This window comes from Desulfosarcina sp., from assembly GCF_055467485.1.
Genome location: NZ_JBUOIV010000005.1, coordinates 1 through 56,265, shown reverse-complemented (window position 1 = coordinate 56,265; position 56,265 = coordinate 1). Strand labels below are relative to the sequence as shown.

The following is a 56,265-nucleotide window of genomic DNA, read 5'->3' as shown; positions in this document are numbered from 1 at the left end:
CGTGGTGTGAAATGACAAAATGGTGGATTCCTGCCCCCCGTGCTGCGTCGCCGTGCTGGTAAAGACACTCCCGACTTTGCCCACCAGCGCACCTTGGGCCCACAGCTGGCCGGTGGCATCCAGGAATTGGCGCATTTGCCCGCACATATTGCCGAATCGCGTCGGCGTCCCAAAAATCACCGCGTCTGCGGAAGCCAGTTCTTCGACGGTGCAAACCGGCACCTGGGAAAAAGCCTTCTGGGCCTCGACGGCACCCATTTGTTCGAGCACTGCCTGCGGAAGCGTCTCGGGGACCCGCCGCAATTGGGCTTCGGCGCCGTCGACGTCCCGGACGCCCTGGGCAATCGCCTCGGCCATTTGGTGGATATGCCCGTAGGTGGAGTAGTATACAATAAGGACCTTCATGGTAGTGATCTCCTTTTCATGTATGTGTTCATCCAGATTGAATGCTTGATTGAGGTAAACATCAGGCGATCGCAACGCCGTCGGCATGCAGGCCGATCTTTTTGAGCAGCCTGACCAGTTCCCTGCGTTCTTCGGGGGTTAAAATGTCGGCGATGTTTTCAAGGTTCCGGGCGTGCTTTTCGTAGGCGTCATCGATGAGCCTGAACCCGGAATCGGTCAGGTGAAGCTTGAAAGAGCGGCCATCGGCCGGATCCTGCGTCCGTTCAACGAGCCCCTTCTCCGCCAGGCGGTTGACCGCAGCGGTCATCGACCCGCTGGTCAAGAGGACCTTTTTGCCGATGGTGTTGATGGGCAGCGGCCCTTTGTGCAATAGCGCCTCCAGGATGCCAAAATCGCTTGCATTGAGACCCGTCCCGGCAATGCTGGCCCGGTCGACCCGTTCAACGGCCTTGGCTGCCCGGCCCAGTATCAGGCGTATGTGGGATCCCGTTTCCATGGCCCAAAGGTAACCGCATATATCTTGATGTCAAGACATATGTTTCATTCTTTGTGGCCGCTTTTTTGCCCGGTAATGCAAATGGCAGAACCGCGTCAAGACCCCTCATCGTTCTTCGAAAAAAATGGTTTATTAGCGCTTATCGAATAATTGTAATTTCTTTTCCCCTTACCGGCCAAAGATAAAATTCTGACAACGGTTTATACCCGACTCCAATCGCACCGTCTATCATGTAGAGCACCCATGCATAATTCGTATCATACATGCTGGTCGTTGAAGACCAGTAAAAGTCCTTTACATCAGAAAACAAATGGCCATACGGCAGCGCCGGGGAATGGCGGCCAATATCTATTAAACTTTCAAGCTCAACGATATTCGGGACGCGCCAATCATTGTAGCCATATTTACTTTCTTTGTTCATCTTTAACAATGAATGGAAAGCCGACGCCCAATCCACCGTTTCCTGGGTTAGATTTGCCCTTTTCATCCATGTTAAAGCAGTAGCGCTGTCGTATAAAAAATGGTTATTTTCTGTGAAGCGGGGTTCTTTATGGTTTATGCCGGACTGGAATTCGCCATCCTGACCCGTATTGTGACAGTCTATGGTGACACCATCTTCATCATAGCAATACTGTTGGCCGGTCCGATAAAGTTGGCTGTGGATCCTTTTTTCTGCAATGCGAACAGGCCAAACCATATAGGAACCATATTTCATTCCTTTAAACACCCTTGCCCCGCCAAAATGGACGTACCATGCTTGATTCGGAAGTCTGGCACAACTTGAAGAAGTCCAATAATAGACTGGAAAAATATTCGTAAATGGGTTTTCCGTTGGTATGCTCGGGTTAATCGTTTTATGGCTTATCAAGCTGAACAATTCCTTACGATTCGGAAGTTTCCAATCATTGTATCCATAAAGGCCTGAAAGATTGAATGCTTTGATGGCATTGAATGCCTCATCCCAACTCATGGGAAAATCCAATAGAGAGGCATCCTTTGTCCACATCAATCCTGTCTGTGTATCAACGACAGTCTCATTTTCTTCTAAAAAACGACTCATGCGTTTCTTGTACCAAGATGGACAATCACGCATGGCTCATGGGCGGCAAAAGCATGCGGAATTCGCTAATGAAACGTTGAATGATGAATCAGCCTTATCCACAGTCACCTGCCTATTGCGGTCCAATGGAGCCAAAGGTTACAGTTTCTTGTTTAATTGACAGTGCTCTTCAGGATTCTTAACATCGCCGCAAATGATCGGCTGAACGGAATCATTGATTTTTTAAGGTGCTCAAAATAATCCTTATTTAAGTAGTCTACGAAGGTACAGTTCCAAAGTCCAATAGTTGCGTTCAAAGGCTCGGTCAACAATGACAGCCTCTGCTTTTTTAATGAATCCATCCATGTTGATAGCTGCCAGCGTTTTTAAACATCTTTTCGGAGCTATTTCCATTCCTTCAGGATCAGTCGTCCGTCAGGGGTAAGGGAAATCGTATCGACATGATAAAGATGATGAGGGATAAGAAATTCCTGATTGACAATCTGATTGTATTGGTTTCCGATCAAGAAAATTGTGGAAAAAGCGCTATAGTCACTTTATAAACGGCTGGGCATCCGGGTCTCGCATGGCAAGTTGGCGGATCTGATCAGTCGAGCATTCGCGTCAAGCCGCCATAGGCATGAGCTTGCACAAAATTCTCCAACAGTTCGCGAACCAGTGCGGCCTGCTCTTTTCTGACCATGAGCCGCATGGGCACGGAATTGAAGATATAGGGCGCAACCGTCTCCCCCAGGATGAAATAGTCGATTCCTTCCGCATCCAGGATGGACCTGAGAAAGACACGATCACCGGCATTGTGAACTTCCAGGACCATTTCGAAATCACTTGTGTTCTTGGTTTTCAACCTGTGATCCTCTGGCTTATAAAATTACCCTTTTCGCGGCTGGCAGGCGCTCCAGCCTGAAACCGGGCACCGCCCGTTTCCTCTTGAAAAGCCGTTCCGTTTCATTCGCGACCCAACCGACGGTATCGGCGAAAGCATCAGCAGGTCAGGTGAAAGCAGGCGCCGACTTTCAATCCCTCTGCGCTTTTATGATTGTATATTTCCACGGCCCGGGGATTGGGCTCGGCAATGAAGTCGATGCCCCTTTCCGCAAGAAAGGGTGAAACATCCGCCTCCGGCCGCATGCGCCCGCTGGTGCCCGTGCCCGCCACGATCAGCGCCGGTGCACCGTCGACGAGCAACTGGATATCGTCAACGTGAAGGGTGTGCCCGCGCCGCCGCCACCAGCCGTCCTTGACGCGCCCGTCGGGAAAGATGAACAGATCGGAGGTGTAGGTCCGGCCGTCGATGGTCATGGTGCCGAAGGCAGTCGATTCGATCATGGTCTCTCCGCTGAAAACATGCTAAGGATTTGTGTTTCCATGCAATCAAAATAAAGATCAAATAGAAATTTTCAACCTGCCCGACCGTCAAAGGAGTCGCCATGCTCAGTCAACACCATCGCATCGACACCCGGTTGATCCATGCCGGAGAGCCCGAAACGCGCATCTGCGGAGCCGTCAGCCTGCCGGTGTTCCAGTCGTCCACCTTCGAGTACGCCGGCCAGTCCAGCTATGACAACTTGAAATACATCCGCATGAACAACACCCCCAACCACGAGGTGCTTCACAAAAAATTGGCGGCCCTGGAGAACGCCGAGGCCGCCCTGGTGACCGCCAGCGGCATGGCGGCCATCACAACGACCCTGCTGGCCCTCTTCTCCCCCGGCGACCACATCCTGGTGCAGAACTGCCTGTACGGCGGCACCCAGGATTTCATCGTCTCGGATTTCGTTCCGCTGGGGTTTCAGTTCGATTTCATCGATGCCGACGATCCCGCATCCTGGACCTCCCTGCTCAAGCCCAACACCCGGGGGCTGTATGCGGAAACCATCACCAACCCGCTGATCCAGGTGGGAGACCTGAAGGCCCTGGCCGGGTTTGCCGGGACCAACGGCCTGATCTCCATGATCGACAACACCTTCGCCACGCCGCTCAATTTCCGGCCGGCCGAGTGGGGCTACGACATTTCCCTGCACAGCTGCACCAAATATCTCAACGGCCATTCGGACATCGTGGCCGGGGCGGTCATCGGCAAGGATACGCTTGTGAAAAAGATCGCCCACAAGCTGATTCACCTGGGCGGCAGCCTGGATCCCCACGCCTGCTTCCTCCTGCACCGCGGGATGAAAACCCTGGCCCTGCGTGTCCGTCACCAGAACCGTAGCGCCCAGATCATTGCCGAGGCCCTCGCCGCCCATCCGGCCGTCGACCGGGTCAACTACCCCGGCCTGCCCGACCATCCCGGTCATGACCGGGCCAAAGCGCTGCTGGACGGCTTCGGCGGCATGGTCAGTTTCGAGCTGAAAGGCGGACTTGCCGCCGCCGAGCGGTTCATGCAGCGCGTGACGGTTCCCATCGTGGCCCCCAGCCTGGGCGGCGTGGAGACCCTGGTCACCCGCCCGGCCACCACCTCCCACGCCGGCATGAGCGCTGCGGAACGCAAGGCGGCCGGCATCAGCGACGCCCTGGTACGCCTTTCCGTGGGCATCGAGGACACGCAGGATCTGATCGACGATTTTGAAAACGCCCTGAACGGATGATCCAATGGCTGCACACCCAAACCCTTTGATTGTTCAAGCGTCGGAAGCGGACATCGACCGGTTGTCCAGGCTGATCCGCCAAAGCTTTGCGGATGTGGCCGACCGGTTCGAACTGACCCCGCAGAACTGCCCCAGGCACCCGTCGAACTATACCCGTGAATGGGTTGAAAGGGATCTGCGGCGGGGGGTGCGCTATTTCATCCTGTCGGCCGGGGGCGTTGCCGTCGGATGTGTCGGCCTGGAAAAGGCATCGCAGGCGACCTTCTACATGGAGCGGTTGGCTGTGCTTCCGGACCATCGCGGCAAGGGATACGGGACCCGCCTGGTCCGCCACGCTATCAGCCAGGCCCGTAAATCGGGCGCTGCCAGCGTGGGCATCGGGATCATCGCCGCGGATACCGGTTTGAAGGCTTTCTACAAGGCATTGGGCTTTGAGGAAGGGGAAACCAAAACCTTCCCCCACCTGCCCTTTGCCGTGGCGTTTTTGAAGGTTCTGGTGTAAAGGCAGGGCGGTAAAAGCAATTGAACGGCAACGTGACACCCTGATAAAGTTTTAGCGAGCACCAAAGGATAGCCATGTCACCATCAGTACGACCCACGGTTGTCATCAGCGGCAGCGGCCTGTGGACGCCCGACCATATCATCACCAATGACGAACTGGTAACCGCCTACAACGAATGGGCCGCCCGCTACAATGACCGGCACGCCGAGGCCATCGCGGCAGGCGAACGAGAAGAAAAACCGCTCAGCTCGGTGGAATTCATCGAAAAAGCCTCCGGCATCAAACAGCGTTATGCCTACATCAAGGATGGGATTCTGGATGTGGACCGCATGCGCCCGGCCATTCCGGAGCGGCCGGACGAGGCGCTTTCCGACCAGGCCGAAATGGCCGTCCACGCCGCCCGCGGTGCCATGGAGGCCGCCGGCAAGACAGCGGCCGACATCGATGCCGTCATCGTCTCCTGCGCCTACACCCAGCGGTCCTATCCGGCCATCGCCATCGAGGTGCAGGAGGCCCTGGGCATCGACGGCTTCGGTTTCGACATGCTGGTGGCCTGCTCGGCGGCCACCTTCGCCCTGCACCGCGCCTACGAAATGGTCGCGGCCGGCACGGCCCGCTGCGTGCTGGCCATCAACCCGGAGCTGACCTCGCCCCAGGTCAATTTCTGCGACCGGGACAGCCACTTCATCTTCGGCGACGTGGCCACGGCAACGATTGTGGAGGCAGCCGATACCTGCGCGGCGCCTTACAGTTACGAAATCCTCGGCACCCGGGCCCAGACCAAGTTCTCCAGCCATGTGCGCTCCAACTTCGGCTATGTCAGCCGGGCCAACGATGTGGATCCGTTCGGTGCCGACAAGCTGTTTCACCAGAACGGCCGCCGGGTGTTCAAAGAGGTCTGCCCCTTGGCCGTCCAGCATTTGACGGACCATATCTCCCGGCACGGACTGAAGGTGCCCGACATCAAGCGCTGGTGGCTTCACCAGGCCAACATCAACATGAACCTGCATATCGGCGGCAAGCTGCTGGGGCGCGAGACCACCTTCGATGAAGCGCCCATCGTGCTGGACCGCTACGCCAACACCGCCTCGGCCGGTTCGCTGATCGCCTTTCACCTCTATCACCAGGACCTGAAACCCGGCGACCACGGCGTCATCTGCTCCTTCGGTGCGGGCTATTCCATCGGCAGCCTGGTGGTGAGAAAACGGTGATCATGCCTTAAATCATGCGTAATCCGGAAAACAGACAGCCAATTCGCCTCTGCCTGACCCTGGCGGTCTCGGTAGTGCTCCTCCTGTCGGCCTGCGGCGTGATACGCACCACCTACCGGCTGACCAAGGGAACCGTGGTCCTGGCCTACAAGGTGACCAAATTTGCCGGCAGCACCGTCTACACGGTCGGCGGATTCACCTTCGACGTGGTCACCGCCCCGCTCTCCTGGCCCCTGACCCACGACGACATCGACACCATCGACGGCCTCTCCCCCAAGGAAGCCATCGCCCAGGGCCGCGTCAAGGCTTCGCCCTATACGGTCCGGGGCAAGCGCTATGTGCCCATGACAGTGGCCCAGGCGCAGACCTACCGCGAAAAAGGCATCGCCTCCTGGTACGGCGATGAAACCTACCGGCAGCGCGGCGGACACATGACGGCCAACGGCGAAGCCTTCAACCCGGATGGGCTCAGCGCCGCCCACAAACACCTGCCCCTGCCCATCTTCGTGCGCGTGACCAACCTGTCCAACGGACGAAGCATCGTCGTGCGGGTCAACGATCGCGGACCGTTTATCGAAGGGCGGATGATCGATCTGAGCGCCGGGGCGGCCAAGCGGCTGGGCTTTTACAAGCAGGGTACGGCCCGCGTGCTGGTGGAGACGGTCGAGTTGGAAGGGTGACGAATAAAAATATAAATGCGCTATGCTCTACTTCTTCTCCTGAGCGATTGCCTTACACACGGAAGCGATGAGCTGGACCTGGGGGACGATGCTGCCCAACTCCACATACTCGTCCTGACGGTGGGCATTGGCGCCGACGGGTCCCATACCATCGATGGTGGGAATGCCCAGAGCGGATGTGAAATTGCCGTCCGAGCAGCCGCCGGTGGATATAAACTCGATCGGCAAACCGACTTCCGCGGCCTTTTCCTCTATCAGCCGCCACAACTGCATGGTGCGCTCGTCAGCTTCCATGGGCGGGCGGCCGACACCGCCGCTCACCGTCAGCGTGACTCCCGGCACATGGGTGTTCTCCGGCAGCGATTGAAAGAATGCCTCGACCGGCGCCACGTCGCTTTTCTTAGCCACGCGCACATCCACCGACGCCCGCGCCTCGTCCGGAATGATGTTGGTTTTATCCCCGCCGCGAATCACGGTCACGTGCGCCGAAACGCCCTCGCCGGCATCGTCGTTGAACCGCTGAACAGCTATCGCCTGGTGGGCGATCTCCACGGCGGCGTTGGCCCCCTTTTCCGGCTCCACTCCGGCATGGGCCGACGCACCCCGGGCCGTGATCTGAAATCCGCCGCCCCCTTTTCGCTGCAGGACGAACCGGTGGCCCGGACGGCAGGGTTCGAAGACGAATACCCGTCGGCTGTTGCGGGCATGTTCTTCGATCCACTGCCTCGCCGCCGCCGATCCGACCTCTTCGTCGCCGTTGAAACACACGCCGATCGACAATCGGTCCAGCACCCCGTCGTGATGAAGGGCCTCCAGGACGTGCAGGGCCACCAGCAATCCGCCTTTCATGTCGCAGACACCGGGTCCGGTGGCCCGGTCTCCGTCAAGGGCAAAGGGCCGTTTCTCCGCTTCACCCGTCGGAAATACCGTGTCCATGTGCCCCAAGAACAGAATATCGAAGGGCCGGTCCCCGGAGCGGTTGGCGGCCTGCAGGCAGGGCACGCCCCGGTCCCCCAACTTCTCTATCCGGACGGAAAAGCCGATCGCCGCCAGCCGCCGGCTTAAAAACGGTGCCACGTGCGCGATGCCGGCAATGTTGTCGCTGCTGCTGTCGATGTTGACCAGGGTCTTGAGGTCTTCGATGAATGTATCAATCCTGCCGGCAATGAAGCCATTCATATCGATTTTCATGGTTTCCCGATCGCGTTTCATTCCCAGGAATGGCTATCCCTGCCGTTCGATCTTGGGGTTCAGCTCTTCCCGCAGCCAGTCGGCAAAAAGGTTGATGCCGACCACCAGCAGAATCAGGGTGGCTCCCGGAAAAACCACCATCCACCACATGCCCGCGTAGATATAGTTCTTGCCGATGGCGATCATCATGCCCAGGGAGGGCCGCGTGATGGGTACGCCGACACCCAGAAAGCTCAAGGTGGCCTCGAGCATAATCACCACGGCCAGATCCACGGCCACGACCACGAAAATCGGCGGAATGGCGTTGGGCATCAGGTGCTTGAAAAGCAACCGGAAATCACCGGCACCCGTGGCCTTGGCAGCCATGACATAGGCCTCCTGCTTGACTTCCAGGACACTGCCCCGCATGGTGCGGGCATAACGGACCCAATCCACCATGCAGATGGCCGCCACCACCGTGAAGATGCCCCGCTCTTTGAACAGTCCCAGCAGGAGAATGGCCATCAAGGTGGTGGAAAAAGAGAAAAAGGTGTCGGCCAGCCGCATGGTCACGGCATCGATCCAGCCACCGTAGTAGCCGGCCAGCAGACCCATCACCACGCCAAAGGTCCCGGCAATGCTCACCACGCTGAACCCCACGAGCAATGAGGTGCGCAGTCCGTAGAGAATAGTGCTGAAAATCCCCCTGCCTTGATCGTCCGTTCCCAGCCAGAATGGGGCGCTGCCCCCCTCCATCCAGACCGGTGGCTGAAGAAAATTCTCCAGGCTCACGGTTTCCAGGTCATAGGGATTTTGGGGCGCCAGCAACGGCGCCAGCAGCGCCACCAGGATGAACACCACCATCAGCACACTCCCGGCAATGGCGGAGGGATCGTGCAGGTAATGGTAAAGTAACCGGGATTTGATGCGGTGCTTAGTCATAGCGTATTTTCGGGTTCAACAGGGCGTAGAGGATGTCCACGGCGATGTTGATGATCAGGATCATCAAGGCCGCCAGCATGATGTAGGTGGCGATGACCGGTTGGTCCGACTCGTAGATGGAGGTCAGCAGGAGGTTGCCCATGCCCGGCCATTGGAAAATGGTTTCCGTGACGATGGCGAAGGCCAGGATTTCCCCGAACTGCAGGCCTGTCATGGTCACCACGGGAATCAACACATTGCGCAGCGCGTGTTTGAAAATCACCTTGAACGGGGGCAGCCCTTTGGCCCAGGCCGTCTTGATAAACTCTTCGGCCAGGACTTCGCGCATGCCGGCCCGAGTCAGGCGCATGAGCACCGCCAACTGGTACATGGCCAGGGTGGTGGCCGGCAGGATCAGGTGTTTGATGCCGTCTATGCTCAACAGGCCGGTGCGCCAGAAACCGAGGGTGACGGTGTCACCCCGGCCGAAGGGCGGCAGAATCTCAAGCCAGACGGAAAACACCATGATGAGCAGGATGCCGATCAGAAAGGTCGGGATGGAAATGCCGGCCAGCGAACCGGCCATGATCAGGCGGTTGCCCACGGCGTAAGGTTTCAGCGACACCACCACACCCAGGATGAGCCCGATGGTAAAAGCCATGCAAACCGCGGTAAGGGCCAGCTCGAAAGTGGCCGGAAAACGCTCCAGGATCAAGCGCAGCACCGGCACCCGACTCACATAGGAGAGCCCGAAATTGCCCTGCACGGCATTGGCCAGGAATCGTCCGTACTGGACATGCACCGGCTTGTCCAGGCCAAAGGTCTGCCTGATCATCTCGCGCTCCTCGGTGGTGGCGTATTGGCCGGCGAGGGTCTGGACGGGGTCGCCCATGTAGCGAAAGATGATAAAGCAGATCAGGGTCACGCCCAGAAGAACGAAGGCGCCCTGTAGCAGTCTTCTCAGGATATAGGTAAACATTCGTTCCGACTGGTCGGCGCCGCCCGTTCAGGCGCGGCGCCGCCGGTTTGTACCCACGGTTATTTGCTGATTTCCTTATAGACCATCCACATGTCGGCCCGGGGCGTGAATTGGATCTTCTTGGCCTTGTGCAACGCATAGATGTCCTGCTGATAATGCAGCGGAATCCAGGCGATCTTGTCGATCATGGTCAGCTTGTTCAGGTCCTGAAGCACCTTGGCCCGCTCGGCCTGATCGACGATGTTGGTCGTGGACTGCAGCATGCGGTCCATATCGGCGTCGCTGAAGCGGGTGCCGTTCCAGGTGCCGTAGCCGCGCTCTTTGTCGTAGCTGTGAATCAGGTTGAAATAAGTGCGTCCCATATCGAAGGCACCGTCCAGCCATCCGATCAGGTAGAAGTTGTGCTTGGCTTCCTGGACTTCGGGGAAGAACACGGATTTGGGCTTCACGTCCAGGTTCACCGTGATGCCGATCTTGGCCAGGTATTTGGCCACGGCCTCGGCAATCTTGGCGTCCTGCACATAGCGGTCGTTGGGAGCAGCCAGGGTGATTTCAAAGCCCTTCTCGTAGCCGGCCTCCTTCATCAGTTGCTTGGCCATGGCCAGGTCGTAGGGGTAGCGTTTGAGGTCGGGATTGAAGCCGATGGTTGCCGCGTCGGGCACCTGTGCCGTGGGCGTGGCCTGGCCGCGCATGACCTTTTCCACGATCTCATCCTCGTTAATGGCCATGTACATGGCTTTTCTCACGCGGATGTCCGCAGTCGGGGTGCCCTGGGCGTTGCCCAGCGCCAGAAAGATCGCCCGGCGGGCGGGACGGTTGATCACATCCAGCTTGGGGTTGGCAGCCACTTTCTCGAACAGCTCCACCGGCACGCCTGTGACCATGTCCACCTTGCCTGAGACGAGGGCGGCGAAGCGGGTGGAGGACTCGGTGATGGGATTGACCTCGACGGTCTTGATCGGCGGCGCCCCTTCCCAGTAGTTTTCATTGGCCGCCATGCGCAGGTAGGAGCCTTTGACCCATTCGGTCAGCTTGTAGGCACCGGTGCCGATCGGATTCTGGCCCACGTCGCCCACGTCGCGGGCTTCTGTGGATTCCTTGTCCATGATGAAAATCTGGTGCAGGTTGTTGGCAAACCACTGGATGGGCTCCTTGGTCTTGATGACCACCGTGTAATCATCGATGATCTCGATGGTGTCGAGGCTCTTGCCCGTGTTGGTAAATTCAGACACCTCGGGATTGTTGAGCCGCTCGAAGGAGAATTTGACGTCCTGGGCATCGAAGGTGTTGCCGTTGTGGAAGGTGACTCCCTTTCTCAGATAGAACTTCCAGGTAAGCAGGTCCGGGTGTTCGTAGCGCTCGGCCAGTGCCGGCTCGAATTTGCCCCCGGTGAGCTGCAGCAGGCCGTCGAAGAAGTTGGCCATGACCGACAGGTTGGCATCCGCATCGGAGCCGTGGGGGTTCATGGTCCGCGGGGGGCTGTCCACGGCGACCACCAGGTCGGCGGCGGCCATGGCCGTTGCCGCCATCAGCGACAGGCAAAGAACGACACCCAGTTTCAATAACGTTTTTTTCATCTTTACGCCTCCTTGTCTTGCGGTTGGTTCAGTTAGCCGACAGTGACTCCGTATGCAGCGTGCGCCATCGGCCATTTTTTTCACTCGTAGAGAAAACAACGGACCGCATGGCCCGGTGAAACATCTTTCAGCGTCGGAACCGACTCATGGCAATGATCCATGCGCCGGGGGCAGCGGGGGTGGAAGTGGCACCCGGCAGGCGGTTGGATCGGGCTGGGCACATCACCCTGGAGGATGATCCGTTCCTTCTTCCTTCCCGGTTCAGGCACCGGCACCGCCGACAGCAGTGCCTGGGTGTAGGGGTGCTTGGGGTGCTGGTACAGGTCGCGGTAGCTTCCGCTTTCTACCACGCGGCCCAGATACATCACCGCCACCCGGTCGCACAGATGCTCCACCACGGCCAGGTCATGGGCGATGATGATGTAGGAGAGGCCGAACTCCGCCTGCAGATCGATCAGCAGGTTGATGATCTGCGCCTGAATCGACACGTCCAGAGCGGACACCGGCTCGTCGCCCACGATCAGGTTGGGGTCAAGGGTCAGGGCCCGGGCAATGCCCACCCGCTGACGCTGCCCGCCTGAAAACTCGTGGGGATAGCGCCGGCCATAGTCCGGTGAAAGGCCCACTTTTTCCAGCAGGTAAGCCACGCGCTCGGCCCGCTCCTTACCCGGATAGAGGCCGTGGATTTCCATGGGATCGGACAAGATCTGCTGAACCGTAAGACGGGGATTCAGGGACGAGTAGGGGTCCTGGAAAATGATCTGCATCTCCTTGCAAAGGGCCCGCAGGCTCCGCCGGTCCGTACCCGTGATGTCCTGCCCATTATAGGCGATGCGACCCGCGGTGGGTCTGATGAGCTGCAGGATCCCCAGCCCCGCCGTCGTCTTTCCACACCCGCTTTCGCCGACGATTCCCAGGGTTTCCCCCTTCTGGAGTGAGAACGACACCCCGTCGACGGCAAACACGTGGCCCACCGTTTTGGACAGGAGCCCACGCTTGATGGGGAAATGGACTTTCAGGTTGTCGACCTGGAGCAGCGTTGTCAATCGTCTGGGTTCCTTTCTGCCGGCAATGGCTTCGGCATGTGCTCTCAATAAAGCCAGCAGCGCACCGTGTGCCCCTCGTCGGTTTCCTTGAGTTCCGGAACCGTGCTGCGGCACACGTCCATGGCATGCCGGCAGCGCGGATGAAAAGCACACCCGCCGGGCATGTTCAGCAGGCCCGGCACCATCCCCTGGATTTCCGACAGCCGTTGACGCCCGTGCGTGGCCCGATTACCCAGTTTGGGTATCGATTTGAGCAGCCCACGGGTGTAAGGATGCTTGGGATCTTCAAAAACGACCTCAGTGCGGGCCGATTCCACCGCCTTGCCGGCATACATCACCACCACCCGGTTGGCGATCTCGGCGATGACCCCCAGATCATGCGTGATCATCATGATGGCCGTGTCGTAGTCCTGGCGCAGGGTGAGCATGATGTCCAGAATCTGGGCCTGCACGGTCACATCCAGAGCGGTGGTGGGCTCGTCGGCAATCAGGATCTCCGGATTGCACGCCAGGGCCATGGCGATCATGACGCGTTGACGCATGCCGCCGGAAAGCTGGTGGGGATAGGCCTGAACCCGACGCTCCGGGGCCGGGATCTGGACCCGCTTCAACATTGCCACGGCCTTTTCCAGCGCGGCCTTTCGCGACAGGCCCTCATGCTGGATGAACATTTCAGAAATCTGGTTGCCGATGGTGAACACGGGGTTCAGGGAGGTCATGGGCTCCTGGAAGATCATGGCGATGCGGTTGCCGCGGATGCCCCGCATGGTCTCCATGGACAGCTTGGCGATATCCACACCGTCAAAAAGGATCCGCCCTCCGACGATTCTGCCCGGCGGCTCGGGAATCAGCCGCATGATCGTCTGTGCGGTGACGCTTTTGCCGCACCCCGATTCTCCGACGATCCCCAGCACCTCGCCCCGGTCCAGGTGAAAGGAGACATCGTCAACGGCGCGAGCCACACCATCAAAGGTGAAAAAATGGGTTTCCAAGCCCTGAACGTCCAGCAGATGCGCCGCTTCCATCAGCGGTTCCTTTCGGGCCGCGGCAAACGGTCTTTCATGACCTGTCCGGCCTTCATCACCAGTAGCACTGTCTCCCGCCCCCGTTCGAAAAGCGTCGGATCCGCCAGCGGGTTGCCGTCCAGTACGATGAGATCCGCATCCTTACCCGCCTCCAGTGTGCCGATCCGGTCTGCCATGTTCAGCAGCTGGGCGTTGGTGCGGGTGGCCGAGACAATGGCCTCCATGGGCGAGAGGAGTTCGGCCTTGATGGCCAATTCCCTGCCCTTGAGATGCTGGAAAGGACCGATGATATCCGATCCCGAGGCAATCCTGACCCCGGCCTCCCGGGCGATGCGGACCGCCTCGCGGCCGGCTTGTGAGACCTGGCCGATCTTTTGTCTGGCGTAGCCGGCCATAGCGCTGCCTGCCTCGCCGGTGAGGATATCATAGACGGTGAGCGTGGGAACCAGGTAGGCGCCAGCGGCGGCCATGCGACGGGCGGTGTTCTCATCCAGCAGGTTGCCGTGCTCGATGCTGCGGACGCCTGCCGCCAGGCAGTTGCCGATGGCCTGCGGGCTGTAGGCATGAGCCATCACGTAAGTACCGGCTGCCTCGGCCACCTCTACCGCAGCCTTCAGCTCGGCAACGGAAAACTGCCAGTGCCCCGGCTGGTCGCTGGGGGAATCCACTCCGCCGTCGGCAGCGACCTTCACCTGATTGGCCCCACGACGCAGGACCGCGCGGGCAGCTTTGCGAACCGCGTCCGGGCCGTCACATATCTCCGGATAGATCCCAAGCCGGTTGCGGGCCACGCTGGCGGTACCGAAAATCCCGCGCATGTCGAAGTGTCCCCCGGTGGGCGTCAGCGGAGAGACACTGAGCAACAGGCGCGGGCCGTTGATCAAGCCCTGATCGATGGCGTCGACGAAACCCCAATCCAGGCCTGCCGCATCCCGCACGGTGGTAAATCCCAAATCGATATCGGTTTCCAGGTTGCGCGTGGTCCTGTGGACGTAAACGGCCGGGCTCAGACTGGCCGTTTCCTCCATCTGAAGGGCAATGTTGCCCGCATGTACATGGGCGTCAATGAGACCGGGCATGATGGTTTTCCCGGAGATGTCCACCTCGCGGACATCCGCGGGAATCGGGGCATTTTGCCTCGGACCGGCAAAACGAATGGCCTTGGCGGCCACCACGACGCAGGATTCGTTGATTTCCGGGTCACCGGCACCGTTGATGAGCCGGCCGCCGGTAAAAACGGTGGTGATCTCGTGGCAATCAACCATGGCAATCTGCCTTTTCTTTTTCGACACTGCCAGTTGGGGTGACAAATACCCCGCCGGGACGATGGGACGGCATGTCCATCTTGGATAAATCTATGGTTGGACCGGATGCCCTGCCCTCGGAGGGTTGCACGTTTTTTTGCGAGATGATCCTTTTTAACAATGCGAAAGCAGCCTGTCAACACATAACTAAATGCTGGTTTATGAATTATTTACAATAGTATTTAAATTTTTTATATTATGTAATTTAAGATAATTATAATGTTTTATAAAATTATAAGGACGAAATTTAAACACAGTTTAAAATATATGCAAAATATCATGAAAATAATTGGCGGATGTGATATGCAAATGACAAGGATAATGGTCATCCTTCCGGGGGGGAAAGCTCTTTATGAATCAACAACAGCACGCCCGTAGCGCCTACATCCAGGACCTGTTAAAGCAAAGTCCCCTGTCTCGGAACCAGATCGCCTCCATCTCGGGACTGTCGAACCCATACATCCTGGATCTCGAAAAAGGGACCATCACCAATGTCGGCCGGGACAAGCTCATCGCCCTTGCCATCGCCCTGGACCTGGGACTCAAGCAGATCGATGAGATGATGACCCGCTTTGATCGGGCGACCTTGAGTGAGGCCGACATTCCCTTGTTTGTCGAGACCACCCGGCGTATCCGGATATCATCCGCGCTGCACCCGGTCCATGACAGTTTCACCTTTGATCTGATGCTGCTTTCGGTGGAGCGGCACGCCGGTCGACACATCATCGTCAGTCCCCGGCCAGCCTCCTGCCTACGCGCCGAAGGTCACCGCCGCTATGCTGAAAATCGCCTTTGCGAGGAGCACCCCCTGTATGGCGACCTGGTTGAAACCATCGTCAAAGAGCGCAAACACCGGTTGCTGATCAACCTCAACCAGCACCCGGTTGAACAATATGTGTGCCGAGAGTGCCTGGCGGATTACATTCTGCGCTGCGGCGACCCACAGGAGCGTAACTGGCGGATCCGGCATATCCGCAGTGCCATCAACCTGATCGAGGCCCATGATAATTTCCAGTTTCACCTCACCACCGAGTGCCCCAGCTTTATTTTTGTACTCAAGTCACCGCCGGACTCGACAACCGGCAGCGACACCCTGGTTATTGCCAACATCCCACCTCACCGCTACCAGGTGAAAACGTCCGGTCTGCTGGCCGGATTCGCCACAGAGAATCAGGCGGTCATTGAAAACTTCAAAAAGGAGTTGCAAGCCGTCAAATGCACCGTAATCGAAAAATTTGAGACACGGCAACGGCTGGTCGCCCATCTAGAGGAATTGGTGGCAACGGCGACCCACTGAGGCTGCCGCCCCCGCCCAAGGGCCAAAACTGCGACCATCTGCCTTCCTGCCTGATGCTTTGATTTGCAATCCACACCAAAAAAAGGTATCCGAACCATGAAGAGAAATCAGCCCAAAGGCCTGTACCTTGGTACAGGCCCGGGGAAAGGGATGACCCATGACGAAACCATTGAGACGGGAGGACCGGCGGCTTGACGATGCCGCCGCCATGGCGCTGCTGCAACGCGGCGAGTACGGCATATTGAGCACGTCGGACAAAAGCAACCGGCCTTACGGCATACCGGTGAATTACGTCGTGATGGAAAACAGCATTTTCTTTCACTGCGCCACCGAAGGCCAGAAGCTGGAAAACATCACCGCCAACAACGGGGTCTCCTTCTGTGTGGTGGGGAAAACCGAATTGCTCCCCGAAAAATTTTCCACCCGCTACGAAAGCGTGGTGGTGTCCGGCAACGCCGAGGTTATCGAAGACAAGGTGTTGAAAAAAAACGCCCTGCGTGCCCTGGTGGCCAAATATGCCCCGGATCACACAGCGGCGGGAGATGCCTACATCGACCGCCTGATGGACCAGACGGTGGTGGTGCGGGTCTCGATTGAATATCTGGCCGGCAAAGCCAGAAAGTGACGCACCGACAGCCATGATCGATCTTGCCGGCAGTCCGATCATAGACCCGTCATTTGCAAGGTCAACCGCGCCCCCTCCAATACGGAGACCACTGGGCCGGCGGGCTGTCAACGGAAAAAAAGTCCGTTGGGAAGCCGTCTCAGGGGCATCCGGGCCATCTCATCCGCCAAGGCCCCCGATCAACGAAACGCCTCTTTTGCAGCAGGCAGGGGCGCCTGATGAAACCTGATCAATCGACCATGGTCGTCTGTGCGGTGTGTCTGGCCGCCATCACCATGGCGCTGTATGTGAGGACCGCCATATACCCGACCGCACCATCCCGTCCAGGTCCCGAGGTTCGGGAGGCAGACAACGATCCTTACAGCGGCGGCAATATCATCGTCCACTACCACGAAAGGCATCCTTACTATATCAGCCAGGGCAAGGGTGTTGGCGGCATCATCGGCGATCGCATCAATTTCGTTTTTCAACAGGCGGGGATTCCTTTGGTCTGGCAGAAAACCCCGGCCAGGCGGCAACTGGACATCATTAAAGCCAACCGCGGCCGGGAGGGAGCGGCAGGATGGTTCAAGACACCCGAACGGGAAGACTTTGCCAAATTCAGCCAACCGATTTACCAGGACCGGCCCACCATTGCCCTTGCCAGGGCCGATCAGGAATTGATCCAACCGGGCAAGACCCTCGCCGAGACACTCGCCAACCCGCATCTGCGGCTGCTCAGGAAAGACGGCTACTCCTATGGGGATTTCATCGACCGGCTGCTCGACCAGTTCCAGCCCAACCAGACCATAACGCTCGCGGACAACGTGAGCATGCTCAAAATGATCCACACCCGTCGGGTGGATTATCTTTTCATCGCCCGGGAAGAGGCCGACGATCTGCTGACGCGGGCCGGCCTTCCGGCGTCGGATTTCAAGATGATCACCTTTACGGACGCGCCCGAAGGCAACCGCCGATACATTCTTTTCACCCGACAGCTTGAAGACTCGACCATCGACCGCCTGGACCGGATCATTCGATACTATGGCATCGACAAAACAGACGACGGGAGCACCGGAAAATGACCCAGAAATCAGTTTCCCTGGTGACCGCGGTATTGCTGACCATCGGATTTTGCGCCTTCATCATGGTTTACGAAAAACGCGCCATGGAAATGGCCCAGTCGCGCATCGAGACCCACGCCCGCATCATCGAAGACGCCATGTGGAATTACAACCGCCAGGGGGTCTATGAGTATCTGAAACTGGCTGCCTTTTCAGACCGCTACGAATCGCTGAAGGTCACCCATCACAACGGCGACCCGTTCCAGGAAATCGATCGGGAGCCAGCCACACGTCTCGACAGGATGCTGATTGCCATGCACCTGATGCCGCGGGTAACACTGAGCGCCCAGGTGCGGCACCAGGGAGATGTCATCGGCAGGATGGACGCCGTCTGGATCCCCGAAACCATCTACATGCATGCCTATGTGTTTTTTGCCCTGGTGATGGTCTTTGTGATCATGCAGCTCTACCTGCGGCTGCTGAATTCAAAGACCCGCCTCGAAGAGCGGGTCGAGGATCGCACCGCCGAACTGATGGCGTCCAACCTGGAACTCCAACAGGAAATCGAGGAGCGGACCCGCACGCAGGAGGCTCTTCGCGCCAGCGAGCAGAAACATCGGCTGCTGTCGGAAAACATCAGCGACATCATCTGGACCATGGATCTGAATCTGAACTACACCTATGTCAGCCCGGTGGCCACCAGGATGCAGGGTTGGAACGCAGCTGAGTTGGAAACCCTGACCATTGAAAAAACGCTCACCCCTGCGTCGTTGGACATGGCCGGGCATATATTCGCTGAACAGATGGCCGCCGGTGAACGGACAGGCGACTTTAAGCGCTCCGTCACCATGGAGTTGGAGTTGTACCGCAAGGACGGATCGACGTTCATATGTGAGGTAACCGCCTCCTTCCTGCTGGATAAAGAAAACCGGCCGACCGGAATCCTGGGCGTCACCCGGGACATTACCGAACGCCGTGTGGCGGAAAAAGAAAAAGAGGCGCTGCAGCATCAGCTGGAACGCTCAAAGAAAATGGAATCGCTGGGCCTGCTGGCCGGCGGCGTGGCCCACGACCTGAACAACGTGCTGTCCGGCATCGTCAGCTACCCGGACCTGCTGCTGATGGACCTGCCCGAAGACAGCGCCCTGCGCGCACCCATCGAGACGATCAAGGAGTCGGGGCAAAAAGCCGCTACCATCGTCCAGGATCTGTTGACCCTGGCCCGTCGCGGGGTCAGTAACAGTGAAGCCCTGAACCTCAACAGCCTCATCGAGGGGCAGCAGCGCTCTGCCGAGTATCAAAAACTGCGGGCCTACTACCCGGACGTCCGCTTTGCTTTCGAGCTGGCTGCCGATCTTCCCAATATCAGGGGGTCTTCCGTCCATCTGAACAAAACCATCATGAACCTGATATCCAATGCCGCCGAGGCCCAACCCAGCGGCGGCGAGATCATCGTTTCGACCCAGAGCCTTTACATGGACCGCGCCATCCGGGGATACGATACCGTCAAAGCGGGAGAATACGTGCGACTTCGGGTGAAGGACAGCGGTGAAGGAATCAGCCAGACCGATCTGAACCGCATCTTCGAACCCTTCTACACCAAGAAAAAGATGGGGCGGAGCGGCACCGGGCTGGGACTCGCCGTGGTCTGGGGAACCGTTCAGGATCACCACGGTTACATCGATGTGCACAGCATACCGGGTGAAGGCACCGTGTTTGACCTGTACTTCCCGCTCTCCCGTGACGCCGTGGAAGAAAAAGCCCCGCGGCTCAGCCTGGCGGCCATCCGGGGCAGCGGCGAAACCGTTCTGGTGGTGGACGACATGGCGTCCCAGCGGAAAATCGCCACCCACCTGCTCCAGCGGCTGAACTACAAGGCCCACACCGTGGACAGCGGTGAAGCCGCCGTGGCCTACCTCAAAGACCACACGGTGGACCTGGTGGTTCTGGACATGATCATGGACCCGGGCATGGATGGCCTTGAAACCTGGCGTCAGATCATCAGGCTTCACCCGGGACAGCGGGGCATCATCGCCAGCGGCTATGCGGAAACGGACAAGGTGAAAACCGCCCAGCGCCTCGGTGCCGGAGAGTACCTGAAAAAGCCCTATATGATCGACAGCCTGGGCAAGGCCGTGAAAAACGCCCTGGCCGGCGCCAGGGCGGATGGCAATGGCGGGCCCAAGACCGATATCGGCTGAAACCGGATGTCTCGAACCGGGTGTCTACAGAAACATCTTTTCCGGGTTCATCAATCCCTTGGGATCCATCAGGTCCTTGATCTGCTTCATCAGCGCATAGCCCTCGCCGTGCTCCAGCTGCATGAACTGACGCTTGCCGACACCGATGCCGTGCTCGCCGGTACAGGTTCCGCCCACTTCCACCGCCCGGTGGACGATGTTGTGGTTGATCGCCTCGAGAGTGGCCCACTCCGCCTCATCGGCCGGGTCACCCACCATGACCACGTGCAGGTTGCCGTCCCCGGCATGGCCGAAAACAAACCCCACGGCCTTTTTTTCATCCAGCTGCCGCTGGGAAAAAAGAACCATCTGTGGATAGCTGGAGATGGGTACCGCCGCGTCGACGATCAGCGTCTCCCGCCCCGGGTAGGCCCGGTGAATGGTCTCCCAAGCCTCGTGGCGGGCCCGCCACAGCTCCTTTCGCTCGCGTTCCTTGACGCCGGTGGTAAAGCCACGGGCGCCGCCGTCCCGGCACAGCGTTTCGGCCATTGCGGCCGTCTCGGTCAGCACCGCTTCGCTGATGCCGTGAAACTCGCAGAACAGGGACGGCTTTTCGGCAAGTCCCAGGTCCTTTTCCCGGTTCATCAGCGCGATGAGTTCCGGGGTAAGCAGTTCCAGCGCTGCCGGGGCCAGTCCCGAGCCCATGAGCACCGCCACGGTTTCCGAGGCCGCCTCCAGGGAGTCGAACGTCGCCGTGGCGGCCAGGTGGGCAACGGGGATCCCGGCCAGCTTCAAGGTGGCCTCGGTCACCACCCCCAGGGTTCCCTCGGATCCCACGAAGAGTCGGGTAAGATCGTATCCCGACGAGGATTTGTGCGCCTTTCCGCCGGTGTGAATCACCCGCCCGTCGGGCAGCACCACCACGAGGCGCATCACGTAATCCTTGGTGGCGCCGTACCGGATGGTCTGCACGCCCGAGGCATTGTTGGCGATCATGCCGCCGATGGTGGCGTCGGCACCGGGGTCCGGCGGGAAAAAGAGCCCCGATCTGCCGGTTTGGGCGTTGAGGGTTTTGCGGAACACCCCGGGCTGGACATCGGCCTGGAGATCCTGGGGCCGGATGGCGATGATCCGGTTCATGCGGGTCATGTCCATCACCAGACCGCCGCGCATCGGCAGCGGGTTGCCTTCGGTGCTGGTGCCGGCCCCCCATGGCGTGACGGGAATGCCCTGGGCATAGGTATACGTCAGGATGGCAGCCACCTCTTCGGTGCGGGTCGGCCAGATGACGCCGGCGGGCAGCTTGCCCCGGTGCGGGGAGATGTCCTTGATGTGAAGCTCGCGGTTGGACTGGCCGGTGGAAAAGCGGTCCGGGTCAACGAACGTGGAAAGGGCATCGATCTGGGCTTGGGTGAATTGTTCCATCTCTCCTCCTGCTGAAAAAAGTTGCGCAGCAAGGCGGCGCTTTCAACGGATACTCGGAAACAGGGTATGTCAGGCGGCAAGGCATATCAGAAAGCCGGCCGAATGTCACGCAGCCTTCGGATCGATAATCGCGGCTGTCGGCTTGGGGCCGATCCAGCCAGTCATGCAGAGAACACGGGAATCACTTGACGAAACGGGCACCAAAAGTGGTATCAGTGGGTCAGGCCATCGTTGCGCATGGCTGGTGGCAATCTTAAACAAGAATCAGCGAGGGGTCCGCATGGCAGAAAAGGTCGACAGCAAGGCAGCATGGATGGAAAACCTGATTCATGAATTCATTTCCACATCGCCCCACAACACGATGCAGAACGACGCCGCGGATCCCGCCTGGGACACGGCGCTGGTGGGATTCGCCTCGGGCGCAGACCCGATCTGGCAGCAGTACAAGGAGTATGTCGGCGCCTTTCACTGGACGCCTTGGGAAGTCTTCAACCAGCATTGCCCCGAGGAAAATGCTAGTGCGGAGCAGCTGACCGTCATCTCGTGGATATTGCCTCAGCGGCAGCAGGTCCGCACGACCAACCGCCGGGCCAGAACCTATCCATCCGAAGAATGGGCCCGCATCAGGGTACATGGTGAAGCCTTCAACGCCGAACTGCGCAAGCATGTGGTCGCCCGCCTGGAAGCATCCGGACATGCCGCCGTCGCGCCGATGCTGGCGCCCAACTGGACGATCGTCAAGTCAGCACGCTTCTCCTACGCATCTTCCTGGTCCGAGCGCCACGCCGCCCACGCGGCCGGCCTGGGCACCTTCGGTTTGTGCGACGGCCTCATCACCGCCAGGGGCAAAGCCATGCGGGCCGGGTCTGTCGTGGCCAGGATCGCCATCGCGCCGACCCCCCGGCCGTATGCGGACCACCGGGCCTATTGCCTTTATTTTGCCGACGGAACCTGCGGCAAATGCATCGACCGCTGTCCGGCCCGGGCCATTACCGAAGCCGGCCACGACAAGGAAAAATGCCGGCTGCACCTGGTCCGCTCGCGGGAACACGTTAAAAAGGCCTATCGGTTCGAGGGCTACGGATGCGGCCTTTGCCAGGTCGGCGTGCCCTGCGAAGCGGGCATACCGGTCAAGGCTGCCCGGGAAGCCCTGGAGCGCGGCGAATTGCCGCCCCCTCCCCCGCCGCTGGCCTGACAACCGGCGAAAGGGCGGGGACAGGCGGAGGGCATCATTTATCAGACATCTTCAAGGATATGGTTTTGCCTACTAAAGGGCAGGTCAAGTATCCGGAGATCAAGACTGAATTAATCTGGCTCGGGGAACATCTGGAGCGGCTGCGTCCTTTGCATTCCTGACAATCATGCGCAATCCGCTATAGGAAGACGCGGGTTCGACTCCCGCCGCCTAAAACACAATATTTTTAATAATTACTGTGCATTATACAAATTTGCACTGCTTAATATGTTGATCGGTCTGACAACATCTTCTTATGGTGCATTTTGACTACTTTTCCCCCTTTTTTTATGCAGATCTATTTTAGTAGATACAACTACGGTAGATTCTTGCCTTCGAGATTTCCTTTTCCTGAGAACTAATGGTCGCAGTGTGCAGAGTCCACAAATCGTGGCGGTGATTTCTCGGGGATGCTCAGGCGAGTGCAACCGCAACCGCCATACCTACGCCAAAGAACGCGTGATTAGCCAGGCTCGATAAAGAGCTTTTGACACCTTCGGGAGACCGCAAACCAAATATGCCAAACCCCATCGAAGGAAATACAATAAACAGAGAGGCTACCGTTGTCGTGACGCCATAGACAAATGTCCAAATCGGTGACACGGGTCCGCCAACCAGGAGATCCCAACCGAGTACGAACGGGATCGCGAACCCCACTCCGATAGCATAATGTGTGAAATAGCCATAGACGATCTCGTTGGGGGCGGGCTCCATTTCTTTCGGATGGGTATACCGAAAGCGGCCTTTTGCCCATCCCACGGCCATCCTGCCAATAATCCGCACGTCTATCTTCAAGATCACCCCATATCGGGCGAAGAGATGATTCAATGAATCCATCATCAACGTCCCCAATACCCCGGCGATAATTCCCATTCGGATGAGATCCATTCCCCCCCCGATGCCCGTGCACGAGATAGCAGGTTTCCTGCAATCAAAATGAACACATCAAAAATAAGAAAAAATTATGCAATATAAGCTGGTCAATAACTAATCCGTATTGACACCTTAATTGTAAACGATTTCTTGGGCTTCCCTGGCAATGGCAAGCAGGTCTTTGCCTTCAATTTCCAATTCGATGCCAAACTTGCGCTGGACCATTTTCTTGATTCGGCGGGGACCCAATTTGTATATGCCAAAGTCAAGTCCGTGCTCAATACAGTATTTCATTTGACCGGCATACTTTGCCTTGTTGAACCCGCAACCCAGAAACCGTACTTTTTCGCGTATCATGATTCCCCCTATAAGACTCATTTTCTTTTGAACGCATTCTGCAATGTATTTAAAAATCTTATGGCGTTGAGCTGCTCGTTTTCGGATAAAATTGATATAAGTTCAGAGCTTGATTCCCTAAAGGCTTGCATGCTTTTTTCCCAGGTAGCAAAACCTTCAGGCGTTTCGGAAAGCAGCGTCAAACGACGATCATGGGTGGCAACTGCAACTCCAATCCATTTCCTCTCAAATAGAATCTTCACTATTTTCGAGACGTTTGATTTTTCAAAAAGTAACCTCTCACCAAGCTCTTTCTGAGTGAGCGGCCCATGCCAGATAATTTCGTTCAAAACGCTAAACTGTTGCTGTTTCAGACCAAATCGTTGACAAACCTGGTTCATTTCCCTTTGAAGAAAATGGCCACATTTTAATAATCCTTGAACGATTTGTGTCACATCTTCAGGCGGTGACGGACTTTTTACATTCCGCTGAACTGGCTTTTGATTCCTTTTCTTCATTTCTCGGCCGCACCTCAAAGGGGCATTTAGTTTCCATGTCAACCAATATGCCAAAATAGTTTCCATGTCAACTAAATAGTACCAATCGTCAGCAGTCTATAAACGGATACACTTGATTGGCATAAACCACCTGACCTGCCCCCAAAACCAATCCAGATTTTTATTTAGGATGTGATACGATTGGGACGTGGCAAAGGAGAACAAATATGAGGTAGGCTGGACTGAGGGATATTGCCAATATTCCACGTTTATTGAGGATTCAAATCCATACCAAAATGGTTAATGCATGATTCAATTAAATATAGATAAAGGGTCTACGCAACTAACTGAAAACGAACGACATTGGCACCTCTCAAAACCTCTGATATTCAATGGGTGTTGAAGTTAAATGTTGATCACATGTGGGTCGGTATAGAATCAACCATTCGATATTATTTAATTTTTACACACCTGCCGCCGATTCGACGCCCGCCGCCCCCACGCCCCGGCCTTCAAACGACTGAGCGCAAAGCCCTCCAGTGAGGCTCGTAAAAATTCCGATCTGCCAATGAACCCGATTTCAGATTGACAAACACGCCTAAAATCGATTTACTCACACCTTCCTTCTCCGATTTTTCGTTTCCTGCAGATTGCCTTACAAAAGATGGAGGTAGCTCATGACACCGGCATCCCGGCAGGCACTGGAAGGCCTTCGCGATCTGTCCATGCTCAAGTGGTACGTAATCCCCCTGCTGGCCTACACCTTTTACATCTACACCCTGGAGATCAAAAAAGCCCGGGCCGGCGGCGACTGGAACGTGGTCTTCGCCGGCCTGACCGTTTTCGGCATGGATTTCATCAACGAAACCTGGAACGGCTGGGTCCTGGTATTCACCGGCCGCTCGGCCTTCTGGACCGCCCCCGGCGAAACGGCCCTGCGCACCATGGTCGGCTGGAACATCGAAATCATGTTCATGTTCGCCATCTCGGGCATCATCTACGCCAACACCATCTCCGAGGACCGGGATGAAAAGATCCTGGGTTTGCCCAACCGGTGGTTCTGGGCCATCGGGTATTCACTCTTTTGCGTTTTCGTGGAAGTGCTGCTCAACATGGGCGGTCACCTGGTGTGGGAGTATCCTTTCTGGCACCGCTCCTTTACGGGCGTCTGGCTGATTTTTCTCTTCGGTTACTTCCATTTTTACGTGGCGGCCCTGCTGGTGATCGGCATGAAAACCATGCGGGCCAAGATCATCACCGTATCCACCCTTTACGCGATCGCCATTGCCGCCAATATATTCGGCATGGGGATAATGGGCTGGAATTACTAAAGCGCCCCATTTCGGCCAATATCGGCGTTGGGCTCACATTTCAATCCTCGACATACCCCACGTATGCCTGCGTTTGAAATGATCGCCCGCCTTGATCTTGACCAAACTGAAACGCTTTAGAACCGGCTCTTGAACTATGATTTTTTCAATCTAATCAATTTTTAACGCCAGGATACCATCTTAAGACAATGCTTTCGAACCCTGACTGACCAGACTGCAGCAACCCATACAACAAAGGAAGCGGTACCATGGACGGATCGTGTGTCTTGCTTAACGGAGACTATTCCTTTCTCGGCCTGGTTGACTGGAAAAGAGCCATGGGCCTGATGGTTGCCGAGAAAGTCAGGGTCCTGAAATTTTCCGACCGGGTGATTCAGGGAGTGAATCGCACGTTCCGGGCGCCGGCGGTGGCCGTGCTGGTCAAGGTGGTGAGAAGCGTCTACCGCGGCCGCGTGCCCTTTTCGCGCCGCAACGTCCTGGCCCGGGACCGGTTCGCCTGTGCCTATTGCGGGTCGAAGGCCAGGCCGATCACCATCGACCACGTCGTTCCGCGGTCGCGGGGCGGGAAAACCGATTTTGACAATTGCGTGGCCTGCTGCCGGGCCTGCAACCACAAGAAGGGTGCATTATTGCCCCGGGAAGCCGGAATGGCCCTGCGCCATCGCCCCTGGCAGCCCACCATCGCCGAGTTCATCCGCATCCGCCTTCGCCATTCGGGGGTATACGCCCTGCTGGTGGAACTGGGGTTGATGTGACGCGGCCGGGTCACAGGCGGCCGGTTGTCGGCGACGGGCGGTCGACCGGCCCGGCCGTTCCGGCAAGCGTCGGCGGCTCGGGGTCCAGGGACCTGAGCTTGGCCAGAAGCAGCCGGGGGTCGGCAAAGGGGGCCAACCGGTCCGGGTAATGTTCCAGCACGGCCACCGCCTTGGCGGCAATGCGCCTGGCCCCGGTAAGATTCCCCTGCTCCAGGTGGACGTATGCACCGGCTGCCCGGATGATCGCCTGGAGCAGCTTTTTGTCGTCCCCCCCGGCGGTCATCCAGTGCGGTTCGAGATACTCGTGGGTTTCAAAAAAAAGGCGCTGGTCCCAGATAGCGACGGCGATGTCCAGCGGATGGTCAAGCCCATGGCTCCGGACAGTCGCCAGCACCCGTTCATAGGCGGCCAGGCGCCGGTCGATATAGGTCCTGACATACGGCGGCAGCGGGTCGTTCAGGAAAAAACCGGCCACGCGCCGCACCGGCTGCATGCTGTTTTGTTCCAGGACCGTCTTGAAATTTTCCGACAGCGCGTTGCGGACATTGCGGCACAGCCGGTTGTTGAAAGGGTCGAACCGTTCACCGTCAATCATGTCGGGCTCCTGTTTGCGAGTTTCCCGCTGGATGAAGCGGGGGCGCGGCCCATCGCCTGATGCGAAGCCTGCAGCACAGGCAGCGGACGATTGCCGGCGCCTGTCACGGCATTGCGCTTCACCCCGGGCGATCAATCGGCGGGAGGCACGCGATTAAGGTTGTCATCGCCGTCCAACTGGTCTATTATAACCTCCACTCAGTCGGCAATTTCAGCAAGTTTACATCGCCAGCACCAATGTAGCGAAAATCCCGCCGGTTTGACAACTATCGCAAGGGTATTCATTTTTGAGATTCCCCGTCGCCAACCGCGGCGGGTGCGCTGACCATACCGGTTCAGTGTCATCCCCATTCCGGCCCCGACAACTCGACGAATCCGAATGAGCCGAGCATTTCAATTATTAGGAAAGGATTGTTGCGTCAATGGAATTCACTTTTGCCCACAACAACATCAATGTCCTCGACCTCGACAAGAGCCTCGACTTTTACAAAAAGGCGCTCAACCTGGCGGAAACCCGCCGCTGGGACAATCCCGACTTCACCCTGGTCTATCTGGGTGACGGGCGCAGCCAGCACCAGTTGGAACTCACCTGGCTCAAGGACCGGGAAGCGCCCTATGACCTGGGGGACAACGAAATTCACCTGGCCTTTCATGTGGATGACTACGACAGCGCCCATGCGCTGCACAGCCGGATGGGCTGTATCTGCTACGAGAACGAAGGCATGGGTCTGTACTTCATTTCGGATCCCGACGGGTACTGGATCGAGATCATGCCTTACAGGGACGCTCATGAACAAGAATAAGCCCGGGAGTCGACCAGTGGAACCGGTAAGCGGACACCTTGAGATACTCGACAAAGGATTCGGTTTTCTCCGAAACATCGACAACAATTACCAGGCCGGCCCGGAAGACACCTTTGTTCCGGCGTACATGATCAGCAAATTCGGCCTGCGGGAGGGGACCTTCATCGAGGGACGGGGGGAGCCCGGCAACCCCGGCAACCAGAACCTGAAGCTGGCGGCCGTGGAGCGGGTCAACGGCCTGACCCTGGAGCAGTATGCCCGGACCGAAACCATGCACACCATGACCAGCATCAACCCCGATCAGAGGCTGCGCATGTCCCAGGGGCCCAAGGACCTCACCGGCCAGGCCCTCGACCTCATCGTCCCCATCGGACGCGGGCAGCGGGGCCTGATCATCTCTCCGCCCAAGTCGGGAAAAACGACCCTTTTGCGCCACATGGCCAACTCGGTCACCGCCAATGACCCGGAAATGGAGGTGTTCATCCTGCTGGTCAACGAACGCCCGGAAGAGGTGACCGATTTCAGGCGGGGACTCAAGGATGCCCACGTGCTCTACTCGTCAGTTGACCAGAGTATCGGCCAGCATATGCGCATGACCCGTCTGGCGGTGCACACCGCCATGCGATGTGCGGAAGTCGGCAGGGACACGGTGGTTTTCATCGATTCGCTGACCCGCATGGCGCGGGCGTTCAACGCCGAGACGGAGAGCTATGGCCGGACGCTCTCGGGCGGGCTCGGCGCCAACGCCATGGAGGTGCCGCGCAAGATCTTCGGCGCCGCCAGGAATATCGAAGGCGGCGGGTCGCTGACGATCATCGCCACCATTCTTGTGGAGACCGGCAGCCGGATGGACGACATCATTTACCAGGAGTTCAAGGGAACCGGCAATATGGACCTGGTCCTCAGCCGCGACTGCGCCGAACACCGGATTTTCCCGGCCATCGACATCCGCTTGAGCGGCACGCGCAAAGAGGAATTGCTGCTCGACAAGGAAGAACTCAAGCGGATCGTGGAAATCCGCCGGGCCGTGTCGCAGCGGGACGCCACCGAGGCCATGACGGATCTGCTGGAATACCTGGACCGCCGCAGCCGAAACTGAACTCGCGCCAACCAGGAGCAAAGGCAGGATGGACGGTCAATACCGGAAAAACATCCGACCCGGCACCGCGGTCGACATCGTACGCAAAGCCGACCAGCGCAGCGGCCACCTCACCCGGGGCACGGTCGACGCGGTACTCACCCGCTCCCCTTATCATCCCCACGGCATCAAGGTGCGCCTGACCGACGGCCAGGTGGGGCGGGTCAAGGAGATCCTGCCGGAACCGTAACGCACCGGTCACAAGCGGTTGACGACTGCAGCCGCGACACGCGGCAGGCACACCGCTGAAGCGGGCGGGATCAACCGCGCTCAACCTGAAAACCATGCCACCTATCCGGGTTCATAAGCGCTGTGGGGCCGCTTCTTTTCCTGTTTGCTTTTTTTCTTTTCCTTCGGCGTCTGGGCAGGTTTTTTCTTGTTATCTTTCTTCGTGTCTCTTGATTTGGACATGGTACGCCTCCGATAAGACGCGAATGGGGCAAAACCGCATTCATTTCGACCAATGGTTGAACCGCGGCATCGAGTGCCAACCAACGATACACCGTAAAAGGGGGGGCATGCAATCGAGATTTTCACGCGGGCCGGGACGAGCCGCCGGTTAAATTGTATTATTTTGGAATAAACAGGCTTCCTGCGCTTGCAATCCCCGATTCCGCACTTACTATTTCCAGCGCACCCCGCCGGGACCGGTGGGGTGCCGTTGTTTGTCGGGAGAGTGATTGACAGACCCGGGCGCCCGTCTCGAACGGGCCTTTTTTTTCTTAACACCAACACCTATTTCCAAAGGAGAAAATGATGGCAGATCGTTCCCATATCACCCTCTACAGCGGCGGTCACAAAGGTGCCGAATCCGAATTCGGCCGACTGGCCGAAGCCTGGGGCATCCAGGAAGTCAACTTTTCATTCGAGGGGCACAGCACCGAACGCTCCCGGGGTGTCCGCGAGCTGACCCCCGAACAGCTGGACAAGGGAAACGTGAGCATGGAGATCGTCTCGGCCCGCATGGGTCGCAAATTCGCCCAGGCCAACAAGATTCGCAAGGTGATCCAGACCCTTTTTCACATGGTCAACAGCGGATATCATGTAATCGCCGTGGGCTGGATTCAGCCGGATGACACGGTCAAAGGGGGGACCGGCTGGGGCGTGGAACTGGCCAAGCTGTTCAACCGGCCGGTGCACGTCTACGATCAGGATCGCAAGGGCTGGTTTGTCTGGGAGGGCAACCGGTGGACGGCAGGAATGCCGAAAATCGAGAAAAACACCTTTGCGGGCACCGGCACCCGGAATCTCACCGATGACGGCAAGAAAGCCTTGCGCGATCTCTTCGAAAGCGCCTTCGGTCCCGCCTGACCGTTCACCTCGAGGGTGCCTGTCGACGGCTGCCGGGGTACCGGCGGCCGTTGCCCTTGAAGTGACGCATGCCCGTCATGCTTTGTTGCCGTAACGATTGACGCTCACCTTGTCGTACTGAAGGGAGGCGGCCGGATGGGGAGACGGCTGCTGGGCCGGATAGCCGATGGCCATGATGGCCGATACCGCCAATTCCGCCGGCAGGCCCAGAACGCCGGCCGCGAATTCGCCGGCGGTCTGCGAGTCGTCGTGATCGCGCTTGCGCAGCTGGATCCAGCAGCTGCCCAGTCCGAGGTCGGTGGCCGCCAGGTGCAGGATGATGGCGGCAATGGAGGCATCTTCTACCCACACATCCGATTTGCCCGGATCCGCGCAGACCACGACGGCCAGCGGGGCGTTGGCCAAAAACGAGGCGCCGTGAGGTTTGGCCGTCGACAGCTGCCTGATGATCGACGGCTCGGTGACCACCACGAATTCCCATGGATTGAACCCCCGGGAAGACGGTGCCCGAAGGACCGCCTCCACGAGCAGGTCGACCTTCTCCGCTTCGACGGGTCTGTCCTCGAACTTACGAATACTCCGGCGCGATCTCAACAGGTCGATAAACATATTCACTCCTCCGCCATGTTGCGGCTCCGAAGAGCCCCATAGGGGTTTCAGGCAACAGCATCGGTCCTCCGTCCTCAGACTTGGGACCTCCGTCATCTATCTTTTTCAGGCCCCGCAGCATTTCTTGTACTTCTTGCCGCTGCCGCAGGTGCACGGATCGTTTCTTCCGATTTTGGGACCCTGGCGGATGGCCTGCACCGGCTGCGGCGCCTGGCCGTCCTTGAAATACCAGCGGCCGTCTTCCTTTACGAATTCGGCGACTTCATGGTGATCGAACGCCTTGCCGTCTTTGCGGTAGCGTGCCAAAAACTCCACCGTGCCCACCGTATCGTCCGCGCCGCCGTTTTCTGAATGGCGGACCTCCAGCCGCTGCCAGTCCAATTTTTTGGACCAAGCCGCCGTGCCTTTTCGGTCGCCTTCCTGGCGATTGGACGGGTGCGTGGTCTCGAAAATATAGTCGAACTCCTTTTTTGCATGGGCCGTGTAGCGGGATCGCATCAGGGCCTCGGCCGTTTCGGCGGCCTGCTCACCGCTGATCAGCGGCTGGCAGCAGTTGGCATACTCTTTCTCACTTCCGCAGGGGCATAAGTTCATAATTTTCATTCCTGGTTTCTGGTTAGTCGTCTTTTTCCATGATCTGTCTCCCGACTTCGGCCACGCCCTATACGAATTTGCGTCGGATGCTGTCAAGCAAAACCATTGCTATTCGTACCGAGCGATGATCGCTTGCAACGCCCCGGCTTCTCGCAATTTCCGCACGGCCTCGTCAAAAGCCGGCAGGATATTCACATAAGGGGACTGTTTTCCGACACACAGGTTGTGGGAGATCGAATCCAGAACGATCGGAGTTGCGACAATCGTTTCCTTGTACCCCAGTCTTTTCAGGTTGTAGCGCACATTTGTGGCGCTTCCCACATAGAGATCATACCTGTTGTTGGCCAATAGGAACAACGCCTGATCCAGGGTCGGCACCCAATAGACATCGATGCCCTTCAGTTCTTTTTCGGCCCAACCGTTCCCGATATAATTGACCGTGGTGAACGACTGTAGACCCGCGATGGTGTCAATCTTCTTCAGCTCACGGACCTTCCGGTTGTCTTTGTGAGTGAACACCATCATGGCATGTAAGGTAACCGGCTCCTTGCTGATAATCGTGTAGGTCCTTCGTTTTTTGGTCGGGGTGGTGATGAATGCATCCGCTTCATTGGCTGCCACCATCTTCTGGGCACGCTTCCATGGATACCCTTCATGGGAGACGGCGATTCCCATTTCCCTTTGAACGACTGCGTCGACAATGTCGATCAAAATGCCCTGCATCCGGTCGTCAACCTTCCATGAATAGGGAGCGAAATTCTCGAAATAGACGAACCTCATGGGGGGTTGAGAAAAGGCAGGCAGAACGGAAAAAACCAGCAGAAGAAAAAGTGTCCAAATGCTTTTCATTAGGTCCACCCAATCATTTTCTGAAGCGATGCGTGCAGCGACAGGCAGCCAGGGTCAGCAAGGCAAACAGCGATCGGAAACAACGGCGCTCAGCCTTCGGCCACAGACTTGTGGCGGTTCTCCCGGGCGGCTTCTTCGGGATTGATGCGCCAGGTATACAGTGGAGACAGCAGGTAGAGGATCATGTAACCCAGGCAGATCTGGCCGAACACCGGGGTAAACATGCTGACGGTCAACAGCAGCAGGTTCATGCGGCCGAACCAGGGATGCCGGCTCATGGTGCGGCCCATATGGATATAGCGGATGGGATACAGATTCATGATGACGCCGGCAAAAACCATCGTGCCGGTGGCGAACAGCCCCCAGAAGAGGATGCGCTGGGAGGAGAGCGCCAGGGCGTGGTCGAAAATCACCAGCGGCGACATGACCAGCATGGCCGCCGCCGGTGTGGGCAGACCTTTGAAAAAGCCGGGGATCGGCGTCTTGTCCAGGGTGAAGTAGACCAGCCGCCCCATGCCCATGACCGCATAGAAGATGGCGATCCACCCCACGGGCAGATGCACGAATCGGTCTTGTCCGAACTGGTTCAGGGTGATGTAGAATATCCAGGCCGGCACGATGCAGAAGCTGATGGCGTCGGCCAGATCGTCCATGATGCTGCCCATGTTGATTTTCTTTTTAGGCGGCTGATCGGGAAGGGGTTCGGTCAGGCCCAACCGGCGGGCCAGGGCACCGTCCAATTTGTCGAAGGTAGCGGCGCCGATCATCATCAGATAGGCTTCGCGCATGCGTCCCTGGTAGGCAAAAAACACGGCGATAAGCCCCATCAGGGCGTTCATCACCGTCAGGGCGTTGGGAAATACCGACAGGATTTTCCGTCTGAGCCCCTCGTCCCCGTAGCACAGTTCGTCCAGGCAGGCGGTGCCGTATTTGCGGCAGTAGCCGGCGATGGATCCCAGGTTGATGATGAGAAACAGGATTTCCACGAAAAACAGGATTCGCAGGGGGACGTTGCCCAGATAGGAGATGCGGAAATAGATCCATGACTCCGGTCCTTCGGGGATATAGAACGCATAGGCATACAGCAGCGCACTGACCGGTGCGGCCACGATGGTCCGCATGCGGTTGTATTCGCTGCTTTCCGGCTCTACACCCTGGCGGATGGCGAAACCGCGCATGAAAGAGGCAAAGCTGTCCCGCACCAGCACGGTCACACAGAGCACCAGGACAATGATTGCATGCAGCAACTGGCCCTGGGTGGGATCTGTCTCCGACACCAGCAGGCGCCACATCATACCGGCGGCGATGACCGGGAAGATGATGGAATAGACCAGCTTGTCCGTGAGCCGGTCCGCCAGCGGGGCAAGTGGGGCGTTGGGCCGGAAGCGGGCCGAGAACCATCCATCCACCAGATCGAAAATCATCGAGAGAATCAAAAAGGAAACCCCGACGGTGTATACCACCGGGTTTTTGCTCCATATGACTGCCAGGGCACAGACCATGCCGCCAAAAATAAGGGCCGGGCGGCTGTAGACGAACATGGCAGCCAGCCTTGCCGGCAGAGGAATTTTATCGGTCATGGAAACAGTGCCTGTTGGCCTCTATGAGGTTGATCGGGTACGGTAATTATCGAGTCACAGGCATCATAAAGGGATTGCTTACGCTAGTCAAGCTGCGAACGGCCGGGTATGCGCATCTTCCTGCCGAGCGGTCAGACTGTCTCCGGGAGACGGAAACACGGTGCCTGCAGGATTGAGACCGCCCGGCAACCGGCGGCCGGGATCAGCCATGGCGTTGCGCTTCAGGCTTCCGGCAGGGTTCCACCGCCGGCCGCCTCCGGGCTGTTTCCCGAAAGGCTTTCAATGGCGGGGATCGTGAGCGGCTGGTGAACTCTCAATGCCGCCAGGTTCACCCCGGCATTGTAGTGCCTGAGCAGCCACAGCGGAAGATCGAATTTATCCCGGCACAGGGTCCAGTAGCTGTCACCCGGCTGAACCCGGTATCGCTGGAGCTCGCCGACCCGGTAGGCCGCAAAAAAATCCTCGTACAGCCGCTGGTGGAACTCGTACCGTCGGGCTTCGAAATCCGCGGCAGGCACGTCATCAAGCGGGATCTTGATCTTCTGGTGCAGGCGCAGCGGTTCTCCGAAGGAAAGGTTGTTCAGGCGGCGGATCCGGGAGGCGCGAACACCGGCCCACTCGGCATAATGGCCGAGGGTCTCCTCGACCTCGACCGTAACAATGCCCACCGGCTGCTGCCGGACCTGGACAATCCGGGCAAATCCGACATCGGCGAGAATGCCTGGCCCGTTTCCCGGATCGTTCGCAAGCGGTTCCTGTGCTGCTGTGTCGGTTTGCGTGTCCGCCATCGCCAGCAGATCGGCAGGAGACGGCCCCGGACGCCGGTACCGGACCGTATCGCTTTCCACAGGGATGTTCTCGAAAATGGCGGATACGGCAGAATCGTTGTCCCGGGCCGCCACAAGCACCTCGGGTCCCCGCGGTACCGGTTGTTTGGGTTTTTTCTCGCTGCGAACCGATTCCCCGGCCTGGGGAATGCGAAGGGTCTGCCGGACATAAACGGTCGCCCGCCGATCCATGTTGTTGGCCAGGATCAGGTCTTCCAGCTTGACCCGGTGCATGCGGGCGATCTTGCCGGCCGTATCCCCCCGCTGAACAGTGTAGAACCGGCTGGGTTTCTGAGCCGTTTTGAACAGATTCGAAGGTACATCGGCCGTCATCACGCCGTCCGGTTCAGCGATAGCGGGAAGGTTCAGGACATATCCCTTGGGCACATACTTCTGCCCGCTGAACACCGGCGGCCGGAGGGCTGGATTCATGGCCCGCAGCACGTGTGGGGAAACCTCGAAATGGCGGCAGAGGTCCGCGAATGCTGCAAAACCATCCAGGCTCACCGTCCTCGAGCGAATGGGGGCATTCAGGGCCAGGGACCCGAAATAGCGCGGGTAGTCGGATGCCACCCGGCGGGCGGCCAGGAATTCGGAATAAAAATTCCTCGAAGCGAACTTGAAGGTGCGGCCTCTGTAGGAGGTGAAGATATCGGGATAGTCACCGTGGGCGGCCTTAGCCCGCTGCATGCCGGCAGCACCGTGGTTGTAGGCCGTGATGGCCAGGGGCCAGCTGCCCAGCCGATCGTGGTTTTCCTTTAGCAGCATAGCGGCCGCCCGGGCGGCGGCAATGGGATCGCGCCGCTCGTCCAGCACGTAATCCACGGTCATGAAGCGTTTGCCGGTGGACCGGGTAAACTGCCACATGCCGGCAGCACCGAACTTACTGTAAGCGTTGGTGTTGAAGGATGATTCCACATGGGGCAGATAAGCCAGATCCCCGGGCACCCCGTTGGATTCCAAGATGGCACGCATGCGGTCGATGTATGCCCCGGAGCGGATCAGGCCGGCCTGGAAGCGGTCCCGCTGACCGATCTGACAGCGAACCCGATGACGGGCCTGGTTGAACGTGCCTGCCTTAGCCCCGGATCCGAAAAGCGCCGCCACCCGTCGGCAGTCGGAATCGTCGGCCTGCGGGTTGCTTGCCAGGCGCTTCAATATCGACTCAACCTGTTGACAGGCCTGTTTCATCCGCCGACGATTGGTTTTCCGGGCACCCGGCTGGTCGGCCGGTTTAAGGTCGATCACATCGTAAACGATATCCAGATGGACGCTGTCATGAACGACGGCCTGGGTGGTTGAATAGCGGGCATAAATAGTCGTCCAGAACGTCACATTGGGTTCGATGACCGGGTAAAGGGGAAACGGTTCTTCGGCGGCATGAACGGGTGAATGGGTCAGGCCGAGCAAGACCGAAAAGACGACGATCCATATCCTCACACGTTTGTGATGCATAGTGACAGTTCCTTGTATGCCTTTGTTTGGGTAGACAACCAACAAGACAGACAAGCAATAATAGTACCACCCATCGATGTCGTCCCTGGAGCCTTGTCAGTGACGGGTTTCGCTGAAAATCGCATCGACGTCGGCCAACAATGTGTCCGGAAAACCGGACAAGATGTGACAAATAATTGACGAAACCCGGAAATCATCTTGCCACCGCTTGGGCACCAGGCTTGAATGAATCCGATCAATGATCATATTCTGGATTACTTTTTTAGGTTTGAGGGATGGAGATGAACCTGCTGCGCAACCTGATTCGCCCGTACCTGTACACCCGGTATGGATTTCATCGGCTGACCCGAACCGGTGCGTTCGGAGCCGGCCGGGTCCGAACCGTCCACACCTCTGCCCAGCCCCAATGGAATCCGCTGAAGCAGGCGATCTGGCGATACCATGTCAAGCAATTTCACGAATCCTCGTGCTCGGTGGCCAGCGTGGTGTCGTGCATCAACGCCATCCGGTCCTTGGAAAACAACACCATCCATCCCATCCGTCAGGCCGATATCCTGGACCGGGTGACCACCGGCCACTGGAAGGAACGCATGAGCGAGAACGGATACCGCGGACGCCGCGGCCTGCCGTTGCCGCTGTTGGGCCAGGTGGTCAAGGACAGCATCGCCGCCTACGATCTGAAGGTCCGATCCGTCGATATCGTCCAGACGCCCAAACATGCACCGGCCAGATCGCCTGTCCGCGCAATCCTCAAAAAACGCCTGACAGACTTCGATCGCCATGGCAAGGGCCTGATCATCACCCACTTCGATCAGGGCACCCTGGTCCCCACCTTGAATATCCCTCACATTTCGCCGGTGGGTGCCTACGATTCAGTCAGCGGACGGGTGACCATGCTCGATGTGGACCCCGAACAGGAAAATCCCTACCAGGTGGATTTCGACACTTTCTACCAGGGGCTGTCCTGTGATTACCACCACGTGTTTGAAGCCTTCGGGTACGGCAGCGGGGGCTATGTTTATATCCGCATCCGCTGACCCCTATCGCAATGACGGTCCTGGCGCGGGTATCCCTGGTGGGCCTGCCGACGGACGCGGGCAATCGAAGCAACCGGCGGTTTGAAGCGCCCGTCGCTGCCTTGAAGGCGCTTGCATCCGCCGCTGATCATGGTTAGGTTGTTCGTACATCCCGCTAACCTGAGGAGCGTTGCGTTCGATACCGACCGAAACATACATGATCCGAATCAGCTCATGTCCAGGAGAAGATTCATGGGCAGACTCTCAACGGCACTCAAGACGGTGCTGGCCGCCCAGTTTCTGCCCCGTGCGGTGCAAGCGGCTGCAGACATCGAGAGCCCGTCGGCAGGACTTCACTATCGCCCGCTGAACGGTGACAGCCTGCGGGAAATGGCCCGGCGCAAGATGCACCACGGGTCCGGCATCTTTTCGAACCCCATGGGTATCGGGCGCGACGGCCGATTCTGGCAGGTGCTGTCATGGAAGCTTTTTCACAAGAATGCCTATGGCGACTTCCTCGACGACCAACCGATTTCACCCGTCACCATCGACTGGGAGCCGGTAAAGGCCCATCGCGGCGTATCGGTTACCTTCATCAAACATTCGACCGTGCTGATCAAGGATGTGGACCGCGTTCTGTTGATCGATCCGGTGTTCAACGACATATTCTGGTTCATCAAAGATTACAGCCCTTTGAATTTCGCCCTGGATGACATGCCCCGGCCGGACCATGTGCTGATCACCCACGGCCACTACGACCACCTCGACAAATCGTCCCTGGCGGCTTTGGATCCGGGCACCCACATCATCAGCCCCTTGGGATACGACAGCCAATTCAAAGCGGTGGGCATGACCCGTCGCACCCAGTTGGACTGGTTTCAGCCCTACAGCGACGGTGCCCGTGAGATCACCTTTCTGCCCGCCAACCATTGGACGATGCGCAACCCCGTCATCGGCCCCAACCGCTCCCTGTGGGGCGGCTACCTGATCAAAACCGCCGGCGGCCCGACCATCTATATTTCCGGGGACAGCGCCTACTTCGATGGATTCGAGCAGTTGGCCGCCGATTACGACATCGACCTGGCCATCTTCAACATGGGCGCCTATGCACCGCGGTGGTTCATGGCGCCCAGCCACATGAACCCGTCGGAAACCGTCCAGGCCTTTCAGGAGATCAAGGCCAGACGGCTGATGATTGCCCACTGGGGAACCTTTCAGCTGGGCGACGAACCGGTTCACTTTCCACCGGCGGATCTGGAAAAAGCGCTGGGCGAAAAAGGGCTTCTCCAGCGATGGATCCGCCTGGGTCACGGTGAGACCTACTTTTTTTGATGCCCGACCGCATCGAAAGGGACAGGCCATGGTAAACATCCTTCTTGCCGCAATGCTGACACTTTTCGCCGGCCCCCAGGATCTGTTCGCCGAACGCAGCCATCAGGGAACGCATCACCGGTTCGAAATCCGATCCGACACCCAGCCACGGTCACCGGATATACAAAGCCGGTATAACCGATCCAGACGCCCTGCCCACGACCGGCGCAGCCGCTTCAGGCCGCCCGTCAGTGTACCATTGCATCCGGGGGCCCCGAGAAAACCCGTCCATCCGATCTATCCGGGTTATCATCCCGGCAGGCCCGGGCATGGCCGCCCCGGCTACTGGTGGCCGGCCAGCACGACGGTGGTGCGGGAGGTCCAGCCGATCATCATCGTGAACCATCCCCCGCCGGCGGCACCGGCTCCCCCCCCCGAACCGGAGAAAGTGTGGGTGCCGCCCGTCATGGACACGCGCATCGAACCCGGCTATTGGGATTACGGCGTAAAGAAGGTGTGGATGGGTGACCACTGGCGATACGAACAGGATCATGGCGAACGGAAATGGGTTCCCGCGTCCCAGGTGAGATACGTCAAGCAGGAAGGGTACTGGAAACCGGTCGAGTAGGCGCGGCTGCGTCAACCCAGTCGGTGGGTCTCTCTCATCTGCCGTGACATCCGGTTCACCGATGCGAAGGCACGCTCCACGGTCTTCTCCCTGTCCGGGTTGACCAGGCAGCAGGTGGCGGGCGACAACATGCCCTGGGCAATCAACCGGTCCCGATCCACCCCCTTTTTGGTCAAGGCCTGCCAGACCGATTCCAGGCGGTCGATCAACGACGGCAGATTCTCGTGCGAGAATGTCTCCATTCCGGTGGGAACGATCCCCCAGACAATCAATCCCCCCCCGTCCAGGAATCGCCGGATGGATGCGGCGTAGGATGAAAAGATCTCCGCATGGGTGTAAATGTCCATGGACAGGACCTCCAGGTCGAGGTTCAGCAGGAAATCCCAATCCGGATTGCCGCACAGGTGTATCCCCCGGGGCCGATCCACCTGGGCAAAAAACTGGTCGAGATCGCCCTTGGCCTTGATGTCACTGTACCCCGCCAGTGCGGAAAACAGAAACTGGAGCCCCGGTTCATCCACAAACATGAACGCATTGGCGTTCCTGCTTTTCAGCCGCTTCAGCTGGACGTTCAACCGTTTGGCCATGAACTCGAGCATGAAGGGCCGGACCGTGTCGTCGAAAAGAATGGGCCGCTCGTCCTGGTCGAGAACGTTGAATCCAAAGCTGACCGGGCCTTCCAACTGGCCCCGGATCGCCGGCCGGTCGGCCAGGTCGAGGGACAGAAACCGGTGGTAGACGGCGGAATAGGTCTCGCTGACGTCGAAATAGCCAGGGTCGTCAAACCGGGCGAGCGCCGCTTCGAATTCCTCGGCGAAGCGGTCGATGGAAAACCGCAGCGTCCGATTGCCGACGTCCAGTATGATACCGGGAAAATGCTCCGCCGCCTGAACATACATGTCTTCATAATAGCTGAAGTTGGGCAGCTGGGGCCAAAAGGGCACATCCAGCGACAGAGCCATGTCAAGGGCTCTGGTGACGTCGGTGTGGGGCATCACTGCCATGGCGGTGGTCAACAGGTTTCCGGGAAGGGGCATGACATCGCGCTTTCTTTAGGATTGCCGGTGTGGGACCCGACTCACGTGTTGCCGCTCTGTATCGATCATATCCGGCAGCATGATGAACCTAACCGCTCTGGAAATCAAAGCAATTGATATAAGTCAATGAAACCCGGTTGACGATGTGGGAAATCGATCCGAGGATGGAACCAACCGGCTGGAAAAAAGGATATCACATGGCAGACGACGGCCACCCGTTGGAACCGGATGACCCTGCCGACGGGCATGCGGATCGATTCTTGAAAATCATCAACCACGTCTCCCGCCAGAACATCGATCGGTGCTGGCACTGCTGGTCCTGCGGCGGCGGATGCCCCTTCTCGGCGCACATGGACTTATTGCCCAACCAGGTCATTCGCCTGGTCCAGATGGGCAGGGGCGAAGATGCGCTGAGGTGCAACACCATCTGGCTCTGCGTGGGCTGCCATACCTGCTCCAGCCAGTGCCCCAACAGCATCGATGTGGCGGCGGTCATGGATGCCCTGCGCCAGTTGGCCATCCGTGGCGGCATCGTGCTCCCGGAAATGGACATCTACCGCTTTCACAAGTACATTTATGGATCCATCGAGCGGCACGGACGGCTGAACAAACTGGCGGCGATGGTTCAGTTCAAGGTGGGGTCGGGCAGGCTTTTCTCAGACCTGCAATCGGGCCTGAAAATGATCACCCGCGGAAAGCTCGAAATCCTCCCCCAGAAGGTGGCCGATCATGACGAACTGGATCGGATCTTCACCCACTACGACCAGCGCAGGAGGAGCTTCGACGCCCATGAGTAACATCGACCTGGCTTACTACCCGGGCTGCACCCTCAGCTCCACGGCCCGTGAAATCGACGAGGCCCTGCACCAGGTGTGCAAGCGGCTGGACATCAACCTGTCGGCACTGCCGGACTGGAACTGTTGCGGGTCGTCCTCCATCCACGCGGTCAGGCCCCAGTTGGCGGTGTCCCTGGCCGCGCGCAACCTGTTTCAGGCCCAGTCCACGGGCCGGGACCTGATGGTCATGTGTGCCGGCTGCGCCAACCGGCTGCGGGTGGCGTCGAACCAGCTTCGCAGCGATGATACCAGCCGCCGGGTCAACCGGGAGATCCTGGGAGACGTTCTCGACCAGGACCTGCGCGTTCACCACCTGATGGACCTTCTGCCCGGCCGATTGAAGGAGAGACCCTATCGCAATGCCTTGAAACAGCCGCTGGCGGGTCTGCGCTATGTGCCCTATTACGGCTGCCTGCTGGCCGCGCCGCCGGAACTCAAGACCTACCCCAGGCTACACGGCTCCATGGAATCGGTCATGGCATGGCTGGGAGCCGAGGCGCTTCAGTGGGGATATCAGGCAAAGTGCTGCGGGGCGTTTTTGTCGGTGGCCAGGCCGGACATCGTGGCGCCCATGGTCACGGACATCATGGACAAGGCCATTTCGGCGGGAGCCGAGTGCGTGGTCACTGCCTGTGCCATGTGCCAGCTCAACCTGGAGCTCAGAAGTCCTGCCCACCTGCGGTTGCCGGTATTTTCAGTCGTGGAACTGCTGGCCTGCGGTATGGGGTCAGCGGACCTGCCCCGCTGGTTCAAGCGGCATCTCATCGACCCGCTGCCGCTGTTCAAAAGCAAACGATTCACCATCTGACCCATTCCTCCGACCACCTTCAGCCGGGGCGGGTAAAATGCCCGCCATCGCGGTTCAGGCGCCGGCCTTCAGGCTCATGTAATACCCGCGTTCAAAATACTGGGACGTCCGGTTGTCCAAAACAGCCTCGTTTTCGTGAATGTAGCGCGAACCGCTCCCCCAGGCACCGCAGGCCAGCACAGCCGTGTCCCCGAGACTGAACTTGCGGCCGCAGGCCACGCACCCCTCGGCGTTGGTGGTGTTGAGGGCTTCAAGGTCCATGATGATCTTGGGTTTGCACGCGTTGATGTCATTCATTGTCTTTTCCTTTCGTTTCAGTCGCTTCGCTTTATCAAACAGAGTATTCATTATCCTGGCAAATGCAAACCGGACAACCCCATGCCGGGGATAAAAATGGTTTGCTTATTTGGTACAAATTTGCTTTTGTCGATCGTCTCTTTTTTAGCAGGCAGATTGTCGATAAGCATCGATATCACTCGACTAAGGAAACAATATGGTCACCACCCTGGGTGCGTTTGGCGCACTGTTTACCGCCGCCTTTGTCTTTTTGACCGGCAACGGCCTGTTAAACACCCTGCTGAGCACACGCATGGCCGCGGAGGGCTTCTCGACCGGCACCACCGGCATCGTCCTGTCGTGCTATTTCACCGGCCTGTTGACCGGTTCATTCACCTGCCATCGCTTGATCCAGCGGGTGGGACACATCCGGGCCTTCACCGTGTATGCCGCCACGACGACAGCCGCGGCCCTGCTTCACGGGCTCTTTCTCTCGGCAGGGTTCTGGGGCGCACTGCGATTTATAAGCGGCATCACGACCTTCGGGTTGTTCATGGTCATCGAGAGCTGGCTAAACGAGTGCACGGAATCGCGTTACCGGGGCCGCGTATTTTCCATTTACATGACCCTGACCTACCTGGGGATCGGCATCGGTCAGCAGTTGCTCAACGTCGGAGACATTCAGGGGCAAACGCTGTTCATCATCGCCGGTGTCATCTTCGCCCTGTGCCTGGTGCCGGTGTCGGCCACCGAGGGTGTCCACCCCAGCCTTCCCGAAACCAAGCCCTACCATTTCATATCAATATTCCGCCGGGCACCGCTGGGCATGCTTGGCAGCATGGCCGCCGGCCTGACCAACAGCGCCTTTTATGCCATGATGCCGGTGGTCTGCACCGACATCGGCCTGTCGCTTCGCCAACTGTCCTGGATCATGTCCATCACGGTGTTCTGCGGCCTGGCGGCCCAGTGGGCGGTAGGCACCCTGTCGGACCGCTTTGACCGCACGGTTGTCCTCACCGCAATTGCAACCGCCATCGCCGTTGTCAGCGGGTTCATGTTCGTCACCGGAGCGCGGTCGTTTGGGGGAATGGCTGCGGGGATGGGAATCTTCGGCGCCTTGATGTTTGCCGTCTACCCGGTCGCGGTGGCCCGGGCGCATGATATATTCGGCGGGCAGGAGGCGGTGGCCGTCAGTGCAGGCCTGCTCTTCGCCTACAGCATCGGCGCCAGCGTCAGCCCCTTGCTGGCCTCCGGCGTGATGACCCTGCTGGACTCCCCTTTTGGGCTTTTCGCGTTCTGGCTGCTGATCAACGGCACCTTCGCCGTGGTCACCCTCTATTTGAGAAAGCAGGAAAAAGTGGAAGTCGTGCCGGTGGAAGACCAGGTGGCCTTCGTGCCCATGAAAAGCACATCGCCGGTGGTCATGTCCATGGATCCGCGCAGTGACGCTGAAGCCGGCCGACCATGACGGCAGGTCATCCACGCCGCAGGCGACCGGGAACAGGCTGGTTGTGACGGTTCACGATAGAGAATTGGATCAATGCCGCATACCGGGGCGACGACGCCCATCCATCGAGTAAGGATCGCTGTCCGCTGAAGGCAGGCTGACGACAATCACGTTTCCAGGCTCGAATCGGATGGTCGTCCGGCTGTAGAACGAATACCAGACCCCCGCCTGTTTCCCTGCAGGATCGACAATCACCCCGCCCAGGATGGCGGGGGTAAACCCGAGTTGGTCGGTCATGGCGTCCACCAGGCGATTCAGCAGATCGGACGTCATGTCCAGGGAGCGCCATAGCCCCGGCTTCAGGGTGTAGGAGCGGTGGATGGCCAGGATGGCCGTGGGACGGGCCTCGGGGCCGGTGGCATAGTAGGCGTGGTCAGCCAGGACGTCGTGGCGTTCGAAGGCCTCGCCGACATCCTTGCTGCGCTGCAGGTGGCCGTAGTTTCCGGTGCAAGCCATGGCCAGGGTCGCCAGAAGGAACATCAGCGGACACACGCAGCGAATGCGGAATGGATGCTTGGTCTGATCGGAAGCTGATGACATGTCGCAGGCAAACCGTCTTTAGCTGATGGTTGTTGACCGGTCAATTTCCCCGCGATGCAAAATAACCTGCCGCGCCCGGATGCAGGGCGATGCCGATGTCCGGACCATCCGATGGGTCCACGGCAAACCCGCCCAGGGCGGGATGAATGCTCCTCAGGCGGTCCTGATGCTTTTCCAGGGCAGTCATTACCGCCATTGCGGCCTCATCATCGAGACTTCCCGAAGCGGCCAGCCAGATGGTGGTTCCGAAGGAGGCCACCGGCTTTTCCAGACCGGGATACGTGCTGGAGGGAAGGCTCACGATCGAGACGGCGGGATTGCCTTCAACCGCCCGGGTGATATCGCCATCATTCATGTCCACCGGCACGGCGGCACACAGGTCCATCAGCTGCTGCAACGCCGAGTCCGGGTGCACGCCGATATGCACCATGGCATCGACGGAGCCGTGGCAAAACGCCATTGTATCCTGCGACAGGGTGGCCGGCAATTCCTGCACCAGCTTGAAATCCGGCTGGGTCCAGCCCTTTGCCGTCATGATGAAATCAACCGCCTCACGCACCTTCGTGTGCGCAATGCCGATGTTGATGCGCCTTCCCTTTAGATCCGAGAGCCCGGCAATGCCGGCGTCGATGCGGGCGACCAGCAGCACGGGCAGTTGATAGAGCGGCAATAGCGTGCCCAGATTGTCGTAGCGGATGTCCAGGAACTGAAACTGGCCCTTGCGGGTCACGGCGTCGTGCAGCAGGCGCGAATCGAGCAGGGCCAGGTCCAGCGATCCGCCGTTCAGGTTGGTCAGGTTGTGGGTGTCGTCGGCTGCAGGGATCACCCGGCAGCTCAGATCGGCGGCAGACCGATTGATCGTCCGGCATACCGCCCGGCCGGCAAAGTGAGAAAAACTGCCCGCCGCATCGGTCCCGAGGAGGATGTCACCGGCGGCAGCACCGGTGGGGACGGTTGCCGCGATCACGGCGATGCCAAGCAGGGTGAATCGTTTCAAGCAATCCGCAATACCTATTTTCCTGGGGTGCTGGGTGGCCATGATGATTCCTCCCAGAGGTTGAAGGTGATGGGCGTTAGGGCGAGGCCCCGACATTGCGCAACCGCAGCACGCTGCAGTTGGCGTGATCGGCGACCCGCTGTGAGCAGGACTGGCTGAAGACCTCGTTAATCTCACGGTGACGGTTGTGGTAGACCACGATCAGATCCGCCTGCCACTCATCGGCGACACGGATGATCTCCTCCCAGTTTTTCCCGGTTCGCAATCGGGCAGTGACGCCTGGGTCGCAATTGTCGGCAACAAACTGCTCCAAAGCCTCCTGAATCCGCGCTATGGCTTGCTGACGAACTTCCTCAGGGACGATAGCGGCCACCATCGGCATTGAAAATCCAGGCATCACCGTGACCAGCCGGATGGCGGCGCCGCTTAAATCGGCAATGGCTTTCGCCTTCTGATACACCCGCGCGGCCGTATCGGGATAGTCGATGTCCACGGGTACGAGAATCTTTTTAAACATAGTCTGTTCTCCCGGGTGAAAAATTCAATGCTGACAACACAATCGTTTGCCGGCCATTGTCAAGCAGGAGCGGCCGTCTTCTCCTGCTTTTTTCTGCGTTTGTTCTGTATAAACCAGATCAGTGCATAGAGCAGCAACGCCGGAATGTAGACCCACTCCATGGTCGGACGCTGGCTGGGAACCTGGATGTTGAGGATTTCCTGATCGAAATCGATGCCAGCTTTTTCCGCCCGGCTGGAGAAAACCACGTTGTCAACCAGGATCTTGCCCTCTTCCTCGCGGGTTTCAATGCCGATGCCAGCCAATTTTTCAACTCCCGTGGCTTCATCGCCCACCTTAAGCATCAGGGTTTTGGTGTATTCCTTGCCATTCATATCCTCGCCTTTGACCTCGATGCGCAAGCGGGAGTCGGGTGCCATGCCGCCCACCATCTCTTCCAGATTGGTAGGCGGCTTTTTATCCAGCGGCGGATACACCATATCCCACCAGAAGCCGGGACGAAAAAGGGTGAAGGCCACCAGGAGCAGGGCGGCCGTTTCCCAGATGCGGCTCTTGGTCAGAAAAAACCCTTGGGTGGCCGCGGCAAAGGCCAGCATGGCGGCCACCGCGGCAATGATAACCACGACCAGGTGAAACCAGCCATGCAAACCGATCATCAGCAACTGGGTGTTGAAGATGAACATGAAGGGCAGCACGGCCGTTCGAATATCGTAGGTGAACCCCTGGATGCCGGTCTTGATGGGGTCCCCCCCGGATATGCCGGCGGCGGCAAAGGCCGCCAGCCCCACCGGCGGCGTGTCGTCGGCCAGGATGCCGAAATAGAACACGAACAGATGCACGGCGATCAGCGGCACGATGAGTCCGTTCTGGGCGCCCAGTTCGACGATCACCGGGGCCATCAGGGTGGAGACGACGATGTAGTTGGCCGTGGTGGGCAGTCCCATGCCCAAAAGCAGGCTGATCACGGCCGTAAAGAGCAGGATCAGCATCAGGTTGCCGCCGGAGATGAACTCGACGAACTCGGTCATCACCAGGCCGATGCCGGTCAGGGTCACGGTGCCGACGACGATGCCGGCGGCCGAGGTGGCCACACCGATGCCGATCATGTTGCGGGCCCCGTTGACGAAGCCGCTGATCATGTCTTTAAATCCCGCCTTGAAGGCGAACTCATCGCCCTTCATCTTGCGGAACACGCCTTTGAGCGGTCGTTGGGTGAGCACGATAAAGATCAGCAGTACCGTGGCCCAGTATGCCGAAAGGGCCGGCGACAGGCGTTCCACCACCAGGCACCACATGAGCACGACGATAGGCAACAGAAAATAGTACCCGGCCTGGGCCGTCGGTCCCAGTGGGGGCAGCTCGACAATTTCGAGGGTTTTTTCCAGTTCCGGCACCCGGCAGGCAAATTTGAGCAGGAGTAGGTAGGCGCCCAGCAGCAGGAGGCAGACGATGTAGATGGTGGCACCGCCGGCCACGGTCTTGATCCAGCCCAGCCCGTAATAGGTGACGCCTCCCAAGATAACGATGAACAGGAAGGTCATGACCGCGGACAATACTTTCTGCTGGAAGGTCGTAATCACGGGCTTTTCCATGCCCTTGAGTCCCATCTTGCAGGCCTCCAGGTGGACGATGTACACCAGGGCCACATAGGAGATAATGGCTGGGAGAAAGGCGTGCTTGATGACCTCCACGTAGGAGATGCCCACGTACTCCACCATCAGGAAAGCCGCGGCCCCCATCACCGGCGGCATCAGCTGCCCGTTGGTGGAGCAGGCCACCTCCACGGCACCGGCCTTTTCCGCGGAGAAACCGACTTTTTTCATCAGCGGGATGGTAAAGGTCCCCGTGGTGACCACGTTGGCAATGGAGGATCCGGAGACCAGTCCGGTCAAGCCGGAGGAGACGACGGCGGCTTTGGCCGGTCCGCCGCGCAGATGGCCCAATCCGGCAAAGGCCGTGCGGATAAAGTAGTTGCCGGCACCGGCGGACTCCAGTAGGGCGCCGAAGAGCACAAACATGAACACCATGCCGGTGGAGACCCCCAGGGCCACCCCGTAGACACCCTCGGTGGTCAGCCAGTAGTGCGTCATGCCCTTGGTCAGGCTGGCCCCCTTGTGGGCGATCACGTCAGGCATATAGGGCCCGGCAAAGGTATAGATGATAAAGACGGTGGCCACCACCATCAGGGGAGGCCCGAGCGCGCGACGGGTGGCCTCCAGCAGCATGACCAGGCCGACGACGGCCACGACCAGGTCCATCGTTATGGGCGCGCCGGGGCGACTGGATAGTTCCGCATAGAACCAGAACAGGTAGGACGCGCAAAAGGCGGCCACGATGGCCATGACCCAGTCCTGCACCGGAATGTAGTCCCGCGGCGAGGATTTGAATGTGGGATAGGCGGTGTAGGATAAAAATATGGCAAAGGCCAAGTGAATGGCCCTTGCTTCGGTATCGTTAAGTACAAAAACGTTGAACAGGAACGGTAGGGGCGAGGCGTACCAGAGTTGAAACAGCGTCCATATCAGGGGCACGTAAAATAGGATTTTTTTGGGAATCGCCCCGGTAGGATTACGGGCGCCAGATTCGGTTTCGGCAACCAGCGCATTGGGATCGACTGGTACCGCCCTTTTGCTCTTCAGTTTGACCATGGTGACGATTCCTCCTTGTGGCGCAATGGGCAACCGCTAATGCTGGAAGATTTCTGCCGCATGATGCTGTTCGACACTCCTGTCGACGCATGCGTTGAAACCGCCTCGCTGCAGAATTGAGAAATTGCAAAGAGCGACCCGTGCACGGCTGCACGCCGCGCACGGGCATCAAGGGTGGACTACTTCAACAAGCCGACTTCTTTGTAGTATTTGATGGCACCGGCATGCAGCGGTGCGGAAAGGCCGTCTTTGACCATCTCTTCCTTATTCAGGTTCTCAAAGGCCGGATGAAGCTTCTTGAACTCATCGAAATTCTCGAAGACCGCCTTGACGATCTCGTAGATCACCTTGTCATCCACCTTGGAGGAGGAGACGAAAGTGGCACCCACACCGAAGGTGGGCGTGTCGGTATCGGTTCCGCGATACATGCCTCCGGGAATGACGGCTTTACGGTAATAGGCATTATCGGCAACCAGCTTGTCGACGACCGGGCCGGTTACGCTGACTATCACGGCGTCGCAGGAGGTGGTGGCCTCTTTGATGGAGCCGTTGGGATGGCCCACGGTGTAGACCATGGCGTCGATCTTGTTGTCGCACAAGGCGCTCGCCTGCTCGGCCGCTTTCAGTTCGGAGGCCAGTTTGAAATCGTCATTGGTCCACTTCAGGGCTGCCATGAGGACTTCGATGGTGCCGCGCTGCCCGGAACCGGGGTTGCCGATGTTGACGCGCTTGCCTTTAAGTTCCATAAAGTCCTTGATGCCGGAGTCGGTACGGGCGACCACGGTGAAGGGTTCGGGATGCACGGAGAAAACGGCGCGCAGATCCTTGTCCGGCCCGGCATCCGCGAATTTATCCGTACCGTGAACGGCATAATATTGCATGTCGGACTGGGCCACGCCCATATCCAGTTCACCGGCTCTGATGGCGTTGAGGTTATACACGGAACCGCCGGTGCTCTCCACCGAGCAGCGGATGCCATGCTCTTTTCTGCCCTTGTTGACCAGGCGTGCAATGGCCCCGCCCGTGGGGTAATAAACGCCGGTGACGCCGCCGGTGCCGATGGTAACGAAGGTGGTATCCGCCTGTGCCGATTCGACTCCGAGGCCGACCATGAGGGACAGGCCAAAAAACAGTGCAGTGACAACGAGTAATGATCTTTTCATCCGAACCTCCTTTTTATTGGTCAATGACGATGACCGGTTGTTGATCGATGGATTCTTTCCTGCCTGGCGTCTGTTTTCGTTTTTTCTCCTCCTTGATATCGATAGGTCAACGGATCGGTGATGCCACACGGCACCCGGTCAGTCCCCGCAGAAAAAAAAGAGGCGGGCCACGATGGCAGGGGGTGACGGGTGCGGCACATTGAAAACGATTCAGCAAATAAAGGCATACGTTTTGCTGAACCCGAATCTGAGCAAGGTTTATGCCACCTGCATATCAAGGCGCAGTGCGCGGCCAGCAACGGCCGATCCGGTGAATGATACCGGTTTCAACGGTGGTAGATAAGAAAACCCGCAATGACAATTGCTTGAACAAGGATATAAGATAATATAATGGAAAATGATCAAATCATCAACCTTGAAAACCATAACCGGATTCTTTCACGGCTGGAGACGGTTGAAGGGGCGATTGATAGTTGACCATATCCTCACATGTGGCTGATATGATCAAAGAAGGTGATATGGATTGACGAACACACCCACAAGGCCGATCTCCAAACACCGGATGAAATGCTGGTGGTTTGCTGTGATGGTGTTCCTGCATATGTCGGGAGGCTGCACCGCCGAGCCTCCCGCCATCGACGTGCCAGCCCAGGAAGCCTCGGTGGCCAGCGTCTCCGGATTCGAGATTCCCCTCTTTGCCACATCAACGGAACAGCTCAATTATGCGAAGTCCCTGAATGCCAACCCCCGCGAGAAATCAGCGGCCCTCGACCTGATTTTCGGCCGTTTTCCCAATGACCGGCAGGAACTGGGCGAAGCCAGGCTGGAGTTGGCCTATCTTTACCTGGGCAAGGATTTCAGGCTTGCGGACAATAATGCCTGTGAACAGGCGCTGAACGCCTATGAATCGATCGCCAGGGAGTTTTCCGATCTGCCGGCGGTTCGTGCCAAGGCTTATTGGTATATGGCCTGGATCACCACCGATCTGTTGAAGGACAAACCCAAAGGACTGGCGCTTTACTCGCTGCTCGCGGACAAATACCCCGAAGACCGCTTTTCACGAATCTCTCCGGTCCCGTGGCTGAAACTGGTTTTTCCCAACCCCGAGAAGCCCCCCTATACGGCAGATGACGCCCACACCCACTCCTGGGCCGGGCTGGCGCTGCTGGAGATTGTGCGCAACGCCGAGGATGCCGGCATGCGCGACCAGGCTTTCGAAAAGCTGTGGAAGGACCACCGCACCAGTCTGACCACCGGATACGCCCTGAAAGAGATCCTGCACCGCCCGTCGAGGCTGCCGGACATGGACCGAATCGTCGGGGAATACGTCATGGGCAATACCATCAATACGCAGCTTAACCACGATCTGCGCGCCGGGCTGGCCGACGGGTGGGCGTTAAAGTCGATCCAATGATACATCATGCGTAAGTCATTGATGTTGAGTGCCTATCGGCACTCGTTCCAGATCCGTCTGTTCGTCTCCATAGCGGGGATGACCATCCTCTTTATCGCCATTACCGGTTATTTTTCCTATCTTACGGGAAGGCGGTCGATGGAGAAACAGATCGAGCAGTATGCCGTCGGCACGGCAGCCCAGATCACCGAACGGGTGCGGGCGTATCTGCTGCAGCCGACCAGGGCGGTCAACCTGCTCAAGAAAACCATAGAAAATGGGTTCATCGATGTCGCGGACGATGGGGAACTGATCCGCTTCTTTCATCTGCTCCAGCAGGACAACCCTGAATTCCTGAACATCATTTATGGAGACAGGGGCGGCCGGTTTACCATGGTGCCACCCCAGCGGCCCGAGGTGCACAAGCTCTTCGATCCCAGGATCAGGCCCTGGTATACGGGGGCGCTCGAAAAAGAAAGCCAGTTCTGGACGCGGGTTTACGTGTTTGCCTCCTCCCAGCATCCGGGCATTACCGTGTCGACGCCGCTGGTCGCCGCCGACCGCTCCATCGCCGGCGTCTGTGCCATCGATATCGACCTGTCCACCTTCTCACGCTTCCTCAATACGCTCAGGATCGGCAAAAAGGGTTACGCCTACATTGTCGACAACGTGCAGGGGCGGGTGATTGCCCATCCGCAGCTGCTCAATCCCCATTTCAGGCCGGAACAGGTCCGATTTCTCAACACCGGCCTGCAGCGGCTCAAAGCCGGCAAGCGGCAGTTCGACCTTGCCTTCTTCGACGATGAAGCCTTTTATACCGCCTACGCCGATTACCCGGAGAGCGACTGGTCTGTCGGCGTCAACCTGCCGGTGTCGGATTTTCTTGACGACATCAATGCCATCAAGCAAGCCACGGTCACCCTGGTGCTCGTGGCCGTCTGCATCTCCTGCATCGTCAGCTACCTGGTGGCCCTGACCATCGTCAAGCCGTTGAGGGTGCTCGAAAAGGGCATCCAACGGGTGAGCGCAGGCGACCTTGACGATAAGGTCCGCCTTGACCACCCCCATATCGTCAGCACCCTGGCCGAGGCCTTCAACCAGATGGCCGCCTCGTTGAAGCAGAGCCGGAAGGCGCTGAAGAAAACCTACTTCGAGCTGGCGGAGAAAGAGAAATTGGCCGCCCTGGGACAACTGACCGCGGGCATTGCCCACGAAATCAAGAACCCGTTGGGCATCATCCTGGGTGCGGCCCAGGTGGTCGCCAACCCCCAGAAACCGGAAGCCATGCGCAAGCGGGCGACGCAGTTCATCATCGACGAGGTGATCCGGCTGGACAATACCTTGAAGTCGTTTCTGGCCTTCGCCCGGCCGGTTCCGCCCAGCCTGAGCCCAACCGACCTGGTTCGGCTCCTGGAAGAGACCTTGGACGATATCTCGCAGATGCTAAGCAGCCAGTCGATTCAGCTCGAGAAACTGGCGGCGCCCCCGCTTCCCGCATGTGCGGTGGATCCGGACCAGATACGACGGGTATTCATGAATATCCTGCTCAATGCCGTCCAGGCCATGCCCGATGGGGGCCGGCTGACCGTCAGGTGGTCTTTGGATCATGAATGCCCGGCTGCAGACCCGGAAGACCGGGAGGACGGTGCCGTCGACCGGTCCCTCATCATCGGTCAGGCGGCCGTTTCCATCACCGACAGCGGAGACGGCATCCGACCGGATCGATTGGAAAAGATATTCGAGCCCTTTGCGACTTTCAAAGACGGTGGCACCGGCCTCGGGCTGTCCATCGTGGCGCAGATACTCAACATGCACCACGCCGGGATAACCGCACAGAGCACACCCGGCAAAGGCGCCACGTTTACGATCGTTTTCCCCTTAACCGAAGAAGCCACCCATGCAACATAAAGTCCTCATCGCCGAAGATGAATCCCGCATGCGCGAAGTGATCGCCATGCTGCTCAGCGACCTGCCGCTGGACTTTGTCGAGGCCAGAGACGGACGGGAAGCCGTCGACCTGTTTGACCACGACACCTTCAGCCTGGTGATCACGGACATCAAGCTGCCCAAGGTCAGCGGCATGCAGGTCCTGCAGCATGTCAAAGCCTCCGATTCAGAGCTGCCGGTCATTGTCATCACCGCCTTCGGGTCCATCGACAATGCGGTGGAAGCCATTCACTCAGGGGCCTTCGACTACGTCACCAAGCCCTTCAAGGAAGAGCGCCTGCGGGACTGCGTGCAAAAAGCCCTGCGGATCAGCCGGCTGACCGCCGAGGTTCGTCATCTGCGACGGGAAATTGAAGGCAGGTACAACTTTGCCAATATCGTCGGTCATTCCCCCCGGATATGTGACGTGCTGCAGCAGGCGGGCCGGGTGGCGGAAACCGATGCCACGGTACTCGTGACCGGGGAGAGCGGCACCGGGAAAGAACTGCTCAGCAAGGCACTGCATTTCAACAGCCCCCGGTCGGCAGGGCCGTTCCTGCCGGTCAACTGCGCGGCCATTCCGGGCCCGCTGCTGGAAGCGGAACTCTTCGGTTACGAAGAGGGCGCCTTTACCGGCGCCACCCGCCGCCAGAAAGGAAAGTTCGAACAGGCCTCCGGGGGCACCCTTTTTCTGGACGAAATCGGCGACATGGCGATAGAGGTGCAGGCCAAACTGCTGCGGGTGCTGGAATCACGAACGTTTCAGCGACTGGGCGGGTCCAAGGCCATCACCGTGGACATCCGCGTCATCGCGGCCACCAATCAGAATCTCGAACGGCTGGTCGGCCAGAAAACCTTTCGGCAGGACCTCTACTACCGGATCCATGTATTTCCCCTGCATATCCCCCCCCTTCGAGACCGCCGGGAAGACATTGGCCCGCTGGCCAACTTTTTTATCCGCGACTTTTCCACGGCATTCGGACGCAGGCCCCCCACACTCTCCCGCAAGGCGCTCACCCTGCTCGAAAACCACGCCTGGAAAGGCAACATCCGGGAATTGAAAAACGTGATCGAACGGGCCCTGATATTGTGCAAGAACGATCAGATCACGACCCGCCACCTGATTCTGCAGAGCAGCAACGATATGCGGCTGGATGCGTTGGATATGGACAACCTGGCCAACCTGATGATGGGCGGCGGCGGGCTGGACATCGTCGACCTGGAGACCCGGCTGGTCAAACGGGCCATGCAGATGGCGGAAAACAACGTGTCCAAGGCGGCCCGCCTGCTGGGACTCTCGCGCCCCACCCTGCGGTATCGGCTGGAAAAGTACAACATCGACGGCGGCGACGGATGACCCGACAATCCACCCATATGCCGGCAACAGCCCGGGTCAGCGTGATCCTGCCCACTTACAACCGCGGATGGATCATCGAACAGGCCGTCGAATCGGTTCTCGGCCAGGACTATGCCGATCTCGAGCTGATCGTCGTCGATGACGGCTCCACCGACGACACCGGCCGCCGGCTCGCGACGTTCGGCGAGCGCATCACCGTCATCCGGCAGGCCAACCGCGGGGTCAGCGCAGCCAGAAATGTCGGCATCCGGGCGGCCACCGGCGAACTGATCGCCCTGCTCGATTCGGACGACACCTGGCTGCCGGGAAAAGTGACCGCCCAGGTGGCTTTTTTCGCGAAACACCCCGATGCGCTGGTCTGCCAGACCGAAGAGGTCTGGATCCGCAACGGGATTCGCGTCAATCCGGGCAAACGCCATCGCAAGCAAGCGGGCATGATCTTCGAAAGAAGCCTGGCCCTGTGCCTGGTAAGCCCGTCGGCGGTGATGATGAGAAGATCCCTGCTGGAAGCGGTTGGCCTCTTCGACGAAACGCTGCCCGCCTGCGAGGATTACGACCTGTGGCTGCGCATCGCCTGGAAGCACCCGATCCACCTCATCGACCGGGCGCTGATCGTCAAGCGCGGCGGCCACGCCGACCAGCTGTCCCGCATGCCCGAACTGGACAAATACCGGATCCAATCCATATCCCGCCTCCTGGACAGCGGTGTCCTGGATCGCGATCAAGGCGATGCCGCCCGGGCCATGCTGGCGACCAAATGCACCATTTACGCCCAGGGATGCCGCAAGCGGGGCCGGATGGAGGATGCGAAGCGGTATGAGCAGTTGGCGCGAAGGTACGAAAAGGGATCAATGGGATGAGCATTGCGTTTGAGCTGAGACGCGCAGTTTTTGCGCGTCGGATTCTCAAGCGACTTGCTGTCCGCTATCGATTTATCGTTCTTTTCGGGACGTCTCACCCATCGGGAAAGCGAAAACCTTTCACGCCTCTTCCCAATCCAGCAGGGTGATCATCCATCGATCGTCGACACGCTGCATCGAAATGAAGTGCTTTTGCCGCCACCATCCACTGGCGAATGTCACCGTTACATCGGCGCTGCTCCCGTTGATGGAGATCCGCGGGTTGATCAGCCTTCCGGACAGGTAATAATCCCCGGTGACGAATTCGTGAGACAGCGGATACAGCACAAGTCGGTTGGGTGATTGAAGGGTTTTCCAAAAGGCGGTTAACGATTTACGCAACCTTCCCTTGGAAACCATTGCGGTACCCCTGAAAGAAAAGCGTCCCTGTTCGTGAAGGCATGCCAGGAACCGATTCAGGTCGAGTCGATTCTTGGCATCCTGATACTCGATGAGCAGAGTGACAATTTCACCTTCAACCATGTTTTTCGGCCGGTAATCTGTCAGTTGAACGTCCCCCGGGAGATCGCAGCCAAAGGTCAGTGCAAACAGAAACAGCTCTATGCAAAGAAATATTTTCCTCATCAATGGAAGACCTTGAAACAGGCGAACCCACCGAAAGCAAGCCGATCCGGATCAACCGCTTGAGATACCAGCCGGCAGCTACGGGAATCACCTTTCGGACGATGACGCGATGGAATGACCTATCCCGATACCAGCGAATTAGAGAGCGGGCGGTGCCTACCACCATAAGTACACTTATAAAGCCAGTGGATTATCTATAAAGATAAAGTTGGTCGGTTGACGAGACACTAGACGGTGTCATCCCGGAAGCAGCCAAGCGGATATCCGGGATCCAGAAAGCCGATCGCGGATAGCGCTGTTGCTTCACGGTGTGCCCCGCCTTCGCGGGAATGACACCATACACTGAAGTGTAAAAGTTAAGATCGTCTCTGCTACGCACCCACCGCCCAAACTGGTAGTCATCTGAAAATAGCCGTAACGCAGATCCACGTCAAAATCCACTCCCCCGCCGGGCCCCTCGAAATCGATGTAACCGGTGAAGCCTAACTCCTTGGTACCCTTCTC

At 58.4% G+C, this 56,265-nt stretch carries 56 protein-coding genes (1 of these 56 only partly in view); 25 read left to right on the top strand and 31 right to left on the bottom strand.

Going from position 1 to position 56,265, the window contains the following annotated elements; translation table 11 throughout:
• From wrbA to ACZCED_RS04015, 5 genes are all read right to left on the bottom strand, one after another.
• Positions 1–405 carry the 5' portion of an NAD(P)H:quinone oxidoreductase gene (gene wrbA / locus ACZCED_RS04035; RefSeq protein WP_462967614.1) on the bottom strand. The gene continues 207 nt to the left of window position 1, outside the view, so 405 of the gene's 612 nt are visible here — the first part of the coding sequence; its start codon is at positions 403–405; its stop codon lies beyond the left edge, outside the window.
• A gap of 61 nt (positions 406–466) precedes the next feature.
• Positions 467–901, bottom strand: coding sequence for a MarR family winged helix-turn-helix transcriptional regulator (locus ACZCED_RS04030; protein WP_462967613.1), 435 nt, complete (start codon positions 899–901; stop codon positions 467–469).
• A gap of 139 nt (positions 902–1,040) precedes the next feature.
• A complete protein-coding gene (locus tag ACZCED_RS04025; RefSeq protein ID WP_464860257.1) occupies positions 1,041–1,961 on the bottom strand; it encodes an Lcl C-terminal domain-containing protein in 921 nt (306 codons plus the stop codon).
• 586 nt (positions 1,962–2,547) lie between these two features.
• A complete protein-coding gene (locus ACZCED_RS04020) occupies positions 2,548–2,805 on the bottom strand; it encodes a putative signal transducing protein (protein ID WP_462967611.1) in 258 nt (85 codons plus the stop codon).
• Between the two features lie 137 nt (positions 2,806–2,942).
• Positions 2,943–3,287 (bottom strand): Mth938-like domain-containing protein, encoded by a 345-nt coding sequence (locus ACZCED_RS04015; RefSeq protein ID WP_462967610.1) that lies wholly within the window; start codon positions 3,285–3,287, stop codon positions 2,943–2,945.
• 101 nt (positions 3,288–3,388) lie between these two features.
• On the opposite strand from ACZCED_RS04015, the gene ACZCED_RS04010 reads away from it, so the two are divergent.
• The 4 genes from ACZCED_RS04010 to ACZCED_RS03995 all read left to right on the top strand — a co-directional run bounded on the left by ACZCED_RS04010 (position 3,389) and on the right by ACZCED_RS03995 (position 6,939).
• Positions 3,389–4,546 (top strand): trans-sulfuration enzyme family protein, encoded by a 1,158-nt coding sequence (locus ACZCED_RS04010; protein WP_464860256.1) that lies wholly within the window; start codon positions 3,389–3,391, stop codon positions 4,544–4,546.
• Between the two features lie 4 nt (positions 4,547–4,550).
• The gene (locus ACZCED_RS04005) at positions 4,551–5,048 is read left to right on the top strand and encodes a GNAT family N-acetyltransferase (RefSeq protein ID WP_464860255.1); all 498 of its coding nucleotides are present in this window, start codon (positions 4,551–4,553) and stop codon (positions 5,046–5,048) included.
• A gap of 74 nt (positions 5,049–5,122) precedes the next feature.
• On the top strand, positions 5,123–6,259 hold the full coding sequence (locus ACZCED_RS04000; RefSeq protein WP_464860254.1) for a beta-ketoacyl-ACP synthase III: 1,137 nt from the start codon (positions 5,123–5,125) through the stop codon (positions 6,257–6,259).
• A gap of 14 nt (positions 6,260–6,273) precedes the next feature.
• Complete coding sequence (locus ACZCED_RS03995) at positions 6,274–6,939, top strand: septal ring lytic transglycosylase RlpA family protein (protein ID WP_462967606.1); 666 nt, start codon at positions 6,274–6,276, stop codon at positions 6,937–6,939.
• Between the two features lie 27 nt (positions 6,940–6,966).
• On the opposite strand, the gene ACZCED_RS03990 is transcribed toward ACZCED_RS03995, so the two are convergent.
• From ACZCED_RS03990 to ACZCED_RS03960, 7 genes are all read right to left on the bottom strand, one after another.
• Positions 6,967–8,151 (bottom strand): M20 family metallopeptidase, encoded by a 1,185-nt coding sequence (locus tag ACZCED_RS03990; RefSeq protein ID WP_464860253.1) that lies wholly within the window; start codon positions 8,149–8,151, stop codon positions 6,967–6,969.
• Between the two features lie 12 nt (positions 8,152–8,163).
• Complete coding sequence (locus tag ACZCED_RS03985; RefSeq protein WP_462967604.1) at positions 8,164–9,051, bottom strand: ABC transporter permease; 888 nt, start codon at positions 9,049–9,051, stop codon at positions 8,164–8,166.
• Positions 9,044–10,009 (bottom strand): ABC transporter permease, encoded by a 966-nt coding sequence (locus tag ACZCED_RS03980; RefSeq protein WP_462967603.1) that lies wholly within the window; start codon positions 10,007–10,009, stop codon positions 9,044–9,046. Before ACZCED_RS03980 ends, ACZCED_RS03985 begins: the two co-directional genes overlap by 8 nt.
• A 59-nt stretch (positions 10,010–10,068) precedes the next feature.
• On the bottom strand, positions 10,069–11,586 hold the full coding sequence (locus tag ACZCED_RS03975; protein ID WP_462967602.1) for an ABC transporter substrate-binding protein: 1,518 nt from the start codon (positions 11,584–11,586) through the stop codon (positions 10,069–10,071).
• An 80-nt stretch (positions 11,587–11,666) separates the two neighbouring features.
• A complete protein-coding gene (locus tag ACZCED_RS03970; RefSeq protein WP_464860252.1) occupies positions 11,667–12,680 on the bottom strand; it encodes an ABC transporter ATP-binding protein in 1,014 nt (337 codons plus the stop codon).
• Complete coding sequence (locus ACZCED_RS03965) at positions 12,677–13,657, bottom strand: ABC transporter ATP-binding protein (RefSeq protein ID WP_462967600.1); 981 nt, start codon at positions 13,655–13,657, stop codon at positions 12,677–12,679. Before ACZCED_RS03965 ends, ACZCED_RS03970 begins: the two co-directional genes overlap by 4 nt.
• Complete coding sequence (locus tag ACZCED_RS03960) at positions 13,657–14,922, bottom strand: metal-dependent hydrolase family protein (protein ID WP_464860251.1); 1,266 nt, start codon at positions 14,920–14,922, stop codon at positions 13,657–13,659. Before ACZCED_RS03960 ends, ACZCED_RS03965 begins: the two co-directional genes overlap by 1 nt.
• Before the next feature lie 391 nt (positions 14,923–15,313).
• Here ACZCED_RS03960 and ACZCED_RS03955 point away from each other — a divergent pair, with 391 nt between their 5' ends.
• The 4 genes from ACZCED_RS03955 (at position 15,314) to ACZCED_RS03940 (ending at position 20,127) form a co-directional block, all read left to right on the top strand.
• Positions 15,314–16,258, top strand: coding sequence for a helix-turn-helix domain-containing protein (locus tag ACZCED_RS03955; RefSeq protein ID WP_462967598.1), 945 nt, complete (start codon positions 15,314–15,316; stop codon positions 16,256–16,258).
• A 157-nt stretch (positions 16,259–16,415) separates the two neighbouring features.
• Positions 16,416–16,883 carry a pyridoxamine 5'-phosphate oxidase family protein gene (locus tag ACZCED_RS03950; protein WP_462967597.1) on the top strand — a complete coding sequence of 156 codons (468 nt, stop codon included), beginning with the start codon at positions 16,416–16,418 and terminating at the stop codon, positions 16,881–16,883.
• Between the two features lie 218 nt (positions 16,884–17,101).
• Complete coding sequence (locus tag ACZCED_RS03945) at positions 17,102–17,947, top strand: substrate-binding periplasmic protein (RefSeq protein ID WP_464860250.1); 846 nt, start codon at positions 17,102–17,104, stop codon at positions 17,945–17,947.
• Positions 17,944–20,127, top strand: a complete 2,184-nt coding sequence (locus ACZCED_RS03940) for a hybrid sensor histidine kinase/response regulator (RefSeq protein WP_464860249.1) — start codon at positions 17,944–17,946, stop codon at positions 20,125–20,127. The genes ACZCED_RS03945 and ACZCED_RS03940 overlap by 4 nt, the downstream gene beginning before the upstream one ends.
• A gap of 24 nt (positions 20,128–20,151) precedes the next feature.
• Here the strand turns inward: ACZCED_RS03940 and ACZCED_RS03935 are convergent, their stop codons facing one another.
• Entirely contained in the window at positions 20,152–21,531 is a 1,380-nt protein-coding gene (locus ACZCED_RS03935) for an FAD-binding oxidoreductase (RefSeq protein ID WP_464860248.1), read from the bottom strand.
• 280 nt (positions 21,532–21,811) lie between these two features.
• On the opposite strand from ACZCED_RS03935, the gene ACZCED_RS03930 reads away from it, so the two are divergent.
• The gene (locus tag ACZCED_RS03930) at positions 21,812–22,726 is read left to right on the top strand and encodes an epoxyqueuosine reductase (protein ID WP_462967593.1); all 915 of its coding nucleotides are present in this window, start codon (positions 21,812–21,814) and stop codon (positions 22,724–22,726) included.
• A 453-nt stretch (positions 22,727–23,179) separates the two neighbouring features.
• Here ACZCED_RS03930 and ACZCED_RS03925 read toward each other — a convergent pair whose 3' ends face one another.
• From ACZCED_RS03925 to ACZCED_RS03915, 3 genes are all read right to left on the bottom strand, one after another.
• A complete protein-coding gene (locus ACZCED_RS03925; RefSeq protein ID WP_462969079.1) occupies positions 23,180–23,638 on the bottom strand; it encodes a DUF2938 family protein in 459 nt (152 codons plus the stop codon).
• A 132-nt stretch (positions 23,639–23,770) separates the two neighbouring features.
• A complete protein-coding gene (locus tag ACZCED_RS03920) occupies positions 23,771–23,995 on the bottom strand; it encodes a hypothetical protein (RefSeq protein WP_464860247.1) in 225 nt (74 codons plus the stop codon).
• 17 nt (positions 23,996–24,012) lie between these two features.
• Positions 24,013–24,492 carry a MarR family winged helix-turn-helix transcriptional regulator gene (locus ACZCED_RS03915; protein ID WP_464860246.1) on the bottom strand — a complete coding sequence of 160 codons (480 nt, stop codon included), beginning with the start codon at positions 24,490–24,492 and terminating at the stop codon, positions 24,013–24,015.
• A 656-nt stretch (positions 24,493–25,148) separates the two neighbouring features.
• Between ACZCED_RS03915 and ACZCED_RS03910 the strand changes: the two genes are divergently transcribed.
• Positions 25,149–25,802, top strand: coding sequence for a hypothetical protein (locus tag ACZCED_RS03910; protein WP_462969082.1), 654 nt, complete (start codon positions 25,149–25,151; stop codon positions 25,800–25,802).
• A gap of 248 nt (positions 25,803–26,050) precedes the next feature.
• The gene (locus ACZCED_RS03905; protein ID WP_464860245.1) at positions 26,051–26,557 is read left to right on the top strand and encodes an HNH endonuclease; all 507 of its coding nucleotides are present in this window, start codon (positions 26,051–26,053) and stop codon (positions 26,555–26,557) included.
• Positions 26,558–26,567: 10 nt separating this feature from the next.
• Here ACZCED_RS03905 and ACZCED_RS03900 read toward each other — a convergent pair whose 3' ends face one another.
• Complete coding sequence (locus ACZCED_RS03900; protein ID WP_462969084.1) at positions 26,568–27,152, bottom strand: DUF309 domain-containing protein; 585 nt, start codon at positions 27,150–27,152, stop codon at positions 26,568–26,570.
• A 421-nt stretch (positions 27,153–27,573) separates the two neighbouring features.
• Here ACZCED_RS03900 and ACZCED_RS03895 point away from each other — a divergent pair, with 421 nt between their 5' ends.
• The 4 genes from ACZCED_RS03895 (at position 27,574) to ACZCED_RS03880 (ending at position 30,403) form a co-directional block, all read left to right on the top strand.
• On the top strand, positions 27,574–27,954 hold the full coding sequence (locus ACZCED_RS03895) for a VOC family protein (RefSeq protein WP_462969085.1): 381 nt from the start codon (positions 27,574–27,576) through the stop codon (positions 27,952–27,954).
• Positions 27,941–29,053: a transcription termination factor Rho gene (rho, locus tag ACZCED_RS03890; RefSeq protein ID WP_462969086.1), complete on the top strand. Its 1,113-nt coding sequence runs from the start codon at positions 27,941–27,943 to the stop codon at positions 29,051–29,053. The genes ACZCED_RS03895 and rho overlap by 14 nt, the downstream gene beginning before the upstream one ends.
• Positions 29,054–29,081: 28 nt before the next feature.
• Positions 29,082–29,282 (top strand): YwbE family protein, encoded by a 201-nt coding sequence (locus ACZCED_RS03885; protein WP_462969087.1) that lies wholly within the window; start codon positions 29,082–29,084, stop codon positions 29,280–29,282.
• A 566-nt stretch (positions 29,283–29,848) separates the two neighbouring features.
• Positions 29,849–30,403: a hypothetical protein gene (locus tag ACZCED_RS03880; RefSeq protein WP_462969088.1), complete on the top strand. Its 555-nt coding sequence runs from the start codon at positions 29,849–29,851 to the stop codon at positions 30,401–30,403.
• 75 nt (positions 30,404–30,478) lie between these two features.
• Here the strand turns inward: ACZCED_RS03880 and ACZCED_RS03875 are convergent, their stop codons facing one another.
• The 5 genes from ACZCED_RS03875 to ACZCED_RS03855 all read right to left on the bottom strand — a co-directional run bounded on the left by ACZCED_RS03875 (position 30,479) and on the right by ACZCED_RS03855 (position 36,317).
• Positions 30,479–31,012 carry a nitroreductase family protein gene (locus ACZCED_RS03875; protein WP_462969089.1) on the bottom strand — a complete coding sequence of 178 codons (534 nt, stop codon included), beginning with the start codon at positions 31,010–31,012 and terminating at the stop codon, positions 30,479–30,481.
• 105 nt (positions 31,013–31,117) lie between these two features.
• Entirely contained in the window at positions 31,118–31,606 is a 489-nt protein-coding gene (locus ACZCED_RS03870) for a YchJ family protein (RefSeq protein ID WP_462969090.1), read from the bottom strand.
• Between the two features lie 108 nt (positions 31,607–31,714).
• Complete coding sequence (locus ACZCED_RS03865; RefSeq protein WP_464860244.1) at positions 31,715–32,455, bottom strand: substrate-binding periplasmic protein; 741 nt, start codon at positions 32,453–32,455, stop codon at positions 31,715–31,717.
• Positions 32,456–32,544: 89 nt separating this feature from the next.
• On the bottom strand, positions 32,545–34,035 hold the full coding sequence (locus ACZCED_RS03860; protein WP_462969092.1) for a CDP-alcohol phosphatidyltransferase family protein: 1,491 nt from the start codon (positions 34,033–34,035) through the stop codon (positions 32,545–32,547).
• Positions 34,036–34,256: 221 nt separating this feature from the next.
• Entirely contained in the window at positions 34,257–36,317 is a 2,061-nt protein-coding gene (locus ACZCED_RS03855; protein WP_464860243.1) for a LysM peptidoglycan-binding domain-containing protein, read from the bottom strand.
• A 275-nt stretch (positions 36,318–36,592) separates the two neighbouring features.
• Between ACZCED_RS03855 and ACZCED_RS03850 the strand changes: the two genes are divergently transcribed.
• From ACZCED_RS03850 to ACZCED_RS03840, 3 genes are all read left to right on the top strand, one after another.
• The gene (locus ACZCED_RS03850) at positions 36,593–37,354 is read left to right on the top strand and encodes a phytochelatin synthase family protein (protein WP_462969094.1); all 762 of its coding nucleotides are present in this window, start codon (positions 36,593–36,595) and stop codon (positions 37,352–37,354) included.
• Positions 37,355–37,585: 231 nt separating this feature from the next.
• Positions 37,586–38,665, top strand: a complete 1,080-nt coding sequence (locus ACZCED_RS03845; RefSeq protein WP_462969095.1) for an MBL fold metallo-hydrolase — start codon at positions 37,586–37,588, stop codon at positions 38,663–38,665.
• Between the two features lie 28 nt (positions 38,666–38,693).
• On the top strand, positions 38,694–39,272 hold the full coding sequence (locus ACZCED_RS03840; protein WP_464860242.1) for a hypothetical protein: 579 nt from the start codon (positions 38,694–38,696) through the stop codon (positions 39,270–39,272).
• 11 nt (positions 39,273–39,283) lie between these two features.
• Here the strand turns inward: ACZCED_RS03840 and ACZCED_RS03835 are convergent, their stop codons facing one another.
• Entirely contained in the window at positions 39,284–40,309 is a 1,026-nt protein-coding gene (locus tag ACZCED_RS03835) for a uroporphyrinogen decarboxylase/cobalamine-independent methonine synthase family protein (protein ID WP_462969097.1), read from the bottom strand.
• A gap of 197 nt (positions 40,310–40,506) precedes the next feature.
• Here ACZCED_RS03835 and ACZCED_RS03830 point away from each other — a divergent pair, with 197 nt between their 5' ends.
• Together ACZCED_RS03830 and ACZCED_RS03825 are read left to right on the top strand one after the other, a co-directional pair.
• Positions 40,507–41,106, top strand: coding sequence for a 4Fe-4S dicluster domain-containing protein (locus ACZCED_RS03830; protein ID WP_462969098.1), 600 nt, complete (start codon positions 40,507–40,509; stop codon positions 41,104–41,106).
• Positions 41,099–41,953, top strand: a complete 855-nt coding sequence (locus tag ACZCED_RS03825) for a heterodisulfide reductase-related iron-sulfur binding cluster (protein ID WP_462969099.1) — start codon at positions 41,099–41,101, stop codon at positions 41,951–41,953. Before ACZCED_RS03830 ends, ACZCED_RS03825 begins: the two co-directional genes overlap by 8 nt.
• 54 nt (positions 41,954–42,007) lie before the next feature.
• Here ACZCED_RS03825 and ACZCED_RS03820 read toward each other — a convergent pair whose 3' ends face one another.
• Positions 42,008–42,250, bottom strand: coding sequence for a hypothetical protein (locus ACZCED_RS03820; RefSeq protein WP_462969100.1), 243 nt, complete (start codon positions 42,248–42,250; stop codon positions 42,008–42,010).
• Positions 42,251–42,446: 196 nt separating this feature from the next.
• Between ACZCED_RS03820 and ACZCED_RS03815 the strand changes: the two genes are divergently transcribed.
• Complete coding sequence (locus ACZCED_RS03815) at positions 42,447–43,697, top strand: MFS transporter (protein WP_462969101.1); 1,251 nt, start codon at positions 42,447–42,449, stop codon at positions 43,695–43,697.
• 69 nt (positions 43,698–43,766) lie between these two features.
• On the opposite strand, the gene ACZCED_RS03810 is transcribed toward ACZCED_RS03815, so the two are convergent.
• The 5 genes from ACZCED_RS03810 to ACZCED_RS03790 form a co-directional block, all read right to left on the bottom strand.
• Positions 43,767–44,276, bottom strand: a complete 510-nt coding sequence (locus ACZCED_RS03810) for a hypothetical protein (RefSeq protein ID WP_464860241.1) — start codon at positions 44,274–44,276, stop codon at positions 43,767–43,769.
• 40 nt (positions 44,277–44,316) lie between these two features.
• Positions 44,317–45,315 carry a TAXI family TRAP transporter solute-binding subunit gene (locus ACZCED_RS03805; RefSeq protein ID WP_462969103.1) on the bottom strand — a complete coding sequence of 333 codons (999 nt, stop codon included), beginning with the start codon at positions 45,313–45,315 and terminating at the stop codon, positions 44,317–44,319.
• Between the two features lie 34 nt (positions 45,316–45,349).
• Positions 45,350–45,790: a universal stress protein gene (locus tag ACZCED_RS03800; RefSeq protein ID WP_462969104.1), complete on the bottom strand. Its 441-nt coding sequence runs from the start codon at positions 45,788–45,790 to the stop codon at positions 45,350–45,352.
• A gap of 59 nt (positions 45,791–45,849) precedes the next feature.
• A complete protein-coding gene (locus tag ACZCED_RS03795; protein WP_462969105.1) occupies positions 45,850–48,438 on the bottom strand; it encodes a TRAP transporter permease in 2,589 nt (862 codons plus the stop codon).
• 179 nt (positions 48,439–48,617) lie between these two features.
• Positions 48,618–49,601, bottom strand: a complete 984-nt coding sequence (locus ACZCED_RS03790) for a TAXI family TRAP transporter solute-binding subunit (protein ID WP_464860240.1) — start codon at positions 49,599–49,601, stop codon at positions 48,618–48,620.
• 586 nt (positions 49,602–50,187) lie between these two features.
• On the opposite strand from ACZCED_RS03790, the gene ACZCED_RS03785 reads away from it, so the two are divergent.
• Genes ACZCED_RS03785 through ACZCED_RS03770 form a run of 4 tightly spaced genes read left to right on the top strand, consistent with a single transcriptional unit; the run spans position 50,188 to position 55,137 of the window.
• Positions 50,188–51,015, top strand: coding sequence for a tetratricopeptide repeat protein (locus ACZCED_RS03785; RefSeq protein WP_462969107.1), 828 nt, complete (start codon positions 50,188–50,190; stop codon positions 51,013–51,015).
• A 6-nt stretch (positions 51,016–51,021) separates the two neighbouring features.
• On the top strand, positions 51,022–52,902 hold the full coding sequence (locus ACZCED_RS03780; protein ID WP_462969108.1) for a cache domain-containing protein: 1,881 nt from the start codon (positions 51,022–51,024) through the stop codon (positions 52,900–52,902).
• Entirely contained in the window at positions 52,892–54,277 is a 1,386-nt protein-coding gene (locus ACZCED_RS03775; protein WP_462969109.1) for a sigma-54-dependent transcriptional regulator, read from the top strand. Before ACZCED_RS03780 ends, ACZCED_RS03775 begins: the two co-directional genes overlap by 11 nt.
• Positions 54,274–55,137, top strand: a complete 864-nt coding sequence (locus tag ACZCED_RS03770; RefSeq protein WP_462969110.1) for a glycosyltransferase — start codon at positions 54,274–54,276, stop codon at positions 55,135–55,137. Before ACZCED_RS03775 ends, ACZCED_RS03770 begins: the two co-directional genes overlap by 4 nt.
• 120 nt (positions 55,138–55,257) lie before the next feature.
• Here the strand turns inward: ACZCED_RS03770 and ACZCED_RS03765 are convergent, their stop codons facing one another.
• Together ACZCED_RS03765 and ACZCED_RS03760 are read right to left on the bottom strand one after the other, a co-directional pair.
• The gene (locus ACZCED_RS03765; protein WP_462969111.1) at positions 55,258–55,761 is read right to left on the bottom strand and encodes a hypothetical protein; all 504 of its coding nucleotides are present in this window, start codon (positions 55,759–55,761) and stop codon (positions 55,258–55,260) included.
• A 303-nt stretch (positions 55,762–56,064) separates the two neighbouring features.
• Positions 56,065–56,265, bottom strand: a 201-nt coding sequence (locus ACZCED_RS03760; protein WP_464860239.1) for a hypothetical protein, incomplete at its 5' end; no start/stop codon positions are given.

Excerpts from the sequence above, each read along its gene's own strand:
- ACZCED_RS03940 (WP_464860249.1), top strand. The coding sequence starts at position 17,944 with ATGACCCAGAAATCAGTTTCCCTGGTGACCGCGGTATTGCTGACCATC.
- ACZCED_RS03775 (WP_462969109.1), top strand. The coding sequence starts at position 52,892 with ATGCAACATAAAGTCCTCATCGCCGAAGATGAATCCCGCATGCGCGAA.
- ACZCED_RS03785 (WP_462969107.1), top strand. The coding sequence starts at position 50,188 with ATGGTGTTCCTGCATATGTCGGGAGGCTGCACCGCCGAGCCTCCCGCC.
- ACZCED_RS03980 (WP_462967603.1), bottom strand. The coding sequence starts at position 10,009 with ATGTTTACCTATATCCTGAGAAGACTGCTACAGGGCGCCTTCGTTCTT.
- ACZCED_RS03805 (WP_462969103.1), bottom strand. The coding sequence starts at position 45,315 with ATGGCCACCCAGCACCCCAGGAAAATAGGTATTGCGGATTGCTTGAAA.
- ACZCED_RS03850 (WP_462969094.1), top strand. The coding sequence starts at position 36,593 with ATGGAGATGAACCTGCTGCGCAACCTGATTCGCCCGTACCTGTACACC.
- ACZCED_RS03930 (WP_462967593.1), top strand. The coding sequence starts at position 21,812 with ATGGCAGAAAAGGTCGACAGCAAGGCAGCATGGATGGAAAACCTGATT.
- ACZCED_RS03820 (WP_462969100.1), bottom strand. The coding sequence starts at position 42,250 with ATGAATGACATCAACGCGTGCAAACCCAAGATCATCATGGACCTTGAA.
- ACZCED_RS03885 (WP_462969087.1), top strand. The coding sequence starts at position 29,082 with ATGGACGGTCAATACCGGAAAAACATCCGACCCGGCACCGCGGTCGAC.
- ACZCED_RS03795 (WP_462969105.1), bottom strand. The coding sequence starts at position 48,438 with ATGGTCAAACTGAAGAGCAAAAGGGCGGTACCAGTCGATCCCAATGCG.
- ACZCED_RS03915 (WP_464860246.1), bottom strand. The coding sequence starts at position 24,492 with ATGAAGAAAAGGAATCAAAAGCCAGTTCAGCGGAATGTAAAAAGTCCG.
- ACZCED_RS03945 (WP_464860250.1), top strand. The coding sequence starts at position 17,102 with ATGAAACCTGATCAATCGACCATGGTCGTCTGTGCGGTGTGTCTGGCC.
- ACZCED_RS03985 (WP_462967604.1), bottom strand. The coding sequence starts at position 9,051 with ATGACTAAGCACCGCATCAAATCCCGGTTACTTTACCATTACCTGCAC.
- rho (WP_462969086.1), top strand. The coding sequence starts at position 27,941 with ATGAACAAGAATAAGCCCGGGAGTCGACCAGTGGAACCGGTAAGCGGA.
- ACZCED_RS03815 (WP_462969101.1), top strand. The coding sequence starts at position 42,447 with ATGGTCACCACCCTGGGTGCGTTTGGCGCACTGTTTACCGCCGCCTTT.
- ACZCED_RS04025 (WP_464860257.1), bottom strand. The coding sequence starts at position 1,961 with ATGAGTCGTTTTTTAGAAGAAAATGAGACTGTCGTTGATACACAGACA.
- ACZCED_RS03935 (WP_464860248.1), bottom strand. The coding sequence starts at position 21,531 with ATGGAACAATTCACCCAAGCCCAGATCGATGCCCTTTCCACGTTCGTT.
- ACZCED_RS03965 (WP_462967600.1), bottom strand. The coding sequence starts at position 13,657 with ATGGAAGCGGCGCATCTGCTGGACGTTCAGGGCTTGGAAACCCATTTT.
- ACZCED_RS03825 (WP_462969099.1), top strand. The coding sequence starts at position 41,099 with ATGAGTAACATCGACCTGGCTTACTACCCGGGCTGCACCCTCAGCTCC.
- ACZCED_RS03780 (WP_462969108.1), top strand. The coding sequence starts at position 51,022 with ATGCGTAAGTCATTGATGTTGAGTGCCTATCGGCACTCGTTCCAGATC.
- ACZCED_RS03995 (WP_462967606.1), top strand. The coding sequence starts at position 6,274 with ATGCGTAATCCGGAAAACAGACAGCCAATTCGCCTCTGCCTGACCCTG.
- ACZCED_RS04010 (WP_464860256.1), top strand. The coding sequence starts at position 3,389 with ATGCTCAGTCAACACCATCGCATCGACACCCGGTTGATCCATGCCGGA.
- ACZCED_RS03800 (WP_462969104.1), bottom strand. The coding sequence starts at position 45,790 with ATGTTTAAAAAGATTCTCGTACCCGTGGACATCGACTATCCCGATACG.
- ACZCED_RS03895 (WP_462969085.1), top strand. The coding sequence starts at position 27,574 with ATGGAATTCACTTTTGCCCACAACAACATCAATGTCCTCGACCTCGAC.
- ACZCED_RS03950 (WP_462967597.1), top strand. The coding sequence starts at position 16,416 with ATGACGAAACCATTGAGACGGGAGGACCGGCGGCTTGACGATGCCGCC.
- ACZCED_RS03870 (WP_462969090.1), bottom strand. The coding sequence starts at position 31,606 with ATGAACTTATGCCCCTGCGGAAGTGAGAAAGAGTATGCCAACTGCTGC.
- ACZCED_RS04000 (WP_464860254.1), top strand. The coding sequence starts at position 5,123 with ATGTCACCATCAGTACGACCCACGGTTGTCATCAGCGGCAGCGGCCTG.
- ACZCED_RS03880 (WP_462969088.1), top strand. The coding sequence starts at position 29,849 with ATGGCAGATCGTTCCCATATCACCCTCTACAGCGGCGGTCACAAAGGT.
- ACZCED_RS03860 (WP_462969092.1), bottom strand. The coding sequence starts at position 34,035 with ATGACCGATAAAATTCCTCTGCCGGCAAGGCTGGCTGCCATGTTCGTC.
- ACZCED_RS03865 (WP_464860244.1), bottom strand. The coding sequence starts at position 32,455 with ATGAAAAGCATTTGGACACTTTTTCTTCTGCTGGTTTTTTCCGTTCTG.
- ACZCED_RS04030 (WP_462967613.1), bottom strand. The coding sequence starts at position 901 with ATGGAAACGGGATCCCACATACGCCTGATACTGGGCCGGGCAGCCAAG.
- ACZCED_RS03925 (WP_462969079.1), bottom strand. The coding sequence starts at position 23,638 with ATGGGAATTATCGCCGGGGTATTGGGGACGTTGATGATGGATTCATTG.
- ACZCED_RS03975 (WP_462967602.1), bottom strand. The coding sequence starts at position 11,586 with ATGAAAAAAACGTTATTGAAACTGGGTGTCGTTCTTTGCCTGTCGCTG.
- ACZCED_RS03810 (WP_464860241.1), bottom strand. The coding sequence starts at position 44,276 with ATGTCATCAGCTTCCGATCAGACCAAGCATCCATTCCGCATTCGCTGC.
- ACZCED_RS03920 (WP_464860247.1), bottom strand. The coding sequence starts at position 23,995 with ATGATACGCGAAAAAGTACGGTTTCTGGGTTGCGGGTTCAACAAGGCA.
- ACZCED_RS03955 (WP_462967598.1), top strand. The coding sequence starts at position 15,314 with ATGAATCAACAACAGCACGCCCGTAGCGCCTACATCCAGGACCTGTTA.
- ACZCED_RS03845 (WP_462969095.1), top strand. The coding sequence starts at position 37,586 with ATGGGCAGACTCTCAACGGCACTCAAGACGGTGCTGGCCGCCCAGTTT.
- ACZCED_RS04005 (WP_464860255.1), top strand. The coding sequence starts at position 4,551 with ATGGCTGCACACCCAAACCCTTTGATTGTTCAAGCGTCGGAAGCGGAC.
- ACZCED_RS03840 (WP_464860242.1), top strand. The coding sequence starts at position 38,694 with ATGGTAAACATCCTTCTTGCCGCAATGCTGACACTTTTCGCCGGCCCC.
- ACZCED_RS03790 (WP_464860240.1), bottom strand. The coding sequence starts at position 49,601 with ATGAAAAGATCATTACTCGTTGTCACTGCACTGTTTTTTGGCCTGTCC.
- ACZCED_RS03900 (WP_462969084.1), bottom strand. The coding sequence starts at position 27,152 with ATGATTGACGGTGAACGGTTCGACCCTTTCAACAACCGGCTGTGCCGC.
- ACZCED_RS03910 (WP_462969082.1), top strand. The coding sequence starts at position 25,149 with ATGACACCGGCATCCCGGCAGGCACTGGAAGGCCTTCGCGATCTGTCC.
- ACZCED_RS03990 (WP_464860253.1), bottom strand. The coding sequence starts at position 8,151 with ATGAAACGCGATCGGGAAACCATGAAAATCGATATGAATGGCTTCATT.
- ACZCED_RS03875 (WP_462969089.1), bottom strand. The coding sequence starts at position 31,012 with ATGTTTATCGACCTGTTGAGATCGCGCCGGAGTATTCGTAAGTTCGAG.
- ACZCED_RS03960 (WP_464860251.1), bottom strand. The coding sequence starts at position 14,922 with ATGGTTGATTGCCACGAGATCACCACCGTTTTTACCGGCGGCCGGCTC.
- ACZCED_RS03830 (WP_462969098.1), top strand. The coding sequence starts at position 40,507 with ATGGCAGACGACGGCCACCCGTTGGAACCGGATGACCCTGCCGACGGG.
- ACZCED_RS03855 (WP_464860243.1), bottom strand. The coding sequence starts at position 36,317 with ATGCATCACAAACGTGTGAGGATATGGATCGTCGTCTTTTCGGTCTTG.
- ACZCED_RS04015 (WP_462967610.1), bottom strand. The coding sequence starts at position 3,287 with ATGATCGAATCGACTGCCTTCGGCACCATGACCATCGACGGCCGGACC.
- ACZCED_RS03835 (WP_462969097.1), bottom strand. The coding sequence starts at position 40,309 with ATGCCCCTTCCCGGAAACCTGTTGACCACCGCCATGGCAGTGATGCCC.
- ACZCED_RS03905 (WP_464860245.1), top strand. The coding sequence starts at position 26,051 with ATGGACGGATCGTGTGTCTTGCTTAACGGAGACTATTCCTTTCTCGGC.
- ACZCED_RS03765 (WP_462969111.1), bottom strand. The coding sequence starts at position 55,761 with ATGAGGAAAATATTTCTTTGCATAGAGCTGTTTCTGTTTGCACTGACC.
- ACZCED_RS03770 (WP_462969110.1), top strand. The coding sequence starts at position 54,274 with ATGACCCGACAATCCACCCATATGCCGGCAACAGCCCGGGTCAGCGTG.